Annotated in this window: 52 protein-coding genes (1 of these 52 only partly in view); 27 read left to right on the top strand and 25 right to left on the bottom strand. The window is 64.8% G+C overall.

What is annotated here, in order from left to right:
- Window positions 1-237: 237 nt before the first annotated feature.
- The 14 genes from N5C91_RS22630 to N5C91_RS22565 all read right to left on the bottom strand — a co-directional run bounded on the left by N5C91_RS22630 (window position 238) and on the right by N5C91_RS22565 (window position 13,998).
- On the bottom strand, window positions 238-588 hold the full coding sequence (locus N5C91_RS22630) for a VOC family protein (RefSeq protein WP_279832109.1): 351 nt from the start codon (window positions 586-588) through the stop codon (window positions 238-240).
- A gap of 39 nt (window positions 589-627) precedes the next feature.
- Window positions 628-1,137, bottom strand: coding sequence for a hypothetical protein (locus tag N5C91_RS22625; RefSeq protein ID WP_279832107.1), 510 nt, complete (start codon window positions 1,135-1,137; stop codon window positions 628-630).
- A gap of 135 nt (window positions 1,138-1,272) precedes the next feature.
- Window positions 1,273-1,917: a methionine ABC transporter permease gene (locus tag N5C91_RS22620; protein ID WP_236199862.1), complete on the bottom strand. Its 645-nt coding sequence runs from the start codon at window positions 1,915-1,917 to the stop codon at window positions 1,273-1,275.
- Window positions 1,910-2,971 carry an ATP-binding cassette domain-containing protein gene (locus N5C91_RS22615; protein ID WP_279832106.1) on the bottom strand — a complete coding sequence of 354 codons (1,062 nt, stop codon included), beginning with the start codon at window positions 2,969-2,971 and terminating at the stop codon, window positions 1,910-1,912. Before N5C91_RS22615 ends, N5C91_RS22620 begins: the two co-directional genes overlap by 8 nt.
- A 229-nt stretch (window positions 2,972-3,200) precedes the next feature.
- Window positions 3,201-3,998: a MetQ/NlpA family ABC transporter substrate-binding protein gene (locus tag N5C91_RS22610; RefSeq protein WP_279832104.1), complete on the bottom strand. Its 798-nt coding sequence runs from the start codon at window positions 3,996-3,998 to the stop codon at window positions 3,201-3,203.
- A gap of 39 nt (window positions 3,999-4,037) precedes the next feature.
- Window positions 4,038-5,435 carry an LLM class flavin-dependent oxidoreductase gene (locus N5C91_RS22605; protein ID WP_279832103.1) on the bottom strand — a complete coding sequence of 466 codons (1,398 nt, stop codon included), beginning with the start codon at window positions 5,433-5,435 and terminating at the stop codon, window positions 4,038-4,040.
- A gap of 262 nt (window positions 5,436-5,697) precedes the next feature.
- Window positions 5,698-6,915, bottom strand: coding sequence for an SfnB family sulfur acquisition oxidoreductase (locus tag N5C91_RS22600; protein ID WP_279832101.1), 1,218 nt, complete (start codon window positions 6,913-6,915; stop codon window positions 5,698-5,700).
- 9 nt (window positions 6,916-6,924) lie between these two features.
- A complete protein-coding gene (locus N5C91_RS22595; RefSeq protein ID WP_279832099.1) occupies window positions 6,925-8,160 on the bottom strand; it encodes an SfnB family sulfur acquisition oxidoreductase in 1,236 nt (411 codons plus the stop codon).
- Window positions 8,161-8,281: 121 nt separating this feature from the next.
- On the bottom strand, window positions 8,282-9,052 hold the full coding sequence (locus N5C91_RS22590; RefSeq protein WP_236174632.1) for a MetQ/NlpA family ABC transporter substrate-binding protein: 771 nt from the start codon (window positions 9,050-9,052) through the stop codon (window positions 8,282-8,284).
- Between the two features lie 142 nt (window positions 9,053-9,194).
- A complete protein-coding gene (locus N5C91_RS22585) occupies window positions 9,195-9,860 on the bottom strand; it encodes a methionine ABC transporter permease (RefSeq protein ID WP_236199869.1) in 666 nt (221 codons plus the stop codon).
- Window positions 9,860-11,248 carry an LLM class flavin-dependent oxidoreductase gene (locus tag N5C91_RS22580; RefSeq protein WP_279832097.1) on the bottom strand — a complete coding sequence of 463 codons (1,389 nt, stop codon included), beginning with the start codon at window positions 11,246-11,248 and terminating at the stop codon, window positions 9,860-9,862. The genes N5C91_RS22585 and N5C91_RS22580 overlap by 1 nt, the downstream gene beginning before the upstream one ends.
- 10 nt (window positions 11,249-11,258) lie before the next feature.
- The gene (locus N5C91_RS22575) at window positions 11,259-12,482 is read right to left on the bottom strand and encodes an SfnB family sulfur acquisition oxidoreductase (protein ID WP_279832096.1); all 1,224 of its coding nucleotides are present in this window, start codon (window positions 12,480-12,482) and stop codon (window positions 11,259-11,261) included.
- Window positions 12,483-12,789: 307 nt separating this feature from the next.
- On the bottom strand, window positions 12,790-13,269 hold the full coding sequence (locus N5C91_RS22570; protein WP_236174636.1) for a YbaK/EbsC family protein: 480 nt from the start codon (window positions 13,267-13,269) through the stop codon (window positions 12,790-12,792).
- A gap of 72 nt (window positions 13,270-13,341) precedes the next feature.
- Complete coding sequence (locus N5C91_RS22565) at window positions 13,342-13,998, bottom strand: hypothetical protein (protein WP_279832093.1); 657 nt, start codon at window positions 13,996-13,998, stop codon at window positions 13,342-13,344.
- 247 nt (window positions 13,999-14,245) lie between these two features.
- Here N5C91_RS22565 and N5C91_RS22560 point away from each other — a divergent pair, with 247 nt between their 5' ends.
- Window positions 14,246-14,671 carry a YciI family protein gene (locus N5C91_RS22560; RefSeq protein ID WP_045208059.1) on the top strand — a complete coding sequence of 142 codons (426 nt, stop codon included), beginning with the start codon at window positions 14,246-14,248 and terminating at the stop codon, window positions 14,669-14,671.
- A gap of 17 nt (window positions 14,672-14,688) precedes the next feature.
- Window positions 14,689-15,105, top strand: a complete 417-nt coding sequence (locus N5C91_RS22555; protein ID WP_279832090.1) for a VOC family protein — start codon at window positions 14,689-14,691, stop codon at window positions 15,103-15,105.
- A 269-nt stretch (window positions 15,106-15,374) separates the two neighbouring features.
- On the opposite strand, the gene N5C91_RS22550 is transcribed toward N5C91_RS22555, so the two are convergent.
- Window positions 15,375-16,421: an AraC family transcriptional regulator gene (locus N5C91_RS22550; RefSeq protein WP_279832087.1), complete on the bottom strand. Its 1,047-nt coding sequence runs from the start codon at window positions 16,419-16,421 to the stop codon at window positions 15,375-15,377.
- A gap of 111 nt (window positions 16,422-16,532) precedes the next feature.
- Between N5C91_RS22550 and N5C91_RS22545 the strand changes: the two genes are divergently transcribed.
- A complete protein-coding gene (locus N5C91_RS22545) occupies window positions 16,533-18,281 on the top strand; it encodes an amidohydrolase (protein ID WP_279832085.1) in 1,749 nt (582 codons plus the stop codon).
- Window positions 18,278-19,195 (top strand): GTP-binding protein, encoded by a 918-nt coding sequence (locus N5C91_RS22540; protein WP_279832084.1) that lies wholly within the window; start codon window positions 18,278-18,280, stop codon window positions 19,193-19,195. The genes N5C91_RS22545 and N5C91_RS22540 overlap by 4 nt, the downstream gene beginning before the upstream one ends.
- Window positions 19,196-19,353: 158 nt before the next feature.
- Here the strand turns inward: N5C91_RS22540 and N5C91_RS22535 are convergent, their stop codons facing one another.
- A complete protein-coding gene (locus N5C91_RS22535) occupies window positions 19,354-19,635 on the bottom strand; it encodes a pyrimidine/purine nucleoside phosphorylase (RefSeq protein ID WP_088417293.1) in 282 nt (93 codons plus the stop codon).
- Window positions 19,636-19,746: 111 nt separating this feature from the next.
- Window positions 19,747-20,298 (bottom strand): exonuclease domain-containing protein, encoded by a 552-nt coding sequence (locus tag N5C91_RS22530; RefSeq protein ID WP_236174642.1) that lies wholly within the window; start codon window positions 20,296-20,298, stop codon window positions 19,747-19,749.
- Window positions 20,299-20,414: 116 nt separating this feature from the next.
- On the opposite strand from N5C91_RS22530, the gene N5C91_RS22525 reads away from it, so the two are divergent.
- Window positions 20,415-21,293 (top strand): NAD(P)-dependent oxidoreductase, encoded by an 879-nt coding sequence (locus N5C91_RS22525; RefSeq protein ID WP_279832082.1) that lies wholly within the window; start codon window positions 20,415-20,417, stop codon window positions 21,291-21,293.
- Window positions 21,294-21,359: 66 nt separating this feature from the next.
- Here N5C91_RS22525 and N5C91_RS22520 read toward each other — a convergent pair whose 3' ends face one another.
- Window positions 21,360-21,701, bottom strand: a complete 342-nt coding sequence (locus N5C91_RS22520; protein WP_017518056.1) for a DMT family protein — start codon at window positions 21,699-21,701, stop codon at window positions 21,360-21,362.
- Window positions 21,702-21,771: 70 nt separating this feature from the next.
- Here N5C91_RS22520 and N5C91_RS22515 point away from each other — a divergent pair, with 70 nt between their 5' ends.
- The 3 genes from N5C91_RS22515 to N5C91_RS22505 all read left to right on the top strand — a co-directional run bounded on the left by N5C91_RS22515 (window position 21,772) and on the right by N5C91_RS22505 (window position 25,031).
- Window positions 21,772-24,021, top strand: a complete 2,250-nt coding sequence (locus N5C91_RS22515; RefSeq protein ID WP_279832079.1) for an alpha-glucosidase — start codon at window positions 21,772-21,774, stop codon at window positions 24,019-24,021.
- A gap of 25 nt (window positions 24,022-24,046) precedes the next feature.
- Window positions 24,047-24,301 (top strand): YkgJ family cysteine cluster protein, encoded by a 255-nt coding sequence (locus tag N5C91_RS22510; RefSeq protein WP_054907940.1) that lies wholly within the window; start codon window positions 24,047-24,049, stop codon window positions 24,299-24,301.
- A 124-nt stretch (window positions 24,302-24,425) separates the two neighbouring features.
- Window positions 24,426-25,031, top strand: a complete 606-nt coding sequence (locus tag N5C91_RS22505; RefSeq protein WP_236174645.1) for an START domain-containing protein — start codon at window positions 24,426-24,428, stop codon at window positions 25,029-25,031.
- A gap of 264 nt (window positions 25,032-25,295) precedes the next feature.
- Here the strand turns inward: N5C91_RS22505 and gltA are convergent, their stop codons facing one another.
- The gene (gltA, locus tag N5C91_RS22500) at window positions 25,296-26,579 is read right to left on the bottom strand and encodes a citrate synthase (protein WP_045208034.1); all 1,284 of its coding nucleotides are present in this window, start codon (window positions 26,577-26,579) and stop codon (window positions 25,296-25,298) included.
- A 354-nt stretch (window positions 26,580-26,933) separates the two neighbouring features.
- On the opposite strand from gltA, the gene sdhC reads away from it, so the two are divergent.
- The 11 genes from sdhC to N5C91_RS22445 all read left to right on the top strand — a co-directional run bounded on the left by sdhC (window position 26,934) and on the right by N5C91_RS22445 (window position 40,963).
- Window positions 26,934-27,320: a succinate dehydrogenase, cytochrome b556 subunit gene (gene sdhC, locus N5C91_RS22495; protein ID WP_236174646.1), complete on the top strand. Its 387-nt coding sequence runs from the start codon at window positions 26,934-26,936 to the stop codon at window positions 27,318-27,320.
- Window positions 27,314-27,682, top strand: coding sequence for a succinate dehydrogenase, hydrophobic membrane anchor protein (sdhD, locus tag N5C91_RS22490; protein ID WP_024765472.1), 369 nt, complete (start codon window positions 27,314-27,316; stop codon window positions 27,680-27,682). Before sdhC ends, sdhD begins: the two co-directional genes overlap by 7 nt.
- Before the next feature lie 3 nt (window positions 27,683-27,685).
- Entirely contained in the window at window positions 27,686-29,458 is a 1,773-nt protein-coding gene (gene sdhA, locus N5C91_RS22485; protein ID WP_054907941.1) for a succinate dehydrogenase flavoprotein subunit, read from the top strand.
- Between the two features lie 11 nt (window positions 29,459-29,469).
- Window positions 29,470-30,177, top strand: a complete 708-nt coding sequence (locus N5C91_RS22480) for a succinate dehydrogenase iron-sulfur subunit (RefSeq protein ID WP_024765470.1) — start codon at window positions 29,470-29,472, stop codon at window positions 30,175-30,177.
- Window positions 30,178-30,426: 249 nt separating this feature from the next.
- Complete coding sequence (locus N5C91_RS22475; protein ID WP_236174647.1) at window positions 30,427-33,258, top strand: 2-oxoglutarate dehydrogenase E1 component; 2,832 nt, start codon at window positions 30,427-30,429, stop codon at window positions 33,256-33,258.
- 42 nt (window positions 33,259-33,300) lie between these two features.
- Window positions 33,301-34,533 carry a 2-oxoglutarate dehydrogenase complex dihydrolipoyllysine-residue succinyltransferase gene (odhB, locus tag N5C91_RS22470; protein WP_236174648.1) on the top strand — a complete coding sequence of 411 codons (1,233 nt, stop codon included), beginning with the start codon at window positions 33,301-33,303 and terminating at the stop codon, window positions 34,531-34,533.
- Window positions 34,534-34,614: 81 nt separating this feature from the next.
- A complete protein-coding gene (gene lpdA / locus N5C91_RS22465; protein WP_279832074.1) occupies window positions 34,615-36,051 on the top strand; it encodes a dihydrolipoyl dehydrogenase in 1,437 nt (478 codons plus the stop codon).
- Between the two features lie 159 nt (window positions 36,052-36,210).
- Window positions 36,211-37,377, top strand: coding sequence for an ADP-forming succinate--CoA ligase subunit beta (gene sucC / locus N5C91_RS22460; RefSeq protein WP_015477516.1), 1,167 nt, complete (start codon window positions 36,211-36,213; stop codon window positions 37,375-37,377).
- Window positions 37,377-38,258, top strand: a complete 882-nt coding sequence (gene sucD / locus N5C91_RS22455; RefSeq protein ID WP_207883052.1) for a succinate--CoA ligase subunit alpha — start codon at window positions 37,377-37,379, stop codon at window positions 38,256-38,258. Before sucC ends, sucD begins: the two co-directional genes overlap by 1 nt.
- Window positions 38,259-38,740: 482 nt before the next feature.
- Window positions 38,741-40,054 carry a branched-chain amino acid transport system II carrier protein gene (gene brnQ / locus N5C91_RS22450; RefSeq protein WP_236174650.1) on the top strand — a complete coding sequence of 438 codons (1,314 nt, stop codon included), beginning with the start codon at window positions 38,741-38,743 and terminating at the stop codon, window positions 40,052-40,054.
- A gap of 147 nt (window positions 40,055-40,201) precedes the next feature.
- The gene (locus N5C91_RS22445; protein WP_236174651.1) at window positions 40,202-40,963 is read left to right on the top strand and encodes a DUF599 family protein; all 762 of its coding nucleotides are present in this window, start codon (window positions 40,202-40,204) and stop codon (window positions 40,961-40,963) included.
- A 65-nt stretch (window positions 40,964-41,028) separates the two neighbouring features.
- Here N5C91_RS22445 and N5C91_RS22440 read toward each other — a convergent pair whose 3' ends face one another.
- Window positions 41,029-41,250, bottom strand: a complete 222-nt coding sequence (locus N5C91_RS22440) for a hypothetical protein (RefSeq protein ID WP_279832068.1) — start codon at window positions 41,248-41,250, stop codon at window positions 41,029-41,031.
- Between the two features lie 161 nt (window positions 41,251-41,411).
- Here N5C91_RS22440 and N5C91_RS22435 point away from each other — a divergent pair, with 161 nt between their 5' ends.
- The 5 genes from N5C91_RS22435 (at window position 41,412) to N5C91_RS22415 (ending at window position 46,429) form a co-directional block, all read left to right on the top strand.
- The gene (locus tag N5C91_RS22435; RefSeq protein WP_236174652.1) at window positions 41,412-41,885 is read left to right on the top strand and encodes a PaaI family thioesterase; all 474 of its coding nucleotides are present in this window, start codon (window positions 41,412-41,414) and stop codon (window positions 41,883-41,885) included.
- Window positions 41,882-42,328 carry a PaaI family thioesterase gene (locus tag N5C91_RS22430; protein ID WP_236174653.1) on the top strand — a complete coding sequence of 149 codons (447 nt, stop codon included), beginning with the start codon at window positions 41,882-41,884 and terminating at the stop codon, window positions 42,326-42,328. Before N5C91_RS22435 ends, N5C91_RS22430 begins: the two co-directional genes overlap by 4 nt.
- Complete coding sequence (locus tag N5C91_RS22425) at window positions 42,329-43,573, top strand: MFS transporter (protein WP_279832066.1); 1,245 nt, start codon at window positions 42,329-42,331, stop codon at window positions 43,571-43,573. It begins immediately after the preceding gene.
- 130 nt (window positions 43,574-43,703) lie between these two features.
- Window positions 43,704-45,608 carry a molecular chaperone HtpG gene (gene htpG, locus N5C91_RS22420; RefSeq protein ID WP_279832065.1) on the top strand — a complete coding sequence of 635 codons (1,905 nt, stop codon included), beginning with the start codon at window positions 43,704-43,706 and terminating at the stop codon, window positions 45,606-45,608.
- An 89-nt stretch (window positions 45,609-45,697) separates the two neighbouring features.
- Window positions 45,698-46,429, top strand: a complete 732-nt coding sequence (locus N5C91_RS22415; protein WP_279832064.1) for a dienelactone hydrolase family protein — start codon at window positions 45,698-45,700, stop codon at window positions 46,427-46,429.
- 42 nt (window positions 46,430-46,471) lie between these two features.
- On the opposite strand, the gene N5C91_RS22410 is transcribed toward N5C91_RS22415, so the two are convergent.
- From N5C91_RS22410 to N5C91_RS22390, 5 genes are all read right to left on the bottom strand, one after another.
- Complete coding sequence (locus N5C91_RS22410; RefSeq protein ID WP_279832063.1) at window positions 46,472-47,752, bottom strand: cytochrome c; 1,281 nt, start codon at window positions 47,750-47,752, stop codon at window positions 46,472-46,474.
- Window positions 47,749-49,986 (bottom strand): molybdopterin cofactor-binding domain-containing protein, encoded by a 2,238-nt coding sequence (locus tag N5C91_RS22405; RefSeq protein WP_279832061.1) that lies wholly within the window; start codon window positions 49,984-49,986, stop codon window positions 47,749-47,751. The genes N5C91_RS22410 and N5C91_RS22405 overlap by 4 nt, the downstream gene beginning before the upstream one ends.
- A complete protein-coding gene (locus N5C91_RS22400; RefSeq protein WP_236199885.1) occupies window positions 49,983-50,474 on the bottom strand; it encodes a (2Fe-2S)-binding protein in 492 nt (163 codons plus the stop codon). The genes N5C91_RS22405 and N5C91_RS22400 overlap by 4 nt, the downstream gene beginning before the upstream one ends.
- Window positions 50,475-50,649: 175 nt before the next feature.
- Window positions 50,650-51,903 (bottom strand): L-fucose:H+ symporter permease, encoded by a 1,254-nt coding sequence (fucP, locus tag N5C91_RS22395; RefSeq protein ID WP_279832060.1) that lies wholly within the window; start codon window positions 51,901-51,903, stop codon window positions 50,650-50,652.
- A gap of 147 nt (window positions 51,904-52,050) precedes the next feature.
- Window positions 52,051-52,917, bottom strand: a complete 867-nt coding sequence (locus N5C91_RS22390) for a pirin family protein (RefSeq protein WP_279832058.1) — start codon at window positions 52,915-52,917, stop codon at window positions 52,051-52,053.
- Window positions 52,918-53,047: 130 nt separating this feature from the next.
- Here N5C91_RS22390 and N5C91_RS22385 point away from each other — a divergent pair, with 130 nt between their 5' ends.
- The 3 genes from N5C91_RS22385 to N5C91_RS22375 form a co-directional block, all read left to right on the top strand.
- Window positions 53,048-53,521 (top strand): DUF3859 domain-containing protein, encoded by a 474-nt coding sequence (locus N5C91_RS22385; protein ID WP_236174662.1) that lies wholly within the window; start codon window positions 53,048-53,050, stop codon window positions 53,519-53,521.
- A gap of 305 nt (window positions 53,522-53,826) precedes the next feature.
- On the top strand, window positions 53,827-55,788 hold the full coding sequence (locus tag N5C91_RS22380) for a DUF1302 domain-containing protein (RefSeq protein WP_279832055.1): 1,962 nt from the start codon (window positions 53,827-53,829) through the stop codon (window positions 55,786-55,788).
- Between the two features lie 13 nt (window positions 55,789-55,801).
- On the top strand, window positions 55,802-56,237 hold the beginning of the coding sequence (locus N5C91_RS22375) for a DUF1329 domain-containing protein (RefSeq protein WP_236174664.1). The gene runs 935 nt beyond the window's last position; 436 of the gene's 1,371 nt are visible here — the first part of the coding sequence; the start codon lies at window positions 55,802-55,804; its stop codon lies off the right edge, out of view.

Genomic DNA, 56,237 nt, shown 5'->3' with positions numbered 1-56,237 from the left:
GGTTCGCGTTCTGACATGGCATTGCTCATGTAGGGAACTGGCGCCGTCTGGGGCGCCGGGTCCTGTGGCCTGCGGTGCTGGGCACACTGCTGTTCAACGGCTCGCCAGGACAGGTGATGAATCCGATCTGCGCCGCTCCGGCCGGAGGCTGGGGGCGCCCAGTGCAGTCTAGGACGATTGCGGCGGTTTGCCGGGCCGGAAGGACTGGTGGCGGGGCGGCTGACGAACGGTTACCGGCTAGGCATGCTCCAGCACATTGACCAGCGTTCCCAGCGGGTCGCGCAGGAAGAACCGGCGCACGCCCCAGGGCTCGGCCGTCAGTGGGTAGGCAATCGCATGACCGGCGGTGCGCGCGCGTTCGTGCACCTCATCCAGGTTGTCCACCTCGATGGACAGGTCCGGTACCGGCGCGTCGGAGCCACCCTCGCTGGCCAGGCTGATTTGCGCCTGGGCCTGCTCGTCGCTCGCGAGCGTGAGGATCCAGCCATGGTCCATCACGACCTCCAGGTCGAACAGCTCGCGGTAGAAACGCGCCACTTCGGCGGGTTTGCCGGTGGCGAGGTTGGCGACGATGCGGCGGACGGTCATGGCGGCGCTCCAGCAGGATGACGTCGCCAGCATAGACCGTCAGTGCGCAGGACGTGCCGGCGGTACGCGGCGCCGATGGATACGGTAGAACTGGTAGAGCACGCCGATGAAGAACAGCAGCAGGGCGATCATCACGGCCGTCTGTACTGGCGGCGAATCCGGCCCCTGGCCGATCGGGCTGGAGGGCGGCAGCCGCGACAGCGATTCGTTGAGCGTGGGGATCATCATCAGGAACAAGCTGAAGCTCATGGCTGCCGTTTCCACGTACTCACCCAGGCCGCCGAGTACACCGACACGCTGGGCGTAGCTGCCCACAGCAATGGCGACCAGGCAGAGGATGCCGATGGCGTGCCCGGCGTTGAAGCCGCCGGTGCTGGAGAGTCCGAATGCCGTCAGCACACCGAGGATCATCCCGTAGACATACCACTTGCCGGCACGGCTGCGTGGGTCGATGCGCCCTGTCTGGTAGAGCGCCCAGATGCCTGCAACGAGGGGCACCAGGCTGATGGCGGTGTGCACGATACCCAGGGTGGAAAGGGGGTTGGCCATGACGAACGCCTCCGCAATGAGCACAGGGACGCCACGCATCCACGAACTGTGCCTGGGCACGGAGGGGCGGGTGTGTTGTCAGGTTAGACGCAACCCGCGTGAGAGCAGGGCCGAAGCGGAATCAGCTGACGAACGTCACAGCCGTTTGTTGAGCCAGCGCGCCAGGCGGTCGCCGCCGAACTGGATCAGCGTCACCAGTGCCACCAGCAGGATGATCACGGTGAGCATCACCTGGGTGTCGAAGCGCTGGTAGCCATAGCGATAGGCGAGATCGCCGAGGCCGCCGGCACCGATGGCGCCGGCCATGGCCGAGGAGTTGATCATGGTCACCAGGGTGATGGTGAAGCCGGCGACTATGCCTGGCCGTGCCTCGGGCAGCAGCACGTTGCAGATGATGTGCCGGGGCTGGCAGCCCATCGCCTGCGCCGCCTCGATCAGACCATGGTCGACCTCGCGCAGGCTGACTTCGGCGATGCGTGCGAAGAACGGCGTGGCGGCGATGGTCAGCGGTACTACCGCGGCCCACACGCCGTAGCTGGTGCCGACGATCAGGCGGGTGAAGGGAATCAGCGCGACCATCAGGATCAGGAAGGGGATCGAGCGCAGCACGTTGACCACGCTGCCCAGGCTCTGGTTGACCAGGCGTGCCTGGAAGATCCCGCCGGGGCCGGTGGTGACCAGCACCAGGGCCAGCGGAATACCCACCAGCAGGACGATGGCCGAGGACGCGCCGATCATCAGCAGGGTGTCGAGCAAGCCTTGCAGCAAACGATCAGGCATGGGTGAGTACCTCCAGCCGATCGGCGACGTCGCGGGCGCGTTCGAGCAGCTGCGGGGCACTCGCGGCAGGGGCAGCGACGCTCAGCAGCAGGCGGCCGAGGGCGCGGCCCTGGATGCGTTCGATGCCGCCGTGCAGCAGGCTGATGCGGCTGCCCAGCGCCTGGGCGATGGCCAGCAGGTCCGGCTCCTGTTCGCGCACGCCGGTGTAGTGCAGGTCGAGGATGACTTCGTCGGCCGAAGGATGCTCCAGGCGCGCCAGCAGGTCCGGTGGCAGGTGCTGTTGCAACGAGCCGAGCAGGGTGCGGCTGACCTCGTGCTGCGGGTTGCCGAAGACTTCCCAGACATCGCCCTGTTCGACGATACGGCCGCGTTCGAGCACCACCACGCGGTCGCAGATTTCGCGGATCACCGCCATCTCGTGGGTGATCAGCACGATGGTCAGGCCCAGGCGGCGGTTGATGTCGCGCAATAGCGCGAGGATGGCCTGGGTGCTTTCCGGGTCCAGCGCCGAGGTGGCTTCGTCGCAGAGCAGGATTTCCGGCTGGTGCACCAGCGCGCGGGCGATGCCGACGCGCTGTTTCTGCCCGCCGGAGAGCTGTGCCGGGTAGGCGTGGCGCTTGTCTTCCAGCCCGACCAGCTGCAGCAGTTCATCCACCCGCTCGGCGATGCGCGCCTTCGGCACGCCGGCCACGCGCAGCGGCAGGGCGATGTTCTGCGCCACGGTCTTGGCCGACATCAGGTTGAAGTGCTGGAAGATCATGCCGACGCGGCGGCGCAGGCCAACCAGTTGCTGGGCGTCGAAGGCGCCGATGTCCTCGCCGTCGATCAGCACCTGGCCGGCACTGGGTTGCTCCAGGCGGTTGAGGGTGCGGATCAGCGAGCTCTTGCCGGCGCCGCTGCGGCCGATGATGCCGAACACTTCGCCACGGCGGACGGAGAGTTCGATGTCGCTGAGTGCCTCCACCGGGCCGTGGTGCCCGGCGTAGGTCTTGCCCAGGCCGCGCAGGGCGATGTGCTGGGTGGCGAGTTCGAGGTTGCGGTTGAAGCTGACCATGGTGGGGGCCTGTTCCTGAAATGTGGGGCAAGGAACGTAGGGCGCATAACCTGGAACAGGTTATCCGCTGGCTGCTATGCGGCGGATAACGCTGGCGCGTTATGCGCCCTACGAAAGCAAGCTTGCGAGTCCGGCAATCGTTGTAGGAGCGGACTCTGTCCGCGATGGCCTCGGGCGCGATGCGGACCTATCGCGGACGGAGTCCGCTCCTACGTAAACGCTGGGGCGGTTACTGCCAGCCCGGCTGGTAGAGCGAGCCGTGGGCCTTGTCCAGCGCGGCGCGGACCTGCGGCGAATGCTGGTAGAGGTCGACGAACTGCTTCAGCTTGCCGTCCGAGTCCTTGTAGTCATCGCGGGTGACGAACTGGATGACGTACTCCTTGTTCTCGATACCGTCGAACAGCAGCGCGCTGTTCGGATCGATGGTCCCGGCGAGGCGGATGTAATGCGGGTAGCCCTGCGCGAGGTCGACATCCTCCAGCGCACGCACCAGTTGCACGGCCTCCAGCTCGATGATCTGGATGTGCCTGGGGTTGGCCACGATGTCGTCGAGGGTCGCCTTGTAGCCCACGCCGTCCTTGAGCTTGAGCAGCCCGGCCTTCTGCAGCAGCTGCAGGCCGCGGCCGCCATTGATCGGGTCGTTGGCGATGGCGACCTTGGCGCCGTCGGGCAGGTCGGCGATGGCCTTGTAGCGGGTCGAGTACAGGCCGACGTTGTTGATGATCCCCGGCGCGAAGGCCTTCAGGTGCAGGCCGCCCTCGCGGTTGGCGTTCTCCAGGAAGGGTGTGTGCTGGAAGTAGTTGGCATCGATGTCACCATGGTCGAGGGTGATGTTCGGCGCGTTCCAATCGGTGAATTCCACCAGCTCGACCTTCAGCCCTTGCTGGGCGGCTTCCTTCACCGCCACTTCCAGCGGTGGCGCGAAAGCTGCGGTGGTGCCCAGGCGCAGGGTGTCGGCGGCCTGGGCGAGGCCGGCGGCGAGGAGGCTCAGCGAGAGGCCGAGGGTGAGCTTGAAGCGTGCATGCATGGCAACGAATCCTTATGGGTTTTAGAGCCTGACGGCCTTTTAAAGAGAGAAGGCTGGAGTCGCTCCAGTGGCGGTTGCCTGGCGGTAGCTCGCGCCGACATGCCGCGCGGGCAAGCGGGCGCGGCCGGCGCCGAAGAGTTTTTCCCGCAACGGGCCGTCGGCGTAGGCGGTCTTGTAGGCGCCGCGGTTCTGCAGTTCGGGCACGACCAGTTCGATGAAGTCGGCGTAGCTTTCCGGCTCCACGGTGCGGGTCAGGTTGAAGCCATCGAGCCCGGCATCGTTGATCCAGCCCAGCAGCTCATCGGTGACCTGCAGCGGGTTGCCCACCAGTGTGGTGTAACGCCCGCCGAGGGCGAGCTGTTCCAGCAGCTGGCGCACGGTGGCGTCGGTGCGGGCGACGGTCAGGGCCTTGGTGGCGGATTCGATGGCGTTGGTTTTCTCGTAGCGGATCGGCTCGTCCAGCGCATAGCGCGAGAAGTCGATGCCGGTGGTGCTGGCGAAGTGCGCAAGACCGGCTTCCGCGCTGGCAAAGCGGCGGTACTCGGCGAGCTTGTCGCGCGCCTCGGCCTCGGTCGGCGCGACGATCACATTGATGCCCATGAACACCTTGATATCGTCTGCCCGCCGGCCCGCGTCCACCGCCGCCTGGCGGATGCGCTCCACCAGCACGCGGGTGGCCTCGCGTGTCTGCGCCGAGACGAATACACACTCGGCGTGGCGTGCTGCGAAGGCCAGCCCGCGATTGGATGCGCCCGCCTGGAACAGCAGCGGCGTGCGCTGCGGCGACGGCTGGCTGAGGTGGTAACCCTCGACATCGAAGAACTCGCCGTGGTGGCGAACCTTGTGCACCTTGCCCGGCTGCGCGTAGATGCGGCGCTGACGATCGGCGAGCACGGCGTCGTCTTCCCAACTGCCTTCCCAGAGCTTGTAGAGCACCTCCAGGTATTCGTCGGCGCGGTCATAGCGGCGGTCGTGATCGATCTGCCGGTCCTGGCCCATGGCGCGGGCAGTGCTTTCCAGGTAGCCGGTGACGATGTTCCAGCCGATGCGGCCATCGCTCAGATGATCCAGCGTGGAAAGCCTGCGGGCGAACGGGTAGGGCGCCTCGTAGGTGAGGTTGGCGGTGACGCCGAAGCCCAGATTTTGCGTAACGCCGGCCATGGCCGAGACGAGCATCAGCGGGTCGTTCACCGGTAGCTGGATGGCTTCCTTGGCGGTGAGCTCGATGCCGTTCTGGTAGACGTCGTAGACGCCGAGGATGTCGGCGAGGAACAAGCCGTCGAACAGGCCCTTTTCCAGCAGGCGCGCGAGCTCGGTCCAGTGGCTGAGCTTGTTGAAGTCCGTCGAGCGGTCGCGCGGGTGGGTCCACAGGCCGTGGTTGATGTGGCCGGCGCAATTCATGCTGAAGGCGTTGAGGAGAATCTGTTTCTGGCTCATGGGGATTCCTTGCGCCGACGGCTCGGCAACGGCGCTGCGGCACGGGCATGGTGAATACCCGGGAACGGGGTATCCGCGGCGGTGGCGGATAACGCCGTAGGCGTTATGCGCCCTACATCGCTGGCCGGGGGCCTGCTCGAAACCCACCCGGTCTGCTGCGGATTGCTTTCGTAGGAGCGGACCCCGTCCGCGATGGGGCGCACAGTGGGGGCTGATCGCGGACGGAGTCCGCTCCTACGGAAAACCGGTATGGCGCGGGGCATCACAGCGTCCCCCGGCGCGGCGGCAGCTTGCCGTTGAGGTAGTAGTTGCCCACCGCGAAATACTTCCAGCGCGCCGGGTCGTGCAGGGTGTGCACGCGGGCGTTGCGCCAGTGGCGGTCCAGGCCCAGTTCGGCGAGGCTGGCGCGGCTGCCGCCCAGTTCGATCAGCTTGCTGCCGGCCAGCAGCGAGACTTCGGTGGTGATCGCCCGCGCCTCGGCCACGGCGATGGAGGCGGCGGCAACGCTTTCGGCAGTCGGCTCGGAGGTGGCGGCGTCGAGCACTCGGCCGGAGCGATCCAGCAGCGCTTCGGCGGCATGCAGGCGGATCGCCAGGCGGCCTACTTCGTTGATCGCCAGCGGATCATCGCTGGCCTTATCCACGCCCGAATCGATCCACGGCCGCGCCTTCTCGCGGAGGAACAACAGCGCATCCTCGTAGGCGCCTCGGGCGATACCGACGTCGATGGCGGCGTGAAGAATCTGCGCGTACGGACCGACCGTGGTCGGGCGTTCGAAGGCACTCTGGAATGGCACGATGTCGCGCTCGTCCACCGGCGCGCCGTCGAACACCACGCTGCCGCTGCCGGTGGTGCGCTGGCCGAAGCCGGACCAGTCGTCGATCACTTCCAGGCCCTTCGCATCGCGGGCGATGAAGGCGAACTGCTGCAGGCCATCGTCATCGATCACCAGGGTCGGAATGCGCTGCGCATAGAGCGCGCCGGTGCTGTAGAACTTGCGGCCATGGATGCGCAGGCGGCCATCCTCGCGCTTGAGCCGCGTGGTGCGGTCGTGGGCGGTACGGGTGCCGATCTCCGCCAGCGCATTGCCGAAGCGCACGCCGGCCAGTACCTCGGCGAACAGGCGGGCTTTCTGCTCGTCGTTGCCATTCACCCGCAACAGCTCGACGGCATAGAAGTGGTTCTGCGGAATCTGCCCGAGCGAGCCGTCGGCGGCGGCAATGATGGCGATCACCCGCGCCACGGTGACGCGGGAAACGCCTGCGCCGCCATACTCGCGCGGCACGGTGATGCCCCACAGGCCGGAGTGGCTGAAGCGTTCCAGTTCATCCCACGGCAGGCGCCGCTCGCGGTCGCGGGCGATGGCACCTTCGCGGAAGTCGGCGGCCAGGACGCGGGCGACGTCGAGCGCTTCGTCGTCGCTGCGGATGATATGGACGGGATTGGCCAGCTCTGGGTTGGACAAAACGATGCTGTTCATCGGCGCTCCTCAGATCCAGGAATGACGCGCCGGGCGGGCGCCGTTGAGGTGGTAGGCGCCAACCGCCTGGACCTTCCAGCGCACCGGGTCGTGCAGGGTGTGCACGCGGGCGTTGCGCCAGTGGCGGTCGAGGTTGAATTCGGCGAGGGTGGCGCGGCTGCCGGCCAGCTCGAAGAGTTTCTCGCTGGCGGCCAGGCTGATCTCGGTGGTCAGCACCTTGGCCTCGGCCACGGCGATGGAGGCGCGGGCGGCGGATTCGTCGTCGATGGGCCGTGCGCTGACTTCGTCGAGCACGTGGCCGGCGCGTTCCAGCAGTGCTTCGGCGGCGTGCAGTTCGACCTGCAGACGGCCGATCTCGGCGATAGTGAAGGGCTCGTCGCTGGCGTTCTCGACCTCGGCATCGATGAACGGGCGAGTGCGCGTGCGGATGAAGTCGATGGCGTCTTCCAGCGCATTCGCTGCGATGCCGGCATCGATGGCGGCCTGGATCAACTGCGAGACGGCGCCCTGGATGTTCGGGATGTCGGCCAGGCGGCCGTTGTGGATCACCAGCGAGTCGGCGACGCGGGCGTTCTCCAGCAGCACGGTACCGCTGGCGGTGGTGCGCTGGCCGAAGCCGGACCAGTCGTCGACGATGCGCAGACCCTCCACGCCGCGCTCGACGAAGCCCATGACGGCGCGGCCTTCCTCGTCGATGGCTTTCACCGCGACCCAGTGGGCGAACAGCGCGCCGGTGGAATAGAACTTCTCGCCACTGACGCGGAAGTTGTCTCCATCGCGCAGCAGGCGCGCCTTGAGTTCGAGGGTGTTTCTGGTATTGCGCTCGGGGCCGGCATTGCCGATGCGCCGGCCGTTGAGCACACCGCCGAACAACACGCGCTTCTGCGCCTCGCTGGCGACGCTGTCGATGACGTTGAGCAGGCCGAACTGGTTCTGCGGAATCTGTCCCAGTGCCGGGTCGGCAGCGCAGATCACGCGGAAGACTTCGGCGACGGTAGCGTAGGAAACCTGCGCGCCGCCGTACTCGCGGGGAATGCTGATGCCACCAAGGCCCAGGGCGGTGAAATGTTCCAGTTCACTCCAGGGCAGCGCGCGCTCGCGGTCACGGGCGGCTGCTCCGGGTTTTGCCAGGCGGGCCACTTCGTGGGCGGCGTCGATGGCCTGGGCGTCGTTGCTGATACGGCGCGCCGGGAGTAGCCGGGGCGCCTGGTCACGAAGGTCCTTGGGTGCGGATTCGTTGGTCATGCGGTTTCCTGTGGTGACGGAGCAGCTCTTCGTAGGAGCGAGCTTGCTCGCGAACAAACCCTGGTTCGGGGCCGAAAGGTTCGCGAGCAAGCTCGCTCCTACAGGACAAACGCGGGGGCGCTTAGAAGGCCGGGGCGATCTCGCCCTTGTAGCGGGTCAGGATGAACTGGCGGACTTCCGGCGAATTCAGCGCCTTGGCCAGCTTCTGGATGCCCGGGTCCTGGATGTTGTCCGGACGCGCCACCAGGAACTCGGCGTAGAGGTCCTTGCCTTTCTCGACGATCAGCGCGCTCTTGGTGTCGATACCGGCTTCCAGGGCGTAGTTGGCGAAGATGAATGCCAGGTCCACCTGCTTCACCGCGCGGGCCAGCAGGGCGCCTTCCAGCTCACGAATCTTCAGGTGCCTGGGGTTGTCGGTGATGTCGCGCTCGGTGGACTGCGGGTTGCTCGGGTCCTTGAGCTTGATCAGACCGCTCTCGGCCAGCAGCACCAGGGCGCGGCCGGTGTTCACCGGGTCGTTGGGGATGGCCACGCTGGCGCCGTCGGGCAGCTCGGCGAGGGACTTGTACTTGGTGGAGTAGGCGCCGAACGGCTCGATGTGGATGCCCACCACCGGCACCAGGTCGGTGTGGCGGGTCTTGTTGAAGTCATCGAGGAACGGCCGGTACTGGTAGTAGTTGGCGTCGAGGTTCTTCTGCGCGAGCTGCAGGTTGGGCTGGATGAAGTCGGTGAAGACCTTGATGTCCAGGTCGACGCCTTCCTTGGCCAGCTGCGGTTTGACGAATTCGAGAATTTCCGCGTGCGGCACCGGGGTGGCGCCGACAACGAGTTTCTCCCCCGCGTTTGCGGAGAAGGCGACGACGGCCGCCAGAATGGCGATGGCCTTTTTCATGGGTGTTGCTCCATGCACAGTTTAGAAAGTTGCATTAGTGGGTGGGCCGTCGTGGTGTGGACGTGGGGCCTTGATGGCAGCGGGGCCCGGCTGCCGGCGGGAGTTATGGGTGCCGCTCCCGGAGAGGGAGTGGGCGGGGAATTCAGCGCCTCGTGTAGCGCGCCACCAGGCGGTCGCCGCTCATCTGCAGGGCCTGCACCAGCAGGATCAGCAGGGCGACGGTGATGATCATCACGTCGGTCTGGAAGCGCTGGTAACCGAAGCGGATGGCCAGGTCGCCGAGGCCGCCGCCGCCGATCACGCCGGACATCGCCGTGTAGTCCACCAGCACGATGGCGGTCACGGTGACGGCGGCGATCAGCCCGGTGCGTGCTTCCGGCAGCAGCGTGTGCCAGATGATCTGCCAGGTGCTGGCGCCCATCGCCTGAGTGGCTTCCACCAGGCCGCGGTCGACTTCGCGCAGGGCGGTTTCCACCAGCCGCGCGAAGAACGGCGTGCAGCCCACCACCAGCGGTGGGATGGCGCCGGGCACGCCCAGCGAGGTGCCGGTGACCAGCGTGGTGACCGGGATCAGCACGATCAGCAGGATGATGAACGGCAGCGAACGCAGCATGTTCACCACCACCGACAGGGCGCGGTACAGGCCGGGCTTCGCGTGCAGCTGGCGCTTGCCGGTGAGGTACAGCAACACGCCCAGCGGCAGGCCCAGCAACACGGTGAAGGCCAGCGCGCCGCCGAGCATGGCGAGGGTGTCCAGGCAGGCCTGGCCGAGGTCGTGCCAGTCGAGGTTGCGGAACCAGCCGTCCATCACGCTTCCCCTGATCCAGGCGCGTTCCTGCGCAGCTTGGCCGCGCGGTGCGAGGCGCCGAGGCGGTCGCCCTGGCCGAACAGTTTGTGGCGCAGCGTGCCCTGTTCGTACTCGCGCTTGAATAGGCCGCGCGCTTGTAGCTCCGGCACCAGCAGGTCGACGATGTCGACGAAGGTTTCCGGCGCCACCAGGCTGGAGAGGTTGAAGCCGTCCACGTCGGTTTCCTCGACCCAGGCCTGCAGCTGGTCCGCCACGGTCTGCGGCGAGCCCACCAGCAGCGGGCCGTCGCCGCCCAGGGCGCAGTAGTCGGCGATCTCGGCGGCGGTCCACTGGCGCTGCGGGTCGGCGGCGCTGAAGGCGTCCACCGCGGACTGGATGGCGTCGCTCTGTACGTGGCGCAACACCTGGTCCGGCGCGTACTGGCCGAAGTCGATGCCGGTCCAGCCGGAGACCAGCGCCAGGGCGCCGTCACGGTCGCTGTACTGGCGGTAGTCTTCCAGCTTGGCCAGCGCCTCGGCGTCGGTCGGTGCGACGATCACCGTGAGCTGGTTCAGTACCAGCACATCGCCGGCCTGCCGACCGGCTTCCACGGCGAGGCGGCGCAAGTCGGCGACCTGGTCGCGGAGGATGTTTTTCGTCGGTGCGGCGACGAACACGCACTCGGCATTGCCGGCGGCGAAGGCTTTGCCGCGGCTCGACGCGCCGGCCTGGTACAGCACTGGCGTACGCTGCGGCGATGGCTGGCTGAGGTGGAAGCCGGGCACTTCGAAGTGCTCGCCCTGGTGCTCGATGGGGTGGACCTTGCGCGGGTCGGCGTAGACGCCACTCTTGCGGTCGGCGACTACCGCGTCATCGTCCCAGCTGGCCTCCCAGAGCTTGTAGCAGACCTCCAGGTACTCGGCGGCCAGGGCATAGCGTTGCTGGTGGTTGAGCTGCTGCTTCAGCCCCAGGTTGCGCGCGCCGCTGTTGAGGTAGGAGGTGACGATGTTCCAGCCGGCGCGGCCACGGGTCAGGTGATCCAGCGTGGACATGCGCCGGGCGAAGGGGAACGGGTGCTCGAACGACACCGAGGCGGTGATGCCGAAGCCCAGGTGCTCCGTGGCCGCGGCCATGGCCGGGACGATCTGCAGCGGGTCGTTGGCCGGCACCTGGGCGCCGGCGCTCAGCGCGGCGCCGGCATTGCCGTGGTAGACGTCGTAGACGCCCAGCACGTCGGCCAGGAACAGGCCGTCGATCTTGCCGCGTTCGAGGGTTTTCGCCAGTTCGATCCAGTAATGGATGTCGGTATAGCGCGCGGCCTGCTGGTCGCGCGGGTGGCGCCAGAGGCCGGGCGAGAGGTGGCCGACGCAGTTCATGGCGAAGGCGTTGAGGCGGATCTGCTTGCTCATGGCGATGGCCTCAGTTCCAGTCGTGGCGCGGCGGGCGCTTGTCGTTGAGCAGCCAGTTGCCGACCAGGTGGTACTTCCAGCGCACCGGGTCGTGCAGGGTGTGCACGCGGGCGTTGCGCCAGTGGCGGTCGAGGGCATGGCGGGCGAGGGTGGAGCGGGTGCCGCCCAGCTCGAACAGCTTGTTGGAGGCGTCGATGGCGACCTCGGTGGTCAGCACCTTGGCCTTGGCCACGGCAACCGAGGCGCGGGCCACGCTGTCTTCGTCCGGCGCCGGGCGAGCGGCGTCCATCACCTTGCCGGCGCGCTCCAGCAGGGCGTCGGCGGCTTCGATGCGGATGCCCAGTTCACCGACCTGGATGATGGTCAACGGGTCTTCGCTGGCCTTCTCCACGCCCGCGTCGATCCACGGGCGCGCCTGCTCGCGGACGAAGGTGATGGTGTCGCGCAGCGCCGCGCGGGCGATGCCGGCGTCGATGGCGGCGGTAGTGATCTGCGCGAACGGGCCGGCCAGGGTCGGTACGTCGTAGGAGCGGTGGGTGGGGAAGACGTTGAACGCCGGCACACGCAGGCCTTCCACCAGCACAGTGCCGCTGGAGGTAGTGCGCTGACCGATGCTCGCCCAGTCGTCGACGATTACCAGCCCCGGCGTGCCACGCGGGACGAAGGCGAGCTGGGCGTTGCCCTGTTCGTCCAGGCCCAGCACACCGAGCCAATGGGCGTAGAGCGAGCCGGTGCAGTAGCCCTTGCGGCCGTCGAGTACGACATGGTCGCCGTCGCGGCGCAGGCGGGTCTGGATGTCCTGCACGGTCTTGCCGCCGGTTTCCGACAGCGCGTTGGCGAAGCGGTTGCCCTTGAGTGCCAGATCGAAGAAGAAGCGCTTCTGCTCGTCGCTGCCCTGCAGGCGGATGTCTTCCAGCAGGCAGTAGTGGTTCTGTGGAATCTGCCCCAGCGACGGGTCGGCGGCGGAGATGATAGCGATGACTTCCGCCAGCGTGGCGTAGGACACCTCGGCGCCACCAAAGGCGCGCGGCACGCTGATGCCCCACAGGCCGCTGTTGGAATAGACCTCGACCACTTCCGGCGGTACTTCGCGGTTGCGGTCGCGCTCGGCGGCGCCTTCGAGCAGGAAGGCGGCGACCTTGTGGGCGACGTCGATGGCTTCGGCGTCGGAGGCGATTACCTGGGCGTTCGGCTCACGGATGTCGTAGTGGGCGGATTCGGGGAGTTGGGACATGGCAGTACAGCGACCTCGGGGCAGATGAAGCGGCCCGGTGTTCGGGCCTGTCTGTCCAGGTCATTGCACAAGCTGTGCCGGAATTTAAAAGTCTTGTAAATCAATGGTTTGATGTTTTTCTCCAACACTTGAGGCGCTGGGCAAACAGCAAAGTGTTGAGTGGGTGTTGCTGTGGCAACAGTGGTGGAGCAGGGGATGTACCTTGACGGATCGGAGCGGCCTGACACCCATCGCGGACGGAGTCCGCTCCTACCGAGAATTTCCATCGGGTGTAGGAGCGGACTTCGTCCGCGATGGGTCGGCAAACCTAAGCTGGTTGATCAACCAGCTCCTGGCAGACATCGATCCAGTCCGCCGCCACCAGCTCCGCCATGCGTTGCGGCCCGATGCGTACGGCGCTGTGCACCGCCCCAGCCGCCGGCAGTACTTCGTCGAAGGCCTGCAGGGACACATCGCAATACACCGGCAACGGCGTCGCCAGGCCGAACGGGCAGACCCCACCCACCGGATGTCCGGTCAGCTCCACGACTTCCTCGGCACCGAGCATCTTGGCCTTGCCGCCAAAGGCTTCCTTGAGCTTGCGGTTGTCCAGCCGCGCATCGCCGCGGGCCACCACCAGCACGGTACGCTCGCCCACCCGCAGGGACAGCGTCTTGGCGATGCGGCCCGGCTCCACGCCGTGGGCCTCGGCGGCCAGGGCGACTGTGGCGGTGCTGGTTTCCAGCTCGATGATGGCGATGTCGGGGGCCTTTTCGGCGAAGAAGGCGCGAACCGATTCCAAGCTCATGGGGCAATGCTCCGTGTCATGCGAAAAGGACTGAATCTAAGAAGCGCGGAGCAGACTGTCCAGCCCGGAGGGCTAGCGTCCGCGGATCAGCAGGGTTTCGATGTCGGGCACCTTGAGTGCCTCTTCGGCGTTGAGCAATTCCAGCCGCGCCGCGAAGATCCGCAGTTCCCGATCGGCGGCCACTACGGCTCGCCTGAGCGCGGCCAGCGGCACGGTCACCGAGTGCAGGGCGGGCGGCGGGGTGAAGCTTTCGCCCTGTTCGTTTTCGTTGAAATCGAAACTCGCGGACTGATTCTGCTGGCAGATGACCGGTGAAGGGTGGCCGCTGTAGAGGTAGGCACCCTTGCCCTGGGCAATGCGCTGCCAGCTGTGCAGGTCGCCCAGGTCGCTGCAGCACTGCGGGAAGAGAATGTCCAGATTGCCCACCCGCAGGACGTAGCCGCCCGGCAGGGGGCGAATCTGCCGCCAGTCCCCGGCCCCCCTCAGGCCCTCGGCGCAGTGCAGGCGAATCAGTCGCGAAATGTCCGGGTCGCTCAGGTTACCGAGGCGATGGAATGCGCTGCCCGGGAGATAGGGCTTGAGCCCCGGGCTGAAACCGTTGGCTTGCAGGTTGCGCTCGTGGAATGCCTGCCAGCTTTGCACGTGCTTCCAGTACGGCCCGTCGATCGGCAAGGGAACGTCATCGACCAGATAGAACAGTTCGATGACGGGAATGAGCTGGACCTGCATGGGGACGCCCGGATTAATCTGAGCGCCCCGTTCTAACGGCGCTGGCGATGGCCGTCCATAGCGAAATTTCCGATTTCACCGTCTTCCTGTGCCCTGGCGGCCTATGCTCATTCCCCCTGTGCCGCCGCGGAAATTTTTTTCCAATGACTGTCGATCTGTCGTCGCGCCCTTCGACTAGATGTCAGGAACCGGTAGCAACCGGCCGCCACGCTGGCAACTACAAGACAATGACAAGAGGAGAAAGACCATGCGCTTCATGGTGATCGTCAAAGCCACCGCCGACTCCGAAGCCGGTGTAATGCCCAAGGAAGAGCTGCTCGCCGCCATGGGAGCCTACAACGAGGAGCTGGTGAAGGCCGGCGTGATGCTCGCTGGCGAGGGCCTGCACCCCAGCGTGAAGGGCGCGCGGGTGCGCTTCGATGGCGCATCGCGGCAGGTGATCGACGGCCCGTTCGCCGAAACCAAGGAGCTGATCGCCGGCTTCTGGATCATGCAGACCGCGTCGTTGCAGGAGTGCATCGATTGGGTCAGGCGTTCGCCCAACCCGTTCGACGGCGAGTCCGAGATCGAGATCCGGCAAATCTTCGAGGCCGAGGATTTCGGCGCCGAATTCACCCCGGAACTGCGCGAGCAGGAAGAACGCCTGCGTGCCGAAATCGCCAGCAAATCCTGAATCTGGAGGACACCGCCATGTTGATGAATGCTTACCTGGTCTTTGATGGCAACTGCGAGGAAGCCTTCCGTTATTACGCCGAGGTGCTGCGCGCCGAGCTGCCGGCGCTGATGCGCTTCTCCGATGCGCCGGGCTGCGAGGACATGCCCGAGGCGCTGAAAAACCGTGTCATCCATGTTCGCCTGGAGGTAGACGGCCATGTGCTGATGGGTTCGGATGCTTCGCCCCAGTGCGGTCAGTACGACGGGGTGAAGGGCGTGTCGATCACCCTCAATGTCGACAGCAAGGCCGAGGCGCGGCGTCTCTTCGATGCCCTTGGCAAGGGCGGCAAGGTCACCATGCCGCTGGAGCAGACCTTCTGGGCCGAGCTGTTCGGCGCCGTGGAAGATCGCTTCGGGGTGCCGTGGATGATCAATTGCGAGAAGGAAGGTTAGGCGCGCCGTCGAGACAATCGCGGGCGGAGTCCGCTCCTACGCGAAATGGCAACACTGGCGTAGGAGCAACTGTCTTTCTCGGGAAGCCCGTGCCGATGCTTTCCCCTCACCCCAGCCCTCTCCCGGGGGAGAGGGAGCAGTCCGTGCCGACTGTTGCCGACGTTTCATCCTGCACCGAACGGTCCCCTCTCCCCTTGGGAGAGGGCTAGGGTGAGGGATGGCCCAAGCGCAGAGGTGTCTCGCAGGAGCGGACTTTGTCCGCGATCGCTTCATTCCTGCGCGATCCCACCCGCGGCGCGGAACCGCTCCGGCGTCGTCCCGGTAAACCGCTGGAATGCCCGGTGGAAGCTGGTGACGTGCTCGTAGCCGAGCAGGAAGGCAATCTCCTGCAGGGCCATCCGGCTGGCCAGCAGATAACGCTGGGCCAGCGCCATCCGCACTTCCAGAACGATGCCCTTGAAGGTCAGCCCGTGCTCGCGCAGCCGGCGTTGCAGCGTATGCGGTGGCAGGCGCAGCCAGGCGGCGGTCTGCTCCAGGTCCGGCAGCGGGATGCGCGCATTCTGCAGCAGGTAGTAGCGCACATCGTCCGGTAGCGCCGGGCCGCGCTCGAAGCTGGCCAGCGTTGCCGCGCCCTGCGCCTGGCACAGCCGACTCACCGAGGGGTTGGCGGTGGAGAAGGGGCGGTCGTGAAATTCCTTCGGCATCCACAACTCGGCCTGCTCGGCATTGAAATGGCAGGGGCCGGGGAAGAGCTCGCCATACACGGCGGCATGGGCCGGCGGCGGATAGGGCAGGTGCAATTGCATGCCGGCGCAGTTTTCCAGGTCCGGCAGGCGCTGACAGAGCCAGCGCCAGGTGCTGCTCAGCCATTCCTCGCAGAGTGCAATGCGTTCCACCTCGCCGAAAGGCGGGAGCTGCAGCGTCAGGCGGATGTGCTCGCCGATTTCTTCGCGGTGGGTGTGGATCGGATGTGGCATCAGGCTCGACGGCTGGCCGAGGGAGATATCCCAGGAGCGCCGCAGGTTCGCCGCGCTGATCAGCGCATAGCCGATCACCCCGAGATCGAAGAGGTTGTAGCGCTGGCCCAGGCGCAGGAAGAAATCGCTCGAACCGAGCAGGCCGGCGGCCTGATGCAGCAGGCGGTAGTAGCGGGCGAAGTTCATTTCCGCGGCCGCCGCTTCGCCACCGGCCGGCAGGCCCAGGCCGCCGAGCAGGGGAGTCACGGGCGGCAGGGCGGGGCGAGCGCGCCATTCGTCGAGGAAATGGCGGAACAGCTGGCGCGCGGCGTAATCGATGTCGAAGGAAGCGGTGGGCATTCGCGCGGTCAACCTGTCGTTTGATGCTAGCGAGTTGTCATCTTGTGCTAGTCAATGGTTGAAAGTCGAGCCCTATACTGCCCCCACGGACAAGAACAACAAGGGCTTCCCATGACCGCTCCGGACCGCTTCCGCTCCTCCAACTCCCCCACTGATCGCTTTGCCGAACTGCTGCTGCACAACGGCCGCTTCTATACCCTGGACCCCGCCCAGCCCTGGGCCGAAGCCGTGGCCATTCGCGATGGCCGGCTGCTGGCAGTGGGCCGCCGCGAGGACATGGAGCACCTGGTCGGCGCGGACACCCTGGTGCGCGATCTCGAAGGCGCGTTCTGCATGCCCGGCCTGCACGACATGCACACCCATCCGGACCTGGCGCTCAATCCACGCTATGCCGACGATCTCGACGTCGGCATCGAGGACCCGACTCCGGAGCAACTGGCGAAAGCCATCCGTGACTACGCCGACAGCCATCCCGGCGATGGCTGGGTCTACGGCCAGTACTGGGTGCGCTACACCTTCCGCGAAGCCGGGCTGAAGCCGGGCCGCGAGTGGCTCGACTCGGTGATGCCGGACCGTCCGGTTGCGCTGCTGGACCGCATGTGGGGGACCATGATGGTCAACTCCCGCGCGCTGGAACTGGCCGGCATCGATGCCAGCACCGCTGACCCGCGCAATGGCTACCTGGAGCGCGATGAGCTGACCGGCGAGCCCAACGGCCTGCTGATCGACGGTGCCTACGCACTGATCCATGCCGCCATGCCGCCGACGCCGGCCAAGGTATTGCGCCAGTCCTACCGCGAGGGTGTGCATTTCCAGAGTTCGCGTGGGGTCACCGCGGCCAAGTACCTGCACGTCTGCGAGAACCGTCTGGATGCCCTCAAGTACCTCGACGATGCCGGGCAACTGACCCTGCGGGTCGAGGCCGCGATCAGCTGGCAGGACGATATCTTCCCGGTGCGCCGTCGCTGGGAGCTGCTCAGTGGCGAGCGCCACTACTACCGCAGCGCACGCCTGTCGGCGAATGCGGTGAAATTTCACTTCGACGGTACCGTCGAGCCGCGCTCTTCCTTCCTTATTACGCCCTGGCCGGGCGAGGACGCCTGGCGCGGCAAGCTCAACCTGACGCCGGAGCACATCACCGACATGGTGGTGGACATGGATCGCCGCGGTATCCGCGTCATCGCCCACTGCACCGGCGATGCGGCGTCCGACGTGTTCCTCGACGCAGTGGCCGAAGCGCGTCGGCGCAATGGTTTCAGCGGCGTGCGCCACCAGTGCGCGCACAGCACCATCCTGCATCCGGGCAACCTCAAGCGCTTCCGCGAACTGGAAGTGATCGCCGAGTTCTCCCCGGCGGCCTGGTACCCGACGCCCTTCGCCAGCGGCGCGCGTTCCGGCTATGGCCCTGATCGCCTGAAGCGCATCTACGACTTCAAGGGCGTGCTGGCGGCCGGCGGTATCGCGGTGTTCGGCACCGACTGGCCGGTGGCGTCCATCGACCCCTGGCTGGCGCTGGAAACCCTGGTCACCCGGCAGAATCCGTGGAACGACGACCCGGCATGCTTCGGCGAGCCGATCAGCCTGGAACAGGCGATTCGCGTAGCGACGCTCAATGGCGCCTATGCCATGGGCCTGGAACAGCTCACCGGCAGCCTGGAGGCGGGCAAGTCGGCGGACTTCATCGTGCTCGACCGCAACCTCTTCGAGCAGCCGGCGCGCAACTACATCCATCGCACCGAAGTACAACTGACCTTCGTCGAGGGCCGCCCGGTGTACGACCGTCTGGGCCAGTTCAGCGACACCGCCCTGGCGGCGGTGTGGCAGGGCGAGCCACCACGCATCGACGGGGTCAACGCATGAACGCCGCGAGCATCCCGGTGACGGTGGTCGCCGGCTTCCTCGGCGCGGGCAAGACCACGCTGCTGCGCAACCTGCTGGAGCGCTGCGAGGGTCGGCGGCTGGCGGTGATCGTCAATGATTTCGGCGAGCTGAACATCGACGCCGGGATGATCGCCGAGCAGACCGAGGCCGTGTACAGCCTGGAGAATGGCTGCATTTGCTGCTCGGTGCAGGACGACCTGCTGGCGCAGCTGGAGCGGCTGGCGAATATGCACCCGCCGCTGGAACAGGTGGTGATCGAGTGCAGCGGGGTTTCCGACCCGCAACGCATCGTGCAGACGCTGGGCTACCCGAAGCTGCGCAGGCGCCTGCACCTGGATGCGGTGCTGACGGTGGTCGACGCTGCCCGTCGTGAACCGCTGGAAGGCGAGTACGCACGGCTGGAGCGCATGCAGGCAGCAGCGGCCGACCTGCTGCTGTTGAACAAGTGCGACCTGCTGGATACCGACGAGCGCGCGAGTCAGCGCGAGCGCTTCGGGCGCGGAGCACGAGTGCTGGAAACCATCCAGGCGCAGATTCCCGATGAGCTGCTGCTGGGCGAGCCGTCGCGCAAGCTGCGGCCGCATGGGCAGGAAGGTGTCGACCATGGCGAGCTGTTCCACAGCTGGAGCTGGCAGGGTGATGAACACTTCGACGGCGTGCGGCTGAAGCACTGGCTGGAGACGTTGCCGCGCGGGTTGCTGCGCCTCAAGGGGCTGATACGCCTGACGGGGCAGGACGAGGCGGCGTGGCTGCAATATGTGGGCGGGCGCTACCAGTTACGCCCGGCGACGCTGACCGAGGCGGCGCAGGGTTCGCGGCTGGTGTTCATCGCGGAGAAGGATGCGTGGTTGCGGGATCAGCTGGATGCCGGACTGCGTGACTGCTTTTCGTAGAACCGAGGGGGACGCCCGGTCCTTGCTCGCGAACAGCCCAGCGCCGGAGCCGCCGGGAAGTGGTTCGCGAGCAAGCTCGCTCCTACAGGTCTGGCTTGGCTGTAGCGCGGGCAATAAAAAACCGGCCACCAGGGCCGGTTTTTCATGACGCGCCGAACTCAGCGGTATTCGCAGAGGTAGGCGGTGTCCTGGGCGACTTTCAGCTGGAACTTGCTGTTGGCCGGCACGGTGAAGTTGCTGCCGCCTTCGAAGGTTTCCCAGTTGTCGCTGCCCGGCAGCTTGACGGTCAGCGCGCCGGCGACGACGTGCATCACCTCCAGCTGGCTGGTGCCGAATTCGTATTCGCCGGGAGCCATCACGCCGATGGTGGCGGGGCCTGCGGTCATGTCGAAGGCGATGGATTTGACGGTGCCGTCGAAGTACTCGTTGACCTTGAACATGGGCTTCTCCTGCTAGAGGGGTGAAAAAGGGCCCGCCAGTATGCCCAAGGCCGCAGGCCCCGTCACTAGAGCGGCGCAGGCGACCGTGCAGTCAGCGATTGCGGGGCGCTTTCAGCCGGCGACGGGCAGGGTCAGCGGCAGCAGGCGGGCGGTGTTGCGGGCGTCTTCCAGGGCGCGGTGCGGTTGCCCCTGGAAGTGCAGGCCGGCCAGGTGCAAGGCGGCGTTCAGCCCTACCGGGCGCTTGAGCTGGCGGGCCTGGGCGAAGCGCTGCTTGAGGTTGACGTGGGGAACGCGGGAAAGGTGGCTGTCCAGGTGTTGGCGGCGCCATTCCAGCTCCAGCTGATGGCGGTCGTAGTCACCCCAGCTGGTCCACCCGGCCAGGCGTGGCCTGTGCTGGGCGAGCCAGCGCTCGAACTGCGGCCAGACCTCATGCAGGGGCGCGGCGGCATCGACGTTGGCCTGGGTAATGTGGGTGAGTTCGCGGCAAAAGGCCGTGAGCAGCGGACGCCGCTGCGGGCGGACGAAACGCTGGAAATGGTCGAGCTCGCGACCGTCGGCCTCGGCCACCAGGCTCGCGCCGATCTCGATGATCTCCATTTCCTCGACCGGCCAGCCGCCTTCCTCGGTGGTGGCTTCCAGGTCGATCACCAGCCAGTGGGGCATAGTCGGTGCTCGTGGTTGGGTTCGAAAGTTGGGTTCGAATCGAGTATGGAAGGCGTTTGCGGGACCGGCAAACCGCTGTGCTAGGCTGAGCGACTTGATCGGACAAGGGGACTGCGATGGCGAAAGTGGCATTCATCGGCCTGGGCGTTATGGGTTACCCCATGGCCGGGCACCTGGCGCGCGAAGGACATGAGGTGTGTGTCTTCAACCGCACCGCAAGCCGTGCGGCGCAGTGGGCCAGGCAGTTCGGCGGCCGCTCGGCGGATACTCCGCGCGAAGCCGCGCAATGGGCCGACTTCGTGATGTGCTGCGTGGGTAACGATGATGACCTGCGCAGCGTGGTGTTGGGCGAGGAGGGCGCATTGGCCGGCATGCAGCCCGGTTCGGTGCTGGTGGACCACACCACCGCCTCGGCCGAAGTCGCCCGTGAGCTGGCGGTGGCGGCAGCCGAGCGTGAGCTGGGCTTCCTCGATGCACCGGTGTCCGGCGGCCAGGCCGGTGCCGAGAACGGCGCGTTGACGGTGATGGTCGGTGGCGATGCGGACCTCTATGCTCGCGCCGAACCGGTGATTGCCACCTACGCGCGCATGGTGCGGCGCATGGGCCCGGTGGGCAGCGGCCAACTGACCAAGATGGTCAACCAGATCTGCGTGGGCGGCTTGCTGCAAGGGCTGTCCGAGGCGCTGCACTTCGCCCAGAGCGCCGGCCTCGACGGCATGGCGGCCATGGAAGTGATCAGCAAGGGCGCGGCGCAATCCTGGCAATTGGAGAACCGTCATCAGAGCATGCTGGAAGGGCGCTTCGATTTCGGCTTCGCGGTGGACTGGATGCGCAAGGACCTGGGGATCGTCCTCGACGAGGCTCGCCGCAACGGCGCGCAACTGCCGGTCACGGCGCTGGTCGACCAGTTCTACGCCGAGGTGCAGGCCGCCGGTGGCGGGCGCTGGGACACCTCCAGCCTGATCACCCGCCTGCAGGACTCGCCCGAGTCCTGACCCGCTCTATTCCCCGCAGGTGGCGCCATCGGTCGCAGAGATCGTCGTGCGCCGCTCCTGCTCGCCTCAGGCGCGGAAGATAAAGTACACCGCGCCCAGCAGGCACAAGCCGGCCCACAAGTAGTCGAGCTTCAGTGGCTGCTGCATGAAGTACACGCTGAACGGCACGAAGACCGCCAGCGTGATGACCTCCTGCATGATCTTCAGTTGCCCCACCGACATCACCGTGTAACCGATGCGGTTGGCCGGCACCTGCAGCAAGTACTCGAACAGTGCGATGCCCCAGCTGACCAGCGCCGCGATGATCCACGGCTTGCTGTTCAGGGTTTTCAGGTGGCCGTACCAGGCGAAGGTCATGAACAGGTTGGAGAGCGACAGAAGAAACGCGGTTTGCAGCCAGACCGGCATGGCAGCGGCTCCAGTGGGGGACTGCGCCAGAGCCTAGTGGAGCGCCGCGCGAAAGCCAAGGGGCGGGGTAGTGATCAGAGTCTTGTTGCGGGCAAGCGCAGTTCTGCTGGCGCTGGGAATGCTGGGGGTTGGTGGCTGGAAGGGCTGGCAGTGGTGGCAGCAGCGGCCGGTCTGGGCGCAGCTGACGGTGGCGCCGGCCATGGCGGCCGGGCAGAGCTGGAAGCTGGGTGGCTATCGCCTGGAATGGGACGGCGCATCCTTCGCCTTGCTAGCGGGCGAGCACCCCGCGCAGACGCTGTGGCAGACCCGTGGCGGGTTCCTCGCCGCCGGCCTCGGACGTGTCGAGGCCGAGGAGCATCGTGGCGCAATGTTCGTCCACGAACACCGTGGTTTGCTGTGTCGCCAGCAACAGCTGGATGCCGTTCGGGGCGGGACGGATGAGCTGCTGATCTCGGGGAAACTGGGTTGCGACGATGGTCGGCAGGTGCCTTACAGCGTTGCACTGCGTGCCGATGGCGAGCGCGGTGTGCTGATGGATGTGAGCCTGGATGACCCGGCGCTGAACCGTCTCTATCTGGCTTGGGCGCGGGAGTCCGACGAGCAGTTTCACGGCTTCGGCGAGCAGTTCACCCGCTTCAACCTGAGCGGGCGCCGGTTGCCGATCCTGGTGCAGGAACAGGGCGTGGGGCGGGGCCTGCAGCCCATCACCCTGGCCGCCGACCTGACCAACCGCGCCGGCGGTGATTGGTGGACCACCTACGCGCCGGTACCTTTCTACCTCACCTCGTGCCTGCACGGCTTCTTCAGCGAGGCGTCGGAGTACCAGGTCTTCGACCTGCGTGACGATCAGCGCGTGGCGCTGGAAGTGCACGCCGGCAAACTCAAGGCGCACTTCTATAAAGGCAGCAGTCCCAAGGCATTGATCGAAGCACACACCTCGGTAGTCGGGCGCATGCCGCCGTTGCCGGCCTGGACGCAGCAGGGGGCGATCCTCGGCCTGCAGGGCGGCACCGAGCGTGTGCGTGGCATCGTCCAGCAGCTGGAGCAGGCGAAGGTGCCGCTGGCCGGCGTCTGGGTGCAGGATTGGGTTGGCCAGCGCAGCACCAGTTTCGGCAAGCAACTGTGGTGGAACTGGGTGCTCGATGGTGAGCGCTATCCGGGCTGGTCGGCGTTCAATGCCGAGCTGCGCGCCAAGGGTATTCGCAGCCTGGCCTACGTGAACCCATTCCTGGTGGACACGGCGGAGAAGGGTGGGACGACCCGCAATCTCTACCGGGAAGCGCTGGAGCACGGCTACCTGACGGTGGACGCCCAGGGGCAGCCTCTTCTGTTGCAGAACACCAGCTTCAGCGCCGGCTTGGTCGACCTGACCAGTCCTCAGGCCGCTGAATGGCTGCGTGGAGTGATGCGCGAGGAAATGCTCGGCGCCGGCTTCTCCGGCTGGATGGCGGACTTCGGCGAGGCCTTGCCCTATGACGCGAAGCTGGCGTCCGGTGAGCCGGCGGCGGCGTTGCACAACCGCTATCCGGAGTTGTGGGCGAAGCTCAACCGGCAACTGGTGGACGAGGAGGGGCCAGGCGACCTGCTGTTCTTCATGCGTTCCGCCTACAGCCGCAGCCCCGGCCTGACCACCAGCCTGTGGCTGGGCGACCAGTTGGTGACCTGGGACGCCGACGACGGCCTGCACAGCGCGCTGTTGGGGTTGCTCTCCGGGGGTGTTTCCGGGTTCAGCCTGAACCACAGCGATACCGGCGGCTACACCACCATCAGCAGCCCGATCAGGAACTACCACCGCAGCGAGGAACTGCTGCTGCGCTGGATGGAGTTTTCCGCCTTCACCAGTCTGCTGCGCACCCACGAGGGCAACCGTCCGGACGACAACGTGCAGGCCTACAGCACGTCGGCCACGGTGGCGCAGTTGCAGCGCTTCGCCAGTGTATTCCGCGAGCTGGCGCCGTACCGTCAGCGCCTGATGGACGAGGCGGCCCAGCACGGTTGGCCGCTGGTGCGCCCGCTGTGGCTGGAGTTCCCCGCTGATCCGGCCAGCTTGGCGGAAACGCCGACGAGCTATATGCTCGGCGACCAATTTCTGCTGGCACCGGTACTGGAGCCCGGCGTGCAGCGCCTGAACGTGGCATTGCCCGAGGGGCGCTGGGTGCACCTGTGGAGCGGCAGCACCTTTGAGGTGGCTGCCGGCGGGACAGTTGACGTCCCCACGCCGATTGGCGAGCCGGCGGTTTTCTACCGCGCAGGCTCCGCCGAGGGCGAGCATCTGGTGGCGGCACTGCGCGAGCAGGGACTGCTGCGCTCCAACCCGTGATCCCTGAGTCGAGAGTCCATCAACCATGCAATGCCGTATCGGCTGTGGCGCCTGCTGCATAGCGCCGTCGATTTCCTCGCCCATCCCCGGCATGCCTGACGGCAAGCCCGCGGGTGTGCGCTGCGTACAGTTGGATGAGCGCAATCTGTGCAAACTATTCGGCGACTCGCGGCGTCCAAAGGTTTGTGCGGCCTTCGATGCGGACGCCGATGCCTGCGGCAGCAGCAACGAACAGGCTTTGCAGATTCTCACCGAGTGGGAGCGTATCACCGCCGCCTGATGTGACTTGGAAGTCACGTTTTCGCGGTCCATACTGACGCCCCAACCCGCTCAAGACCGCGGATTGCGACGGGGCGACAGCATTTGTTGCCCCCACAAGATCAAGAATAAAGAGAGGTAAGACGATGCGTGGTGTATTGCGTATGACCCTGCTGGCCACTGCCGTGATGGGCTTTGCCGGTACTGCCCTGGCGGAAGACTGGAAGCTGGAGAAGGAAGACGACGGTGTGAAAGTCTTCCTCAGCCCGGTCGCAGGTTCCAAGTACAAGGCCTACCGTGGCGTCGTCGACATCAAGGCCGATGTGGCCAAGATCAACGCCCTGCAGGAAGACGTGGCCGGATCCTGCAAGTGGATTCACGCCTGCGCCGAGATGCGTCTGCTGAAGACCGAGGGCGACAATTCCTGGACCTACTCGAAGATCGACATGCCCTGGCCGGTGACCGGTCGTGACGTGGTGATCCACGTGACCACCGAGAAGACCGCCGACGGCGGCCTGATCCGTCATCTGAAGGCCGAGCCGAGCTACATTCCGGAAGAGAAGGGTGAAATCCGCGTGCCGAAACTGATCGGCGAGTGGAAGCTGGTGCCCAAGGGCGCGGGCGTGACCGAAGTGACCTACCAGGTGCAGACCGAGCCGGGTGGCAGCATTCCGTCCTGGCTGGCCAACAGCTTCGTGGTGGATGCACCGATGAACACCCTGAAGGGCCTGCGCAGCGCTGCCGAGAAGTAATCGGCGCTGTCGTTCCCTTTCGTGAAAAAGCCGCCTTCGGGCGGCTTTTTCGTTCCTGTAAGAAAGGGGCCATGACCGTGGCAACGTACATGGCGTGATCCTGCAATCGTTTGCCGGCAGGCTCTTCGTAGGAGCGAGCTTGCTCGCGAATGGGATTTCCAGCCGTAATGGCGTCAAGGGGTTCGCGAGCAAGCTCGCTCCTACAGAAAAGCCGTGGCAATAAAAAGGCCGCCCGAAGGCGGCCTTTCTTTTACGCCGTAGCGCTTAGCGGGCCTTGAGGTCCACGAAATCGCGCTGGGTGGCGCCGGTGTACAGCTGGCGCGGACGGCCAATCTTGTACGGGCCGGAGAGCATTTCCTGCCAGTGCGAAATCCAGCCCACGGTACGTGCCAGGGCGAAGATCACGGTGAACATGCTGGTCGGGATGCCGATGGCCTTCAGGATGATGCCGGAGTAGAAGTCCACGTTCGGGTAGAGGTTGCGCTCCACGAAGTAGGGGTCGTGGCGGGCGATTTCTTCCAGCTTCATGGCCAGTTCCAGCTGCGGGTCGTTGATGCCCAGCTCCTGGAGAACCTCGTCGCAGGTCTGTTTCATGACCTTGGCGCGCGGGTCGAAGTTCTTGTAGACGCGGTGGCCGAAGCCCATCAGCTTGAACGGATCGTTCTTGTCCTTGGCCTTGGCCACGAACTTCTCGATGTTCGATACGTCACCGATCTCGTCCAGCATGCGCAGAACGGCTTCGTTCGCACCGCCGTGGGCCGGCCCCCACAGGGCCGCGATGCCCGAGGCGATACAGGCGAACGGGTTGGCACCCGAGGAGCCCGCCAGGCGCACGGTGGAGGTGGAGGCGTTCTGCTCGTGGTCGGCGTGCAGGATGAAGATGCGGTCCATGGCCTTGGCCAGCACAGGGCTGATCGGCTTGGTCTCGCAAGGGGTGTTGAACATCATATGCAGGAAGTTTTCTGCATAGTTCAGGTCGTTGCGCGGGTACATCATCGGCTCGCCCTTGGAGTACTTGTACACCATGGCAGCGATGGTCGGCATCTTGGCGATCAGACGATGCGCCGAGACTTCCCGGTGCTTCGGATTATTGATGTCCAGGGAGTCGTGATAGAAGGCGGAGAGGGCACCGATCACGCCGCACATCACGGCCATCGGGTGCGCATCACGGCGGAAACCGTTGAAGAAGGTCTTCAGCTGCTCGTGAACCATGGTGTGGTTCTTGATGGTGCCGACGAACTTCTCTTTCTGCTCGGCAGTGGGCAGTTCGCCGTTGAGCAGCAGGTAGCAGGTTTCCAGGTAGTCGGACTTCTCGGCGAGCTGTTCGATCGGGTAGCCGCGATGCAGCAGTACACCTTTATCACCATCGATGTAGGTGATCTTCGACTCGCAGGAGGCGGTGGACATGAAGCCGGGGTCGAAAGTGAAGTGACCCGTGGAGGTCAGGCCCCGCACGTCGACAACATCGGGACCCAGCGTGCCGGAGAGGACAGGCAGTTCGACGGGGGCAGCGCCCTCGATGATCAACTGCGCTTTTTTGTCAGCCATGATGGCCTCCTATTTATGCTTGAAATCATCTGTACGACCCCCCACGCAGGGCCCGCACCACTATAGAGAGATAAATCCGAATGTCAATTTGCACAATCGGAGAAGTTTGGCTCCTCCAAGCCCCTGTTTTGCCGGAAAAATTTGCCTGTTTACGCCTTTTATGGGGGTGCGGCAATTAGTCCTTAGGTGGAGGTCTTTCCGTTGTCATTAGGGGCCTAACTGTCTATACTCGGCGACCAGCCGCCAAGGGCCGTCCGGCCTAGCTTGATTGGTGGTTGTCACTCCCGAAGGTGATGGGTACCTGACAAGTGCACCTCCCGACAACTAGCCCTGATCCATAGAAGGGCTCTCAGTGTGAAAAAAGCCGTGAATAGCAAACGACCCGTAAACCTAGACCTAAGGACCATCCAACTCCCTATCACTGCTTACACGTCGATTCTCCACCGCATCTCTGGCGTCATTCTGTTCGTGGGTATCGCAGTGCTGCTGTTTGCACTGGATCGTTCCCTCGCTTCGGAAGAAAGCTTCGAGCAGGTGAAGGCGTGTCTGACCCATCCGTTGGTCAAGCTTGTGATTTGGGGCCTGCTGTCTGCGCTGCTGTACCACCTGGTAGCCGGTATTCGTCACCTCATCATGGATGCAGGTATTGGCGAAACACTGGAAGGCGGTAAGCGTGGTTCGAAAATCGTCATCGCTGTCGCAGTGGTGCTGATCGTTCTGGCGGGGGTATGGGTATGGTAACTAACGTCACTAACTTGTCGCGTTCGGGTCTCTACGACTGGATGGTCCAGCGCGTCTCCGCGGTCGTTCTCGCGGCTTATGTTCTCTTCCTGCTGGGCTTCCTGATCGCTCACCCGGGTATCACCTACGCCGAGTGGCATGGTCTGTTCTCCCACAGCCTGATGAAGATCTTCAGCCTGTTGACGCTGGTTTCCCTGAGCGTGCACGCATGGGTTGGTATGTGGACCATCACTACCGACTACCTGACTCCGATGGCGCTGGGCAAGTCCGCGACCGTCGTGCGTTTCCTCGTCCAGGCGGTATGCGGCATGGCCATGTTCGCATTCTTCGTCTGGGGTGTGCAGATTCTCTGGGGTAACTGATCCATGGCTAGCATTCGTACTCTTTCTTTCGACGCCATCATCGTTGGTGGCGGCGGCGCCGGCATGCGCGCTGCGCTGCAACTGGCCCAGGGTGGTCACAAGACTGCCGTGGTGACCAAGGTCTTCCCGACCCGTTCGCACACCGTATCCGCCCAGGGCGGCATCACCTGCGCCATCGCTTCGGCCGACCCGAACGACGATTGGCGCTGGCACATGTACGACACCGTCAAGGGCTCCGACTACATCGGTGACCAGGACGCCATCGAATACATGTGCTCCGTCGGCCCGGAAGCCGTGTTCGAGCTGGAACACATGGGCCTGCCGTTCTCCCGTACCGAGCAGGGCCGCATCTACCAGCGTCCGTTCGGTGGCCAGTCCAAGGACTTCGGCAAGGGTGGCCAGGCTGCCCGTACCTGCGCCGCGGCTGACCGTACCGGTCACGCGCTGCTGCATACCCTCTATCAGGCCAACCTGAAGAACGGTACTTCCTTCCTTAATGAGTGGTACGCGGTTGACCTGGTGAAGAACCAGGACGGTCATGTGGTTGGCGTCATCGCCATCGACATCGAAACCGGCGACACCGTTTATATCCGCTCCAAAGCCGTGGTCCTGGCCACTGGCGGTGCCGGCCGTATCTACGCCTCCACCACCAACGCCCTGATCAACACCGGTGACGGCATCGGTATGGCCCTTCGTGCTGGCGTGCCGGTGCAGGACATCGAGATGTGGCAGTTCCACCCGACCGGCATCGCCGGCGCTGGTGTACTGGTCACCGAAGGCTGCCGCGGTGAAGGCGGCTACCTGATCAACGCCCATGGCGAGCGTTTCATGGAGCGTTATGCTCCGAACGCGAAAGACCTGGCCGGCCGCGACGTGGTTGCCCGCTCCATGGTGAAAGAAGTGATCGCCGGCAACGGCGTGGGCCCGAACAAGGACCACGTACTGCTGAAGCTCGACCACCTCGGCGAAGAAGTTCTGCACAGCCGCCTGCCCGGCATCTGCGAACTGTCCAAGACCTTCGCCCACGTCGACCCGGTTGTCGCTCCGATCCCGGTCATCCCGACCTGCCACTACATGATGGGCGGCGTTGCCACCAACATCCATGGCCAGGCCCTGACTACCGATGCCAACGGCAACGAGCAGATCATCGAAGGCCTGTTCGCCGTAGGCGAAGTGGCTTGCGTATCGGTACACGGCGCCAACCGTCTGGGCGGCAACTCGCTGCTCGACCTGGTTGTGTTCGGTCGTGCCACCGGCCTGCACCTGGAGAAGGCGCTCAAGGATGGTATCGAGCACCGCCAGGCTTCCGAGTCCGACCTGGAATCCGCTTTCAAGCGCCTGAACGGCGTGAACGAGCGCACCAGCGGCGAAGAAGTCGCTCCGCTCAAGCGCGAGCTGCAATCCTGCATGCAGAACTACTTCGGTGTGTTCCGTACCGGCGAGTACATGCAGAAAGGTATCGCTCAGCTGGCTGATCTGCGTGAGCGTATCGCCACCGTCAAGATCAACGACAAGAGCCAGGCATTCAACACGGCGCGTATCGAAGCGCTGGAACTGCAGAACCTCCTCGAAGTGGCCGAAGCCACTGCGATTGCGGCAGAAGCCCGCAAAGAGTCCCGCGGCGCGCATGCCCGCGAAGACTTCGAGGAGCGCGATGACGAGAACTGGCTGTGCCACACCCTGTACTTCCCGGGTGAGAAGCGTGTAGCCAAGCGTGCCGTCAACTTCGCGCCGAAAACTGTTCCGGCATTCGAACCCAAGGTTCGTACTTACTAAGGGTGCCCGCCATGTTGCAAGTGAGTGTTTACCGCTACAACCCTGAGAAGGACGCTGCACCCTACATGCAGGACTTCCAGGTCGATACCGACGGCAAGGACATCATGGTCCTGGACGTGCTGGCACTGATCAAGGAACAGGACGAGGGCTTCTCCTACCGTCGTTCCTGCCGTGAGGGCGTTTGCGGCTCCGACGGCATGAACATCAACGGCAAGAACGGCCTGGCCTGCATCACCCCCCTGTCGGCCGCTGGCCTGAAGGGCGGCAAGCTGGTCCTGCGTCCGCTGCCGGGCCTGCCGGTCATCCGTGACCTGGTCGTCGACATGCGCATCTTCTACAAGCAGTACGAGAGCGTGAAGCCGTTCCTGCAGAACAAGTATGCAGCTCCGGCCATCGAGCGTCTGCAAAGCCCGGAAGAGCGCGAGAAGCTGGACGGTCTGTACGAGTGCATCCTGTGCGCCTGCTGCTCGACCTCCTGCCCGTCGTTCTGGTGGAACCCCGACAAGTTCCTGGGTCCCGCCGCGCTGCTGCAGGCCTATCGCTTCCTGGCCGACAGCCGTGACACCGAAACTCAGGCGCGCCTGGCGAGCCTGGATGACCCGTTCAGCGTCTTCCGCTGCCGCGGGATCATGAACTGCGTGAACGTTTGCCCGAAGGGTCTGAACCCCACCAAGGCAATCGGCCACATCCGTAACATGCTGCTGCAGAGCGGCACTTGATCTGCGGGCCTTGCGCCCACAGATCATGAAAGAGCGACACCTGTGCCGCCGGAACATTGTCCGGCGGTACAGTCCTTAGGACCCAAGCCCACAAAGCGGGGGTCCTGTTTTGAAAACGTATATATGACCAGCAGGGGCATCCGGGCTGGTACCCGGACTATCTGCGGGAATCGGTGGCTTGAAGTCGCTGTGTTTGACTTCGCGCCAGAGGTTCCACAGGTGGAGTCCCCTTACCGAGGGTGACCAAGCATGCACGAAAGCGTAATGCAGCGGATGTGGAACAGTGCCCATCTATCCGGTGGAAACGCTGCCTACGTCGAAGAGCTCTACGAGCTCTACCTGCACGACCCGAACGCTGTGCCAGAAGAGTGGCGCACGTACTTCCAGAAGCTTCCTGCCGACGGCAATCCTGCCCCCGACGTTTCGCATTCCTCTATCCGTGATCATTTCGTACTCCTGGCCAAGAACCAGCGCCGTGCCGCGCCTGTTTCCGCTGGCAGCGTAAGCACCGAGCACGAGAAAAAGCAGGTTGAAGTCCTGCGCCTGATCCTGGCATACCGTCTGCGTGGACATCAGGCAGCATCGCTTGATCCGCTGGGTCTCTGGGTGCGTACCGCTCCCTCCGACCTGTCGCTGGAACATTACGGGCTCACCGCTGCAGACCTCGACACTACTTTCCGGACCGGTGAGCTCTACATCGGCAAGGAAGAAGCGACCCTGCGTGAAATCCTCGATGCGCTGAAGCAGACCTACTGCAGCACCATCGGCGCCGAATTCATGCATATCGTCGATTCCGAACAGCGCCACTGGTTCGCCCAGCGCCTGGAAAGCGTCCGTGGCCGTCCGACGTACTCCGCCGACGCCCGCTCCCACCTGCTCGAGCGCCTGACCGCTGCCGAAGGCCTGGAAAAGTACCTGGGCACCAAGTACCCGGGCACCAAGCGCTTCGGCCTGGAAGGCGGCGAGAGCCTGATCCCGATGGTCGACGAGATCATCCAGCGTTCCGGCTCCTATGGTGTGAAGGAAATCGTCATCGGCATGGCCCACCGCGGCCGTCTGAACGTCCTGGTCAACACCCTGGGCAAGAACCCGCGCGAGCTGTTCGACGAGTTCGAAGGCAAGAAGCTGGTCGAGATGGGCTCCGGTGACGTGAAATACCACCAGGGCTTCTCCTCCAACGTCATGACCAGCGGCGGCGAAGTCCACCTGGCCCTGGCGTTCAACCCCTCGCACCTGGAAATCGTTTCTCCGGTGGTCGAGGGTTCGGTACGCGCCCGCCAGGACCGTCGCAAGGACGGCACCGGCGACAAGGTCGTGCCGATCTCCATCCACGGTGATGCCGCCTTCGCGGGGCAGGGCGTGGTCATGGAGACCTTCCAGATGTCGCAGACCCGTGCTTACAAGACGGGCGGCACCATCCACATCGTGATCAACAACCAGGTGGGCTTCACCACCAGCCGCCAGGACGATGCTCGTTCCACCGAGTACGCGACCGACGTGGCCAAGATGATCCAGGCGCCGATCTTCCATGTGAATGGCGACGATCCGGAAGCGGTCCTGTTCGTGACCCAGCTGGCCGTCGACTACCGCATGCAGTTCAAGCGTGACGTGGTCATCGATCTGGTCTGCTACCGCCGTCGTGGCCACAACGAGGCTGACGAGCCGAGCGGCACCCAGCCGCTGATGTACCAGCAGATCGCCAAGCAGCGCACCACCCGTGACCTGTATGCCGACGCGCTGATCGCAGCCGGCGTGCAGACCACCGAGCAGGCCCAGGAGAAGGTCGACGAATACCGCGACGCTCTCGACAACGGCCAGCACGTGGTGAAGAGCCTGGTGAAGGAGCCCAACAAGGAGCTCTTCGTCGACTGGCGTCCGTACGTGGGCCATGCCTGGACCGCGCGTCACGACACCCGTTTCGACCTGAAGACCCTGCAGGACCTCTCCGCCAAGCTGCTGGAAACCCCGGACGGCTTCGTCATGCAGCGTCAGGTGCAGAAGATCTACGAAGACCGCGCGAAGATGGCTGCCGGTGGCATGCCGATCAACTGGGGCTTCGCCGAGAACCTGGCCTACGCCACCCTGCTGTTCGAAGGTCACCCGGTGCGCATGACCGGTCAGGACGTCGGCCGCGGCACCTTCTCGCACCGCCACGCGGCGCTGCACAACCAGAAGGACGACTCGGTCTACATCCCGCTGGCCAACCTGTTCGAAGGCCAGCCGCGCGTCAGCCTGTACGACTCCTACCTCTCGGAAGAAGCAGTACTGGCATTCGAATACGGCTACGCCACCACCATGCCGAACGCGCTGGTGACCTGGGAAGCCCAGTTCGGTGACTTCGCCAACGGTGCACAGGTCGTGATCGACCAGTTCATCACCAGCGGCGAAACCAAGTGGCAACGTCTGTGTGGTCTGACCATGCTGCTGCCGCACGGTTACGAGGGCCAGGGTCCGGAGCACTCCTCCGCGCGCCTGGAGCGTTACCTGCAGCTGTGCGCCGAGCAGAACATCCAGGTCTGCGTGCCGACTACCCCGGCCCAGGTCTACCACATGCTGCGCCGTCAGGTGATCCGTCCGCTGCGCAAACCGCTGATCGTGATGACTCCGAAGTCGCTGCTGCGTCACAAGCTGGCCATCTCGACCCTGGAAGATCTGGCCGACGGTTCGTTCCAGACTGTGATCAATGAGATCGACAGCCTGGATCCGAAGAAAGTCGACCGCATCGTGCTGTGCAGCGGCAAGGTGTACTACGACCTGCTGGAGAAGCGTCGCGCCGAAGGTCTCGAGAACATCGCGATCGTTCGCCTCGAACAGCTGTATCCGTTCCCGGAAGACGATCTGGCCGAGGTGCTGTCGCAGTACAAGAACCTCAAGCACATCGTCTGGTGCCAGGAAGAGCCGATGAACCAGGGTGCCTGGTTCTGCTCGCAGCACCATATGCGTCGTGTCATCGCCGCGCACAAGAAAGGTCTCAACCTGGAATACGCGGGCCGCGAAGGCTCGGCAGCTCCGGCTTGCGGCTACGCTTCGATGCACGCCGAGCAGCAGGAAAAACTGCTGCAGGACGCCTTCACCGTTTAACGCCAACGCGCAGTTGATACCGAATTTAAGGAAACACACATAATGGCTATCGAAATCAAAGCCCCAACCTTCCCGGAATCGGTTGCCGACGGCACCGTTGCAACCTGGCACAAGAAGGTCGGTGAAGCCGTCAAGCGTGACGAGCTGATCGTTGACATCGAGACCGACAAGGTCGTGATCGAAGTGCTGGCCGAGGCCGACGGCGTCCTGGCCGAGATCGTCAAGAACGAAGGCGATACCGTTCTCTCCAACGAGCTGCTGGGCAAGCTGAGCGAGGGCGGTGCCGCCGCTGCCGCTCCGGCTGCTGCCTCGGCTCCGGCTGCCGCACCGGCTGCCGCTGCACCGGCCGCTGCTGCCGCTGGCGACGACAACATCCTCTCGCCGGCCGCCCGCAAGCTGGCCGAAGAGAACGGCATCGACCCGAACAGCCTGGCCGGTACCGGCAAAGGCGGTCGCGTCACCAAGGAAGACGTCGTTGCTGCCGTTGAAGCCAAGAAGAACGCCCCGGCTGCCGCTCCGGTTGCCAAGGCTGCCGCTCCGGCTGCCGCTGCACCGGTGTTCGCCGCTGGCGACCGCGTCGAGAAGCGCGTTCCGATGACCCGCCTGCGCGCCAAGGTTGCCGAGCGTCTGGTCGAAGCCCAGTCCTCCATGGCCATGCTGACTACCTTCAACGAAGTCAACATGAAGCCGATCATGGACCTGCGCAACAAGTACAAGGACCTGTTCGAGAAGAAGCACAACGGCGTACGCCTGGGCTTCATGTCCTTCTTCGTCAAGGCCGCCACAGAAGCCCTGAAGCGCTTCCCGGGTGTCAACGCGTCGATCGACGGCAACGACATCGTCTACCACGGCTACCAGGACATCGGTGTGGCAGTTTCCAGCGACCGCGGTCTGGTCGTACCGGTTCTGCGTAACGCCGAGTTCATGAGCCTGGCCGAGATCGAGAACGGCATCGCCACCTTCGGCAAGAAAGCCAAAGACGGCAAGCTGTCCATCGAAGACATGACCGGTGGTACTTTCACCATTTCCAACGGTGGCGTATTTGGATCCCTGCTGTCGACTCCGATCGTCAACCCGCCGCAGACCGCGATCCTCGGCATGCACAAGATCCAGGAGCGCCCGATGGCCGTTAACGGTCAGGTGGTCATCCTGCCGATGATGTACCTGGCGCTGTCCTACGATCACCGCATGATCGATGGCAAGGAAGCGGTAAGCTTCCTGGTCACCATGAAGGATCTGCTGGAAGACCCGGCTCGCCTGCTGCTGGACGTCTGATACGTCAATTCACACGACGGCCCCGTACTACACGACGGCCCCGCGAGGGGCCGTCCGCTTCACCGGAATAAGGATTGAGACATGAGCCAGAAATTCGACGTGGTTGTGATTGGTGCCGGCCCTGGCGGCTACGTAGCCGCTATTCGTGCCGCCCAGCTCGGCCTGAAGACCGCTTGCATCGAGAAATACATCGGTAAAGAGGGTAAGGTCGCTCTCGGCGGTACCTGCCTGAACGTAGGCTGCATTCCGTCCAAGGCCCTTCTGGACAGCTCCTGGAAGTACAAGGAAGCCAAAGAAGGCTTCGAGATCCACGGTATCTCCACCGGCGGCGTGAAGATGGACGTTCCGGCGATGGTTGCCCGCAAGGCCAACATCGTGAAGAACCTGACCGGCGGCATCGCCACCCTGTTCAAGGCCAATGGCGTGACCTCCTTCGAAGGCCACGGCAAGGTCCTGGCCAACAAGCAGGTCGAAGTGACCGGCCTGGACGGCAAGACCCAGGTTCTGGAAGCCGACAACATCATCATCGCCTCGGGCTCCAAGCCGGTTGAAATCCCGCCGGCCCCGCTGACCGAAGACGTGATCGTCGACTCCACCGGCGCCCTGGAATTCCAGAGCGTACCGAAGAAGCTGGGCGTGATCGGCGCTGGCGTCATCGGCCTGGAACTGGGTTCGGTCTGGGCTCGCCTGGGCGCTGAAGTCACCGTTCTGGAAGCCCTGGACAAGTTCCTCCCGGCTGCCGACGAGCAGATCGCCAAGGAAGCCCTGAAGGTCCTGACCAAGCAAGGTCTGAACATCCGCCTGGGCGCTCGCGTCACCGGTTCGGACGTGAAGAAGAAGCAAGTCACCGTGACCTTCACCGACGCTAACGGCGAGCAGAAGGAAACCTTCGACAAGCTGATCGTGGCCGTGGGCCGTCGCCCGGTGACCACCGACCTGCTGGCCGCCGACAGCGGCGTGACCCTGGACGAGCGCGGCTTCATCTTCGTCGACGACCACTGCAAGACCAGCGTTCCGGGCGTCTACGCCATCGGTGACGTGGTCCGTGGCGCCATGCTGGCGCACAAGGCCTCGGAAGAGGGCGTGATGGTTGCCGAGCGCATCGCTGGCCACAAGGCTCAGATGAACTACGACCTGATTCCGTCGGTGATCTACACCCACCCGGAAATCGCATGGGTCGGCAAGACCGAGCAGCAGCTCAAAGGCGAAGGCGTCGAAGTCAACGTCGGCACCTTCCCGTTCGCCGCCAGCGGCCGTGCCATGGCTGCCAACGACACCACCGGTCTGGTCAAGGTCATCGCCGATGCCAAGACCGACCGCGTACTGGGCGTCCACGTGATCGGCCCGAGCGCCGCCGAGCTGGTTCAGCAAGGCGCGATCGGCATGGAATTCGGCACCAGTGCCGAAGACCTGGGCATGATGGTCTTCTCCCACCCGACTCTGTCCGAAGCGCTGCACGAAGCGGCCCTGGCAGTGAATGGCCACGCCATCCACATCGCCAACCGCAAGAAGCGCTAAGGAACGGGACCACGGCGGGGAGGGCGGCAGTCTTTTGCGAGGGGCTGCCTTCCACCCGCCGGATCGTTTCTCCCCCGAGGGGGACTCGGTCACAGGTGGCGTGGTGCCACGAGCGCCGCGCCGAATGCGCAATACCCAAGACGAAAACGGTAGACAAGCATGAATCTCCACGAATATCAGGGTAAGCAGCTGTTCGCTGAGTACGGCCTGCCCGTATCCAAGGGCTTCGCCGTCGACACACCCGAAGAGGCCGCAGAAGCCTGTGAAAAAATCGGTGGTACCGAGTGGGTCGTTAAAGCCCAGGTACACGCCGGTGGCCGCGGTAAAGCGGGCGGTGTGAAGCTGGTCAAGAGCAAAGAGGACGCCAAGGCGTTCGCCGCCAACTGGCTGGGCAAGCGTCTGGTGACTTACCAGACTGACGCCAATGGCCAGCCGGTCAGCAAGATCCTGGTGGAATCCTGCACCGACATCGACAAGGAGCTGTACCTCGGCGCCGTTGTCGACCGTTCCAGCCGTCGCATTGTCTTCATGGCCTCCACCGAAGGTGGCGTGGACATCGAGAAAGTGGCGCACGAAACCCCTGAGAAGATCCTCAAGGCCACCATCGATCCGCTGGTTGGCGCTCAGCCCTACCAGGGTCGCGAGCTGGCTTTCCAGCTGGGCCTGAAAGGCGACCAGATCAAGCAGTTCACCCACATCTTCGTTGGCCTGGCCAAGCTGTTCCAGGACTACGACCTGGCGCTGCTGGAAGTGAACCCGCTGGTGATCAAGAAAGACGGCAACCTGCACTGCCTGGACGCCAAGATCAACATCGACTCCAACGCCATGTACCGTCAGCCCAAGCTGCGCGCCATGCACGACCCGTCCCAGGACGACGCTCGTGAAGCCCATGCGCAGAAGTGGGAACTGAACTACGTCGCGCTGGAAGGCAACATCGGCTGCATGGTCAACGGCGCTGGCCTGGCCATGGGCACCATGGACATCGTCAACCTGCACGGCGGCAAGCCGGCCAACTTCCTCGACGTTGGCGGCGGTGCCACCAAAGAGCGCGTGACCGAAGCGTTCAAGATCATCCTGTCCGACAGCAACGTCGCTGCCGTTCTGGTGAACATCTTCGGCGGCATCGTTCGCTGCGACATGATTGCCGAAGGCATCATCGGCGCCGTGAAAGAAGTCGGCGTGAAAATCCCGGTTGTCGTTCGTCTGGAAGGCAACAACGCCGACCTCGGCGCCAAGGTCCTGGCCGAAAGCGGTCTGAACATCATCGCGGCGACCAGCCTGACCGACGCTGCCCAGCAAGTCGTCAAGGCCGCGGAGGGTAAGTAATGAGCGTCCTGATCAATAAAGACACCAAAGTCATCTGCCAGGGCTTCACCGGCTCGCAGGGTACCTTCCACTCCGAACAAGCCATCGCCTACGGCACCAAGATGGTTGGCGGCGTGACCCCCGGCAAGGGCGGCACCACCCACCTGGGCCTGCCGGTGTTCAACACCGTCAAGGAAGCCGTGGAAGCTACCGGCGCTGACGCTTCGGTCATCTACGTTCCGGCTCCGTTCTGCAAGGACTCGATCCTGGAAGCAGCCTTCGGCGGCATCAAGCTGATCGTCTGCATCACCGAAGGCATTCCGACCATCGACATGCTGGAAGCCAAGGTCAAGTGCGACGAGCTGGGCGTACGCCTGATCGGCCCGAACTGCCCGGGCGTGATCACTCCCGGCGAGTGCAAGATCGGCATCATGCCGGGTCACATCCACCTGCCGGGCAAGGTAGGCATCGTGTCGCGTTCCGGCACCCTGACCTATGAAGCCGTGAAGCAGACCACCGACGCCGGCTTCGGCCAGTCCACCTGCGTGGGCATCGGTGGTGACCCGATCCCGGGCTCCAACTTCATCGACATCCTGAAGCTGTTCCAGGAAGACCCGAAAACCGAAGCCATCGTCATGATCGGCGAGATCGGTGGTTCGGCTGAAGAAGAAGCCGCTGCCTACATCAAGGCCAACGTGACCAAGCCGGTGGTGTCCTACATCGCTGGTGTGACCGCACCGCCCGGCAAGCGCATGGGCCACGCCGGCGCCATCATCTCCGGCGGCAAGGGCACTGCGGACGAGAAGTTCGCCGCCCTGCAGGACGCTGGTGTGAAAACCGTGCGTTCGCTGGCCGACATCGGCAAGGCCCTGGCCGAGCTGACCGGCTGGGCGGTCAAGTAAGCACCTCGCTTACTGAACCGTTCGTCAACAGAGGCCACCTTCGGGTGGCCTCTGTCATTGCGGCGGCGTCTCAGAATTTTCGCTCAGGCGACATAGGCGATCATTACGCGGACGATCTGACGTATGTCAGTGCAGCTCCTCGGAATAGATCGTTAGGCTAGCAACTATATGAAGCGTCGCGCTCCCCACAAGGGAGGGCTCGCTCACCGTCAATTCCTACCCGGAAGCGACGGCGATTCCTGACCGTCAAGGATGGCGGGATAACCAGAATGCAGGAGCAACCGGGCCACGAGCCCATGGAAAACCTCTGCTATCGGACTTCCAAGAACAAATCACCGTACCGATGACAGCAGCATCACAGGATCCGCAGGCTCGCCCCGAGTGAGTCGGCCAGTCCCGTTCGATGCGGCTTTGTCACGTCTGTACGGCGTGCGTGCCTTGGGAGACCACAAACCCGCTTAAGCACTGTGGTATTTCCCTTCATGAAAGTCTTGAAAGGCCAGGACGTCCTGGCACTTGGTTTTATGACCTTCGCCCTGTTCGTCGGGGCGGGCAACATCATCTTCCCGCCGATCGTGGGCCTGCAGTCGGGGCCGCATGTGTGGATGGCCGCGCTGGGCTTCCTGATCACCGCGGTCGGCCTGCCGGTGATCACCGTCGTGGCGCTGGCCAAGGTCGGCGGGGCGATGGACACCCTGAGCCATCCGATCGGCAAGGTCGCCGGCGGGCTGCTGGCGGCTGTCTGCTACCTCTCGGTCGGGCCGCTGTTCGCCACCCCGCGTACCGCCACCGTGTCCTTCGAAGTCGGCCTGGCGCCGCTGACCGGCGAGGGCGCTCTGCCGCTGTTCCTCTACAGCCTGGTGTACTTCCTGATCGTGCTGGTGATCTCGCTGTATCCGGGCAAGCTGCTGGATACCGTCGGCCGCTTCCTCGCGCCGCTGAAGATCATCGCCCTGGCCGCCCTGGGCATTGCCGCCTTCATGTTGCCGGCCGGCCCCATCGGCATCGCTGAGCCGGCCTACCAGACGGCAGCGTTTTCCCAGGGCTTCGTCAATGGCTACCTGACCATGGACACCCTTGGCGCGCTGGTCTTCGGCATCGTCATCGTCAACGCGATCCGCTCCCGTGGCGTCGACTCACCGCGGCTGATCACCCGCTACGCCATCATCGCCGGCCTGATCGCCGGGGTCGGCCTGGCGCTGGTGTACATCAGCCTGTTCCGCCTGGGCTCGGGCAGCCATGACATCGCCGCCGGTGCCGCCAACGGCGCTGCCGTCCTGCATGCATACGTGCAGCACACCTTCGGCTCGCTGGGCAGCACTTTCCTCGCCGTACTCATCGCGCTGGCCTGCCTGGTCACCGCAGTCGGCCTGACCTGTGCCTGTGCCGAGTACTTCTGCCGCATCCTGCCGCTGTCGTATCGCAGCCTGGTGATCATCCTGGCCGGCTTCTCGCTGCTGGTATCGAACCTGGGCCTGACCAAGCTCATCCAGTTCTCCATCCCCGTGCTGACCGCCATCTACCCGCCGTGCATCGTGCTGGTGGCGCTGAGCTTCTGCGCCAGCCTGTGGCGTTCGCAGACCCGCATCGTTGCCCCGGTGATGGTGATTTCCTTCGTCTTCGGCATCATCGATGCTCTGAAGGGCGCCAAGCTCGACGCCTGGATGCCGGTCTGGATGGAACACCTGCCGCTGGCCGAGCAGGGCCTCGCCTGGCTGATCCCCTCGGTCGTCATGCTGGCCGTGATGGTGGTGATCGACCGCTTGCTGGGCAAACCCCAGGAAGCGATGGCTTGATATCCCGCCAGCCATGAAAAAGGCCGCCCACGAGGCGGCCTTTTTCTTGGTTGCGATTCGCGCTCGTGGGCGCCGTGTCCTGAAACGATAAACTGGCGTCTATCGGCTGCGTACTGACTTCATTCGCCTCGAATCGCAAGGAAATCCATGACCGACGTCGTCGACCTGTTCGACATCCAGTACTTCTGGAACCTGCTCGCCATCCTCTGGTTCCTCTTCTGCTGGATCGGCTACACCCGCTACGCCAAGACCAAGGCCCGCGATACCGCGTGCCTGGCCAGCGTGCTGCACCTCTATCGCCAGGACTGGATGCGCCGCGTGCTGCTGCGCGACAACCGGGTGGCGGACGCCAGCGTGATCGGCAATCTGGAGCGTAATGCCTCGTTCTTCGCCTCCAGCACCCTGATCATCCTCGCCGGCATTCTCACCTTGCTGGGTTCGGCCGAGCGCACGATCTCGGTTCTTGCCGACCTACCTTTCGTGACCCCGCCCACCCGTGGGCTTTCAGAGCTCAAGCTGCTGTGCCTGTCGGTAGTGTTCGTCTATGCCTTCTTCACCTTCAGCTGGTGCATGCGCCAATACAACTTCGCGGCGGTGCTGATCGGTTCGGCGCCCATGGTCGGGGAGCGCAATGTTGGCGAGCTGGAGCGCAAGTCCTTCGCCGAGCGTGCGGCGCGCGTGGTATCTCTGGCGGCGCACCAGTTCAACCAGGGCCTGCGCACCTACTACTTCGGCCTGGCCATGCTGGCCTGGTTCATCAATCCGTGGATCTTCATGCTGGTGACGGCGGGCGTGGTGGGCGTGCTGTACCAGCGCGAATTCCATTCCAGCGTGCTCCACGTGATGGTCTACACGCCGACGCCCCAGGGCGACGCGCCACGGGATAACGACATTCCTCCCAGCGGCTGAGTGGCAAACGGCAGAAACGACAAGGCCCGCAAAATGCGGGCCTTGTCTTGTGCAACGGAAGCGAATTACTGCTTCTGTTCGCCGCCTGCAGGCTCCTGCGGCGCACTGGCCGGGGCGGCCGGAGTGGCCGGGGAAGCTTCAGGTGCCGGCGGGGTGGTCGGCGCCGGAGTAGCCGGCTGCTCGGTCGCGGCCGGTGCCGGCGGCGCTTTCGGCTCTTCTTTCTTGTCGCAGGCGGCAAGGCCCAGACCTGCAACGATCAGCAGAGCGAAGGGAAGGGTTTTTTTCATGCGGAGCCTCCATGTGCGGCTTTCCTGGTGTTAGCCCTTTGAACCGACGTTATGTGAATTAGTTCAACGTATGTTCCCAAGGTCCTGAATTTCCTGACTGCAGGAGTGACAACGGCCGGGGTATGATGCTGCCCCGTGCAGTCAATCGGTCGACCCTTCCCATGTCCGAAAACCCACTCCTGGAGCGCGCCCAACGCTTCCTTTCGGCGCTGCGCCACTGCCAGTTGCTGGGCATCAGCGCGCATGCCGCGGACGCTTCCGGCCTGACCCTGCGGCTTCCCTACAGCGAAGCCATCGTCGGCAACCCGGAAACCGGCGTGATCCATGGCGGTGCCATCACCACGCTGATGGACACCACCTGCGGCATTTCCACCGTCTGCGTGCTGCCGCAGTTCGAAATCTGCCCGACCCTGGACCTGCGCATCGACTACATGCACCCGGCGCAACCGCACAAGGACGTCTACGGGTTCGCCGAGTGCTACCGGGTTACCCCGAACATCATCTTCACCCGTGGCTATGCCTATCAGGACGACCCCAGCGAACCCATCGCCCATGTGGTCGGCACCTTCATGCGCATGGGCAAGGCGGTATCCGCCGGCACCGTGAAGCGCGATGTCGATGGAGGCCAGGGATGAGTAAGGTGAGCATCGAGGAGATGGTGCGTGCGGCGCACGAGAGCAAGGACTACGACCCGCTGCTGGAGATGATCCCTTACGCCCGGTTGCTTGGCATGCGCTGCCTGCGCCTGGGCGACGACGCCATCTTCCACCTGCCGGCCAACCCGGACAATATCGGCAACCCCACGCTGCCAGCCCTGCATGGCGGCGTGATCGCCGGTTTCATGGAGCAGTCGGCGCTGCTGCACCTGCTGATGTTCATGGGTATCCCACACATGCCCAAGATCATCGACTTCTCCATCGACTACCTGCGTGCCGGGCACTTTCGCGATACCTACGCGCAGTGCCAGGTCTGGCGCCAGGGCCGGCGGGTGGCCAACGTTGCCATCACCGCCTGGCAGACCACTCGCACTGAGCCGATTGCCACTGCCCGCGCGCACTTCAAGGTCGACGGCGCCTGAATGGACACGCTGCTGATCCTGCTCGGCCTGCTGCTGATTCTTGCCGGGTACGTCTGGCTCATCGCACGCGCTTTCGAGCGCAGCCTGTTCTGGGGCCTCGCCAGCCTGCTGCCGCCATTGGCGCTGCTGTTCGTCCTGATTCACTGGCGCCACGCCCGAAGCGCCGTGGCGCTGGGCGGCCTGGGCTGTATTCCGCTGGTAGTCGGCCTGACCATGCTGGCCAACCAGGACAGCGCGCGCCTGGAGGCGATCCTCCGTCTGGAGTGGCTCAAGCCCGAGCCGGCAGCCAAGCCTGAACTGGCCATCGACCTGCGCGGTGAGCTGAACGGCCAACCCTTCGTGCCCGAGCAGGCCGAATTCATCGACGGTGTGCTCAGCCTGCGCGAAGGCCAGGATTTCTACGCACACCGCGAAATCCAGGTCCGTCTGGCGGCTCCGCTCAGCGGCCCGCTCCGGCTGGACGTGCTGCCTGACGACAAGGGCCGCCTGCCGGAAATCGAAGTCAGCTGGCTCGCACCCGGTGAGGAATTGCCCGAAGCGGTGCGCCTGCAGCGTGGCTACAGCCTGCACCTCGACCTGCGCCCCAAGGCACCCAATCGCATGGAGGGCGTGTTCCACCTAGTGCTGCCGGCGGAAATGCAGACCACCCTGTCCGGTACCATCGAAGTATTCACCGATCGCCTGCGCTATCGCGACGGCGCCGTCGACAACCGATTCGATTCCCGCGATACCCTGCGTTATGTGCTGCAGGACTATCTGCAACGTCGCTTTGCCCGCCGTGACGTTGCCATTCTCCACATGCCGACTCTGGATCCGCAGCGGGTCTCCCAGGTCGTTCCATTGACCGTCGAGTTCGCTGGCGAGACGCAGGATCTGCAAGTGACGCTGGAGAAGGACCCGGCACGCGGCTGGGGCGTGCGCGGAGATCGCTTTGCACGACTCAAGGCGGCGAGCATGATTGCGCCGCCAGCCCCGGCTCCCGCTCCGGTGAAAGCGAGCGCCCCTGTACAGGCCGTGCCGGAAAGCGGTCGCCTGGACCTCGAGCGCCTGCTGGCAGCGCCCCAGCGTTACGTCAACCGCAGCATGCGCGTGACCACCGAGCGCGGGCGCACCGCCGAAGGCGTTTTCGTCGGGTTGAACGCCGATGGCCGCGTCGTCATCCGCCGGGTCATCGATGGGCCGGGGGAGGCCAGTTATACGCTGCGCCCCAGCGAAATCACCGATATCGAGTTGCCGGCGCACTGACCATGCGCCGATGCTCTGGCATCGATGTGTCGGCGAATTTTCTCCAAACCCTTGAATTGGCTCGGGAAGCCCCCATCTCGCTGACATCGGCCGCATGACGCGGCATTTGTCATCCTCGGAGCGAGAAACAATGAGCGCGGAGACTCAAAAAGAAACACTGGGCTTCCAGACCGAAGTGAAGCAGTTGCTTCACCTGATGATTCATTCCCTGTATTCGAACAAGGAAATCTTCCTTCGTGAACTGATTTCCAACGCCTCCGACGCCGCCGACAAGCTGCGTTTCGAAGCCCTGGCTAGGCCGGAGCTGCTCGAAGGCGGTGCCGAACTGAAGATTCGTGTGAGCTTCGACAAGGACGCCAAGACCGTCACCCTCGAAGACAACGGCATCGGCATGAGCCGCGAGGAAGTCATCGCGCACCTGGGCACCATCGCCAAGTCCGGCACCGCCGACTTCCTGAAGAACCTCTCCGGTGACCAGAAGAAGGATTCCCACCTGATCGGTCAGTTCGGTGTGGGCTTCTACAGCGCCTTCATCGTTGCCGACAAAGTGGACGTATTCAGCCGTCGCGCCGGTGCGCCGGCAAGCGAGGGCGTGCACTGGTCGTCGAAAGGCGAGGGCGAGTTCGAAGTCGCCACTGTCGACAAGGCGGAACGCGGCACCCGTATCGTCCTGCACCTGAAGGACGGCGAGGACGAGTTCGCTGACGGCTGGCGCCTGCGCAACATCATCAAGAAATACTCCGACCACATCGCGCTGCCCATCGAGCTGCCGAAGGAGCACCACGGCGAAGAGGCCGACAAGCCGGCCGAAGCCGAGTGGGAAGTGGTCAACCGTGCCAGCGCCCTGTGGACCCGTCCGCGCACCGAGGTGAAGGACGAGGAGTACCAGGAGTTCTACAAGCACATTGCCCATGACTTCGAGAACCCGCTGACCTGGAGCCACAACAAGGTCGAGGGCAAGCTCGAGTACACCTCGCTGCTCTACGTCCCGGCCCGCGCGCCGTTCGACCTGTACCATCGCGAGGCACCGCGCGGCCTGAAGCTGTACGTGCAGCGGGTGTTCATCATGGACCAGGCCGACCAGTTCCTGCCGCTGTACCTGCGCTTCATCAAGGGTGTGGTGGACTCCAACGACCTGTCGCTGAACGTTTCCCGCGAAATCCTGCAGTCCGGCCCCATCGTCGATTCGATGAAGTCCGCGCTGACCAAGCGCTCCCTGGACATGCTGGAGAAGCTGGCGAGTAACGATGCCGAGGCCTACAAGGGCTTCTGGAAGAACTTTGGCCAGGTGCTCAAGGAAGGTCCGGCCGAGGACTTCGCCAACAAGGACAAGATCGCCGGCCTGCTGCGCTTCTCCTCCACCAGCGACGAGAGCGGCGAGCAGAGCGTGTCCCTGGCCGACTACATCGGCCGCCTGAAGGAAGGCCAGGACAAGATCTACTACCTCACCGGCGAAAGCTTCGCCCAGGTGAAGAACAGCCCGCACCTGGAAGTCTTCCGCAAGAAAGGCATCGAAGTGCTGCTGCTCACCGACCGCATCGACGAGTGGCTGATGAGCTACCTGCCGGAGTTCGATGGCAAGCAGCTGGTCGACGTCGCCCGTGGCGACCTCGACCTAGGCAGCCTGGACTCGGAAGAGGACAAGAAGGCCCAGGAAGAGATCGCCAAGGCCAAAGAAGGGCTGGCCGAGCGCCTGAAAGCTGCGCTGGGCGAAGAAGTTGCCGAGGTGCGCGTCTCCCATCGCCTGACCGACTCGCCGGCGATCCTCGCCATCGGCGAACAGGACCTGGGCCTGCAGATGCGCCAGATCCTCGAGGCCAGCGGGCAGAAAGTGCCGGAAGCCAAGCCGATCTTCGAGTTCAACCCGGCCCACCCGCTGATCGAGAAGCTCGATGCGGAAGCCGACGAAGACCGCTTCGGTGAGCTGACCCACATCCTCTTCGACCAGGCCGCCCTGGCTGCGGGGGACAGTCTGAAAGACCCGGCCGCCTATGTGCGCCGCCTGAACAAGCTGCTGGTGGAACTTTCCGCCTAAGCTGAACCAGCCCAAAGCCCGCCTCGGCGGGCTTTGTGTTTTTCAAGTACTCGAGCAACTACACCGACAAGCGAAAGGGGACTACCCGAATGAGCCAGATCAGCGTGCAACCTGTCGCCTACAGCCTCGATGGCGTGTCCTTCGAAGGCCAACTGGTCTTCGATGCTGCCAGTAATGCGCCGCGCCCCGGCCTGCTGATGGCGCCGAACTGGATGGGCGTCAGCCAAGGCGCCGTGGATATTGCCCGCAAGGTCGCCGAGCGCGGCTATGTGGTGCTGGTGGCCGATCTCTATGGCAAGGACGTGCGCCCCAATGGCCCGGAGCAGGCAGGCGCCGCCATGATGCCGCTGAAGAACGACCGCGCGCTGCTGCGCAAGCGCATGCAGCTCTCGCTCAAGACCTTGCTGGAGCAGGCGGGCAAAGCGCCCCTGGATACCACGAAGCTCGCCACCTTTGGCTTCTGCTTCGGTGGCTGCTGCGCCCTGGAGCTGGCCCGTGATGGCGCGCCGCTGGCCGCCGCGGTGTCTTTCCATGGCACTCTGGATACGCCGAATCCTGCCGATGCGCAGAACATCAAAGGATCGGTACTGGTCCTCGATGGTGCCATCGATCCCTTCGTGCCGCGTGAGCAACTGACGGCGTTCGCCAAGGAGATGATCGACGCCAAGGTGGATTGGGCACTCACCAGCTACGGCGGTGCCGCGCACTCGTTCACCGATCCGCACGCGCAGATCCCCGGCAAGATGCAGTACGACGCCAAGGTGGCGCGCCGCGCTTTCGCGGCGATGTTCGACCTGCTGGAGGAGCGCTTCGGCGCCTGACCGGGTAGGGGGAGGGCGTCGCGCCGCTCCCCCGTTTCGGATTCAGCGCAGCTTGGCCACCTTGAACTCCAGGTCCGGCCAGGCTGGCAGGCCGGCGAAGTCCTCCCGCAGATAGCGCGCCAGCGCGATGATCTGCGCGTTGTTCAGGCTATGGCGGAAAGCCGGCATATAGCCCAGTTCAGGACGGGCGGGGTTGCCGATGCCGTCCAGGATCACCCTCAGCAGATTGTCCGGCGTCGGCGCATACAGGTTGTTGCTCACGGCCAGCGACGGCCGCACTCCGTTGAGCTTCGGGCTGGCACCGTCATGGTGGCAGGCCATGCAGGCGCCCTTGAATAGCCGTCCACCGCTGCCACTGACAGGCTGCAAGGTGCCGTAGGTGCGCTGCTCCAGTTCAGCCGCCTGCTTCTCCGGCGAGAAGTCGCCCGGTTGCTCCGGAAGCAGGGTCGCGAGATAGCGCGCCATGGCTTGCAGGTCCGCGTCCGGTTGCTGCGCCAGCCCGGCGGCCACCGACGCCATGGGGCCGGCGGCGGCTCCGTGGTAGCGCGAGAAGCCTTTGCGCAAGTAGTCGTACAGTGTTGCCTGGGTCCAGGGGATGGCCGGCTTGCCGCCACCGTTGAGGGGCGGAACCTGCCAGCCGTCCACGGTTGCGCCGGCGAAGCGCTGCTTGCCGGTGCGCTCGGCGCCCAGTGCATTGCGCGGCGTGTGGCAGGCACTGCAATGGCCCAGCCCCTCCACCAGATAGGCGCCGCGATTCCAGGCCGCATCACGCTGCGGCTTCGGCTGGAAAGGCCTCTTGTCGAAGAACAGGAAGTTCCAGCCCGCCATCATCCGGCGCTGGTTGTAGGGGAAGGGCAGGCGGTTGTCCGGCGTATCCGCCTCGACGGCCGTGCGGCTCATCAGGTAGGCATAAAGGTCGCGCAGATCGTCGTCGCCGACTCGGGTGAAGGCGGTATAGGGGAAGGCCGGATAGAGGTAGTCGCCCTCGCGGGCAATACCCTCGCGCATGGCGCGCCTGAAGGCATCGAACGACCAGCGGCCAATACCGGTCTTGGGCTCCGGCGTGAGGTTGGAGGTGTAGAGCGTGCCGAACGGCGTCTGCATGGCGCGGCCGCCCGCCAGTGGCGTGCCGCCATCGCGGGTATGACAGGCCACGCAGTTGCCCAGGGCGGCCAAGCGCTGCCCCCGGGCGACGGATTCGGCGCCGAAGCTTTCGCGGGCGGGCGGCTCGATCGGCGCGATGCTCGGCTGCCAGGAGAGGAACAGGCCGAGCATGATGAGAGCAGCCAGCCCGCCGACGATGGCCAGAGACGTGTTTTTCATGAAGATTGCCTCTCCTGCAGCGCGGCACGGACCCGTTCAGGGGTGAACGGCGGGCGGGTGAAGCGCACGCCGGTAGCGTCGTACAGGGCGTTGGCGATGGCGGCGGCGCTGGGCACCGAGGTCGACTCGCCGGCCCCCAGCGGCGGAGTGCCGGGACGGTCGAGCAGCAGCGCGGTGATCTTGGGTACTTCCGGGAAACCGAGGATCGAATAGCCACCCCACTCCAGGCTGGTGACGCCGCCGCGGTCGAAGGTGGAGTACTCCATCAGTGCGCGGCTGGTGGCCTGGATCACGTTGCCGTGGACCTGGTGGCGTACGCCATCCGGGTTGACCATCTGCCCGCAATCTTGTGCCACGTGGACATCGGTCACGCGGACTGCGCCGGTGTGCGGCTCGACCTCGACATCCACTATCCAGGCCGCCCAGGCCGAGCCGAAGCCCGGGAAGGCGCTGTGGAAGTAGCGCGCATAGGCGAATCCGCGCCCGACCAGCAGGTTGCCCTGCTGCGCCCGTGGGTTGGGCGAGACGCGCGGCAGCCAGCGCGCGGAGCTGGCCAGTGTGTTGATCAGCGCAATTGCGCGCTCATCGTGCAGGTAGCGCAAGCGGAACTCGATGGGATCGGCCCCGGCCAGCTGCGCCAGTTCGTCGATGTAGGACTCGTGGGCGAATACGTTGGGCAATGCCGACACGCCGCGCATCCAGGATGCCCGGACGATGGGTGCGGCGTCATTGCACACCACGCGCATGTGCGGGTAGGCGTATTGCGGGACGGCGGTGCGATCGCCCATCTGCGTCACCTGGGCCTTGGCCTCCACCCGCGAGGTGAGCAGCAGCGCCAGGGTGATGCCGTTGTTGGACGGGTAGCAGGTGGCGAAGTCATAGGCGAGCACGTTGCCGTCACTGTCCAGCCCGCCACGGACGTCGATCAGTTGCGCCGAACCCTTGGGTTCCCAACCGTGTTCCTGTTCGCGCGTCAGTTGTACGCGCACCGGCCGGCCCAGCGCCATGGCAAGCAGGGCAGCGTCGGCGGCCACGTCATCGGCGCAGTTGCGGCCGTAGCAGCCGGACGCTTCCATTCGTATGACTTCGACCTGCTCGGGCGGCATGTCGAGCAGCATCGCCAGGTCGGCGCGCAAGTTGTGGGGGTTCTGGCTGCCGGACCAGACCTTCATCACGCCTTCCTCGAGATGGGCGAGCGCGCAGGACGGGCCGATGGAAGCATGCTGGTGGTAAGGCCAGACGTAGGTGCGTTGCAGCGGGTGGGCGACTTGCCCGAGCGCGGCGTCCATCTGTGCGTCGTCTCGCAGCATGCGTGGCTGCTTGGGGTGGGCGCGCAGGGTGGCTTCCAGCTCGTCGAGTCCCAGTGGGGGCAGCGCGCTCCAGCTTTTCCAGCGCACCTTCAGTGACTGGGCGATACGTATCGCCTGTTCCTCGCGCTCGGCCACCACGCCGACGAAGTCGCCGACCACCACCAGGCGAACGAAGCCGGGCAAGTGGGCGACGGACGCTTCGTCCACTTCCAGCAGGCTCCTGCCCAGCGGCGCGCTGGTGTCGGCGCCGGTGTAGGGCGGGCGCACCACGCGGCCGTGGAGCATTCCCGGCAGGCGCATGTCGTGCACGTAGGTCAACCCGCCGGTGACCTTGGCAGGGATATCCAGGCGCGGCACCGAGTGGCCGACCACGCGGTATTCGCTGGGGGACTTCAGCGGTGCGCTGGCATCGATCTTCAGTTCGAAGCGCTGGCCTTGCAGCAGTTCGCCGTAGCCGATGCGGCGCGCCGGTTGGCGTTTGTCGAAGATGGCTCCGTCGGCGCAGCCGAGCTGGCGGATGTTGACCTTCAGGTACTTCGCCGCACGCTGCATGAGGAACTCGCGCGCCTCGGCTGCAGCTCGACGCAGCGGAATGGCGCTGACCTGGATGCTCGAACTGGCGATGGTCGGGCCCTGGTCGGGGGTGTAGCGCGTGTCTCCCAGCAACAGGGTCACCTGCTTGAGATCGACGTTCAGCTCCTCGGCGACGATCTGGCTCAGGGCGGTGCGGATGCCGGTGCCAAGGTCGACATGGCCGCAGGCGGCGGTGATGGTGCCGTTGCCGGCGATGCTGATGAAGCTGTCGACCTGGTCGAGCGGTAGCGTGCTGTCAGCGCTCTGTGCCAGCAGCGGGCGCGGCAGCTGGACGCTGACCAGCAGTACGCCGCCAGCCTTGAGGAAGTTGCGGCGACTGAGCCGGTTCATGCCGGGTTTCCCTGCCCGCTGTCGTTGCCCGGGCCAGCGGCCCGTCGAACGGCGTTGAGTATTTCCACATGGGTGCCGCAGCGGCACAGGTTGTAGGCCAACTCCTGGCGAATCTCTTCGTCGCTCGGGTCGGGATTGCGGGCGAGCAGGGCTGCGCTGGTCATGACCATGCCGTTGGTGCAGTAGCCGCACTGTGCGGCCTGTTCGTCGATGAAGGCCTGCTGCACCGGGTGCGGCGCGTCCAGCGTGCCGAGGCCCTCGAGGGTGGTGATCTGGCGTCCCTGGGCCGCGGAGACCGGGGTGATGCAGGAGCGGGTGGCGACGCCATCGAGATGGACGGTACAGGCGCCGCATTCGCCCAGGCCGCAGCCGTACTTGGGGCCGTTGAGCTGCAGATCGTTGCGCAGGACGTACAACAGGGGTGTATCGGCCGCCACGGCGAGCGACCAGGTCCGGCCGTTGACGACCAGCGAGAGGGGATCAGCCACGGGGTGGACTCCTTCCTGAGAGTGTCATGCCCGACACCCTGGCGCAGCGGGGTGAAGGGAAAAGGAAGGAAGTCTTCGGCAACGGCCAGGCGCCAGCTAGGGCGAGCAGGCCGATAGGGCTGTAGGAATCAGGCGATTGGGGCGCCGGTCGTGCGCGCCCCGCCAGGGTTTTGTGTCAGGCGTTGCCGGTAGCGACTGTGGAGGGTTGGTCGACGCGGTAACCCCGTACGCCGAACCAGACGATGTACAGGTAGCACACCAGCGGCACGGCGAAGGAGGGCAGCAGGCCGATGCGATCGGCAAAGGAGGCCTGCACCAGCGGCATTACGGCGCCACCGACGATGGCCATGCAGAGCAGGCCGGAGCCCTTGCTGGTGAGGTTGCCCAGGCCTTCCAGGGCGAGGGAGAAGATGGTCGGGAACATGATCGAGTTGAACAGGCCGATCAGGATCAGCGCCCACATCGCCACGTGCCCGCCGACGCTCAGCGCTATGCCGATCAGCACGGCGATGGCGACGGCGTTGAAGGCCAGCAGGCGGTTGGGTGCGATGGTGCGCATCAGTGCGCTGCCGATGAAGCGACCGAGCATGGCGCCGCCCCAGTAGAACGACAGGTACTTGCCGGCCTGGTCCGCCGGTAGCCCGGCGATATCCGGCTGCCCCATCAGGCTCACCAGATAGCTGCCGATGGATACTTCGGCGCCGACGTAGCAGAAAATCGCGATCACGCCGAACACCAGGTGGCGATGGGAGAAGATCGATTTCTGCCCGGCGGCGCCATCGGTGGGCTCGCCGTGGTGGATCTTCGGCAGGCGGAACAGGGCGATCAGCACGGCAATCGCAAACAGCAGCCCGGCCAGCACCAGGTAGGGGGTCTTCACCGAGTCCGCCTCACTGGCGGCAGAACTGCCGATCTGCGAGGCGGCGCCGGCGCCGATGGCGAGTATGGTCACCGAGCCGACCAGCGGGCCGACAGTGGTACCCAGGGAGTTGAAGGCCTGGGTGAGGTTCAGCCGGCTGGCCGCAGTCGACGCCGGGCCGAGCACGTTCACGTAGGGATTGGCCGCGACCTGCAGCAAGGTGATGCCCGAGGCGAGGATGAACAGCGCGGCAAGGAAGAACGGATAGGACTGCGAGCCGGCCGCCGGGTAGAACAGCAGGCAGCCGACGCCGGCGGTGGCCAGGCCGACGATGATGCCGCTCTTGTAGCCGACCTTCTCCACCAGCCGGCCGGCGGGGAAGGACATGATGAAGTAGGCGCCGAAGAAGCAGAACTGCACCAGCGAGGCTTCCACGTAGGAGAGGGTGAAGACCGCCTTGAGGTGTGGCACGAGGATATCGTTCAACGACGTGATCAGGCCCCACATGAAGAACAGCAGGGTCAGTACGGTGAGGGCGCTGGTATGGCGGTGGGCGGTCGGCTGGTCCATCACGGACTCCTCGGGCCAGAAGTAGCGGGCTTGCCGGTGGCAAGGGTTCAGGGCGGGCGATGCTACGGCAGGGCATCGCGCGAGTCCTCAAGCATTCGCCGGTGTTCGACAGCGCGGCGGCGATTTCCGATCGGTTTCTCTTTGCGACTAGCGCGGCAGCTCGATACGTTGCTGTTCGCCCGGCACCGTCGGCCAGTCATGCGCGGCCCAGCGCTCGCGGGCGCTGTCGATCAGCGCCGGGTCGCTGGCGACGAAGTTCCAGTTCATCCGCCGCGGGCCGTCAAGCGGCTCGCCGCCGATGATCACCGCATGGCAGTCGCCGCAGGCGGAGAGGGTGAAATCCACGCCTTCGGGCAGGACCACCAGCACGTGCGGCGGTAGCGGCTCGTCGTCCAGCAGCGCCTCGCCGTCGATCAGGTAGAGCGCGCGCTCGGGATGTTCGTCCGGGATTGCCAGGGTCGCACCGGCACTGAGCTGCAGGTCAGCGTAGAGGGTCTTCGAGCGCACCGGCACCGGCGACTCCAGGCAGAAGCCGGTGCCGGCGATCATGCGGATGCGCACGCCCAGGCTGTCGCTTTCCGGCAGGCTGGCGCTGGCGTGGTGGCTGTAACTGGGCTCGCAACCTTCCAGCTCGCGCGGCAACGCCAGCCAGACCTGCAGGCCGTGCAGCCGCGAGCCGCTGTGCAGCAGCTCTGCCGGGGTTCGCTCGACGTGGGCGACGCCGCGCCCGGCGGTCATCCAGCTGACATCACCGGGCAGCACGAGCTGGTCCGAGCCGAGGCTGTCCTTGTGCTGCACCTGGCCCTCGAACAGGTAGGTGAGGGTGGAAAGGCCGATGTGCGGATGCTGGCGGATGTCCATGCCATGTTCCGGCGCGAAGCTGCTTTCCAGCATGTGGTCGAAGAACACGAAGGGGCCGACGCTGCGGCGCTGGGCCGACGGCAGGGGCCGCAGGATGCGCACGCCTTCGACGTCTTCGGCGCGCGGGCGGATGGCTAGCAGGCTGTCGCTCATGATGGTGTCCAGTGGTTCGATCCACGCATGATAGACGCTTGGCGCCCGGCCGCCCCGTACGGCGTCAAGCTGTCATCAGGCTGTCACGGCGACGTCATAGGCTCGCGCGGACCCCAACAAGGAGCGCGACATGTCCATTTCCCGCCTGCCAGCAGCCCTGGCTCTCTCCCTGGTTTCCGCCTTCGCTTGCTCGGCCTTTGCCGAAGTACGCGTCAATGGCCCGGTCGAGTACGGCGTCTTCGTCAGCAATTACAAGGATTACCAGCCGGGCGAGCGCGTACTCACCCGCAGCGAGCAAGAGATCGAATCGACCACCCGCGTGCCGGCCAAGCTGGGTACCAAGTTCGGCATGCGCTACCAGCTCAGCGGCAAGCAGGAAGGCGACACCCCGCTGACCCTGTTGTATTTCACCCCCGGCGTGGTGACGCCGGATGGCCAGCGCCACGACAAGTTCGAGGTGGTGCAGAAACTGGTGGTGGGTGCGCCCAGCGATGTGATGGCTTACCAGTTCACCGAAAACCACGAGGTGGTGCAGGGGCAATGGCGCTTCATGGTGTTCCAGGGCGACCGCCTGCTGGCAGAAAAGACTTTCACCGTCGAGTAAGCCTCTCCGTATGAAAAAGCCCGGCCAAGTGCCGGGCTTTTCTTTACCCGCCGAATGACATGGATTACATCTGCGGATTGGCAGGGGGGAAACAGTTTGTTACTTTGCCTGCACGATAGTCCCAACTCCCGGCGTGCAAACAGAAGAGGAGAGGGGGCCAAGGCGCCCGCAAGCGCTCTGGCAGGAGTGTTACTGCACGGTGGCCCGGCATAGTCCGAGGCGGCCGGCAGCCGAGAAACGAATAAGAACAGCGCCGGCCGCAATGACCGGGGCGATAAATCTTGGCCAAGGAGGTAATGCTGTCTATGAACAGTCGATTGGGTGCGCGCTCGTCCATTTTCTGGGCGCCGCGGCGGGCGGGGGCGGTAATGGGACTCTTGCCGCTGCTGGTGGCGGGGTCGGCCCAGGCCCTGGAGTTCAAGCTGGCCGAGAACGAGATCACCGGCTCGCTGGACAGCACGCTGTCCTACGGCGCCATGTGGCGCGTGCAGGGCCGCGACAAGAACAACATCAGCGATATCAACGCCGACGACGGCAACCGCAACTTCGATACCGGCCTGGTCTCCCAGGTGTTCAAGCTCACTTCCGATCTCTCGGCGAAGTACCAGAACTATGGCCTGTTCATGCGTGGCACGGCGTACTACGACACGCAGATCATGGACAAGCGCAACGACTACTACAGCACCACCGACGGCGTGGAGCGCCCCAGCCAGTCATACCCGCAGGACGATCACTTCACCGACGATACCCGCCACATCGCCGGCCGCAAGGCCGAGTTGCTCGATGCCTACCTGTCCGGCAGCTGGGATGTCGCCGAGCATCCGCTGACCGGCCGTGTCGGCCGCCAGGTGCTGAACTGGGGCGAAGGCGTGTTCTACCGGGGCGGCATCAATACGATCAACCCGGTGGACGCCGCGCGCTTCCACCTCCCGGGTTCCGAACTCAAGGAAGTGCTGGTGCCGGTGGAAGCCCTGAGCTTCAACTTCGGCCTGACCGACGACCTGTCCATGGAGGCCTTCTACCAGTGGAAGTGGAAGGAGACGCGCCTGGACTCGGTCGGCACCTACTTCTCCGATACCGACCTGTTCAGCGATGGCGGCGAGACCGCCTACACCACGGAGACCGATCCGCAGATCAAACAGTTGCTGGCCGGTTATCCCACCGTCGCTTCGCTCGGTCTGCTGGGCAATGGCCCGCACGGGCCGAACGCCTTCCTCGATCCGAACACCGGCACCTTCAAGGTCGCCAACATCGGCAAGGACATCCAGGCGCGCGATGACGGCCAGTTCGGCGTGGCGTTCCGCTATATCGCCGAGGAACTCAACTCCACCGAGTTCGGCTTCTACTTCGTCAACTACCACTCGAAGGAGCCGCAGGTCGCTGTCGACCTGCGCAACTACCAGGGCGTGGACGTCGATGCATTGAACAACCTGCTCGGCCCGCTGGGCCTGGGCGAGGCGGTGCCCGGCCTGGCGACGCTGGACATGGCGAGCAATGCCGAAGCCCGCCGCGATTACGTCGAAGACATCCGCATGTACGGCTTCAGCTTCAACACGACGCTGGGCGACGCCTCGGTCTCCGGCGAGATCGCCTATCGGCCGAACATGCCGATCAGCATCTCCGCCACCGACGACCTGCTCGGCGACCTGCTGACCCAGGGCGTGCTCGGCCAGACCAACCTGTACGACGGCAGCGTCGCCGCCGGCCAGGCCTGTGCCGAAGTCGCCGGCAAGCAACTGTGCCGTGGCAGCCTGTTCGAGAACTACGAGCGCGCCGAGACCTACAACATCTCGCTGTCGACCATCTACAACTTCGGCCCGCACCTGAGCTTCGACTCGATGACCGGCGTTGCGGAACTCGCCTCCGAACACATCCGCGGCAGCAGCCTGAAGTACACCGCCTGGGATGGCAGCGAGCGCAAGTTCGTCGGTGCCCAGGACAAGGCCTATGTCGGCGGCAACGACGACGACGTACAGATCAGCCGCGACAGCTACGGCTACACCCTGCTACTCACCGGCAGCTGGAACGACGTCTACGCTGGGGTGAAGCTGTCGCCCTACGCCGTTTACCAGGAGGATTTCAGCGGCAACTCCGACCGTACCGGCAACTTCATCGAGGGACGCAAGGCCTACACCCTCGGTATCGACGCCAGCTACCTGAATACCTTCGAGGTCGGCACCCAGTACACCAACTACTACGGCGCCGGCTCCAGCAACTCCATGCGCGACCGCGACAACGTCTCGATCACCGCGAAATACTCGTTCTGATCCGGAGAGGACCATGTACAAGAAGAGTTCCCTGATCGTCCTTGCCACGCTGACGGCACTCGCTGTCACTGATGCGCGTGCTGCCGTCTCGGCCGACCAGGCCGCCCAGCTGAAAAGCAGCCTGACGCCCATGGGCGCGGAAAAGGCCGGCAATGCCGCCGGCACCATCCCCGCCTGGAGCGGCGGCCTGACGTCGGCGCCCGCCGGCTACAAGGGGCCGGGCGCGCACCATGTCGATCCGTACGCCGGCGAGAAGCCCAAGTTCGTCATCACCAAGGCCAACCTCGACCAGTACAAGGCCAACCTGACGGCGGGGCAGATCGCGCTGTTCAATGCCTACCCGGACAGCTACCAGATGCCGGTCTACGAGACCCACCGCAGCGGTTCCGCGCCGCAGTGGGTCTACGACAACATCTTCAAGAACGCCACCAGCGCCAAGCTCGTCGAAG

Origin of the sequence: Pseudomonas sp. GD03903 (assembly GCF_029840045.1) — a bacterium.
Lineage (GTDB): Bacteria > Pseudomonadota > Gammaproteobacteria > Pseudomonadales > Pseudomonadaceae > Pseudomonas > Pseudomonas pseudonitroreducens.
This window is presented reverse-complemented; position numbering and strand designations above follow the sequence as displayed.

Coding starts and splice junctions, on each gene's coding strand:
- fucP (WP_279832060.1), bottom strand. CDS start 51,903: ATGGACCAGCCGACCGCCCACCGCCATACCAGCGCCCTCACCGTACTG.
- odhB (WP_236174648.1), top strand. CDS start 33,301: ATGGCTATCGAAATCAAAGCCCCAACCTTCCCGGAATCGGTTGCCGAC.
- N5C91_RS22385 (WP_236174662.1), top strand. CDS start 53,048: ATGTCCATTTCCCGCCTGCCAGCAGCCCTGGCTCTCTCCCTGGTTTCC.
- N5C91_RS22580 (WP_279832097.1), bottom strand. CDS start 11,248: ATGAGCAAGCAGATCCGCCTCAACGCCTTCGCCATGAACTGCGTCGGC.
- N5C91_RS22540 (WP_279832084.1), top strand. CDS start 18,278: ATGAACGCCGCGAGCATCCCGGTGACGGTGGTCGCCGGCTTCCTCGGC.
- N5C91_RS22390 (WP_279832058.1), bottom strand. CDS start 52,917: ATGAGCGACAGCCTGCTAGCCATCCGCCCGCGCGCCGAAGACGTCGAA.
- N5C91_RS22620 (WP_236199862.1), bottom strand. CDS start 1,917: ATGCCTGATCGTTTGCTGCAAGGCTTGCTCGACACCCTGCTGATGATC.
- N5C91_RS22435 (WP_236174652.1), top strand. CDS start 41,412: ATGTCCGAAAACCCACTCCTGGAGCGCGCCCAACGCTTCCTTTCGGCG.
- N5C91_RS22610 (WP_279832104.1), bottom strand. CDS start 3,998: ATGCATGCACGCTTCAAGCTCACCCTCGGCCTCTCGCTGAGCCTCCTC.
- N5C91_RS22410 (WP_279832063.1), bottom strand. CDS start 47,752: ATGAAAAACACGTCTCTGGCCATCGTCGGCGGGCTGGCTGCTCTCATC.
- sucD (WP_207883052.1), top strand. CDS start 37,377: ATGAGCGTCCTGATCAATAAAGACACCAAAGTCATCTGCCAGGGCTTC.
- N5C91_RS22565 (WP_279832093.1), bottom strand. CDS start 13,998: ATGCAGGTCCAGCTCATTCCCGTCATCGAACTGTTCTATCTGGTCGAT.
- N5C91_RS22510 (WP_054907940.1), top strand. CDS start 24,047: ATGCAATGCCGTATCGGCTGTGGCGCCTGCTGCATAGCGCCGTCGATT.
- N5C91_RS22380 (WP_279832055.1), top strand. CDS start 53,827: ATGAACAGTCGATTGGGTGCGCGCTCGTCCATTTTCTGGGCGCCGCGG.
- N5C91_RS22600 (WP_279832101.1), bottom strand. CDS start 6,915: ATGAACAGCATCGTTTTGTCCAACCCAGAGCTGGCCAATCCCGTCCAT.
- N5C91_RS22595 (WP_279832099.1), bottom strand. CDS start 8,160: ATGACCAACGAATCCGCACCCAAGGACCTTCGTGACCAGGCGCCCCGG.
- N5C91_RS22570 (WP_236174636.1), bottom strand. CDS start 13,269: ATGAGCTTGGAATCGGTTCGCGCCTTCTTCGCCGAAAAGGCCCCCGAC.
- N5C91_RS22585 (WP_236199869.1), bottom strand. CDS start 9,860: ATGGACGGCTGGTTCCGCAACCTCGACTGGCACGACCTCGGCCAGGCC.
- N5C91_RS22530 (WP_236174642.1), bottom strand. CDS start 20,298: ATGCCCCACTGGCTGGTGATCGACCTGGAAGCCACCACCGAGGAAGGC.
- N5C91_RS22590 (WP_236174632.1), bottom strand. CDS start 9,052: ATGAAAAAGGCCATCGCCATTCTGGCGGCCGTCGTCGCCTTCTCCGCA.
- N5C91_RS22425 (WP_279832066.1), top strand. CDS start 42,329: ATGGACACGCTGCTGATCCTGCTCGGCCTGCTGCTGATTCTTGCCGGG.
- N5C91_RS22555 (WP_279832090.1), top strand. CDS start 14,689: ATGTTGATGAATGCTTACCTGGTCTTTGATGGCAACTGCGAGGAAGCC.
- N5C91_RS22520 (WP_017518056.1), bottom strand. CDS start 21,701: ATGCCGGTCTGGCTGCAAACCGCGTTTCTTCTGTCGCTCTCCAACCTG.
- htpG (WP_279832065.1), top strand. CDS start 43,704: ATGAGCGCGGAGACTCAAAAAGAAACACTGGGCTTCCAGACCGAAGTG.
- N5C91_RS22505 (WP_236174645.1), top strand. CDS start 24,426: ATGCGTGGTGTATTGCGTATGACCCTGCTGGCCACTGCCGTGATGGGC.
- N5C91_RS22475 (WP_236174647.1), top strand. CDS start 30,427: ATGCACGAAAGCGTAATGCAGCGGATGTGGAACAGTGCCCATCTATCC.
- N5C91_RS22605 (WP_279832103.1), bottom strand. CDS start 5,435: ATGAGCCAGAAACAGATTCTCCTCAACGCCTTCAGCATGAATTGCGCC.
- lpdA (WP_279832074.1), top strand. CDS start 34,615: ATGAGCCAGAAATTCGACGTGGTTGTGATTGGTGCCGGCCCTGGCGGC.
- N5C91_RS22560 (WP_045208059.1), top strand. CDS start 14,246: ATGCGCTTCATGGTGATCGTCAAAGCCACCGCCGACTCCGAAGCCGGT.
- N5C91_RS22525 (WP_279832082.1), top strand. CDS start 20,415: ATGGCGAAAGTGGCATTCATCGGCCTGGGCGTTATGGGTTACCCCATG.
- N5C91_RS22625 (WP_279832107.1), bottom strand. CDS start 1,137: ATGGCCAACCCCCTTTCCACCCTGGGTATCGTGCACACCGCCATCAGC.
- sucC (WP_015477516.1), top strand. CDS start 36,211: ATGAATCTCCACGAATATCAGGGTAAGCAGCTGTTCGCTGAGTACGGC.
- N5C91_RS22550 (WP_279832087.1), bottom strand. CDS start 16,421: ATGCCCACCGCTTCCTTCGACATCGATTACGCCGCGCGCCAGCTGTTC.
- N5C91_RS22415 (WP_279832064.1), top strand. CDS start 45,698: ATGAGCCAGATCAGCGTGCAACCTGTCGCCTACAGCCTCGATGGCGTG.
- N5C91_RS22545 (WP_279832085.1), top strand. CDS start 16,533: ATGACCGCTCCGGACCGCTTCCGCTCCTCCAACTCCCCCACTGATCGC.
- N5C91_RS22630 (WP_279832109.1), bottom strand. CDS start 588: ATGACCGTCCGCCGCATCGTCGCCAACCTCGCCACCGGCAAACCCGCC.
- N5C91_RS22615 (WP_279832106.1), bottom strand. CDS start 2,971: ATGGTCAGCTTCAACCGCAACCTCGAACTCGCCACCCAGCACATCGCC.
- N5C91_RS22430 (WP_236174653.1), top strand. CDS start 41,882: ATGAGTAAGGTGAGCATCGAGGAGATGGTGCGTGCGGCGCACGAGAGC.
- N5C91_RS22445 (WP_236174651.1), top strand. CDS start 40,202: ATGACCGACGTCGTCGACCTGTTCGACATCCAGTACTTCTGGAACCTG.
- N5C91_RS22575 (WP_279832096.1), bottom strand. CDS start 12,482: ATGTCCCAACTCCCCGAATCCGCCCACTACGACATCCGTGAGCCGAAC.
- sdhA (WP_054907941.1), top strand. CDS start 27,686: ATGGCTAGCATTCGTACTCTTTCTTTCGACGCCATCATCGTTGGTGGC.
- gltA (WP_045208034.1), bottom strand. CDS start 26,579: ATGGCTGACAAAAAAGCGCAGTTGATCATCGAGGGCGCTGCCCCCGTC.
- N5C91_RS22480 (WP_024765470.1), top strand. CDS start 29,470: ATGTTGCAAGTGAGTGTTTACCGCTACAACCCTGAGAAGGACGCTGCA.
- N5C91_RS22440 (WP_279832068.1), bottom strand. CDS start 41,250: ATGAAAAAAACCCTTCCCTTCGCTCTGCTGATCGTTGCAGGTCTGGGC.
- brnQ (WP_236174650.1), top strand. CDS start 38,741: ATGAAAGTCTTGAAAGGCCAGGACGTCCTGGCACTTGGTTTTATGACC.
- sdhD (WP_024765472.1), top strand. CDS start 27,314: ATGGTAACTAACGTCACTAACTTGTCGCGTTCGGGTCTCTACGACTGG.
- N5C91_RS22405 (WP_279832061.1), bottom strand. CDS start 49,986: ATGAACCGGCTCAGTCGCCGCAACTTCCTCAAGGCTGGCGGCGTACTG.
- N5C91_RS22535 (WP_088417293.1), bottom strand. CDS start 19,635: ATGTTCAAGGTCAACGAGTACTTCGACGGCACCGTCAAATCCATCGCC.